Here is a 57,671-nt window from a genome sequence, read left to right on the forward strand (position 1 = left end):
ATAGTTACACGCAATAAAAAGGCCCACAAAAGTGAGCCTTAGATCCGGAATTAAAAACTCGGTCTATTAAGACACTTTAACAATAGCATCCGCAACGTACGGAATGTCTTTCTCAGTCAGACCAGCGATGTTAATACGACCATCACCCACGCCATAAATTCCATATTCTTCACGTAGTTGTAGCATCTGGTCTTGGCTAAAGCCTAGCACAGTAAACATGCCTTTGTGACTTTCAATGAAATCGAATTGTGAAGTATTGTGCGAATTTCTCAATTCCTCACACAAGGTTTGACGAAGGTTTAACAAACGCTGTTGCATTTCACTTAACTCTTGCTTCCAAACCGCGGTTAAGTCTTGATTTTGCAGGATAGTTTTAACCAAAGCTGCACCGTGATCAGGTGGCATGGTGTAAGTCGCACGAGCAAGTGTCAGTAGTTTACCTTTCGCGTTGCCAACATCTTCCATCGACTTACCGACGACGATAGCCGCGCCAGTACGCTCGCGATACAAACCAAAGTTCTTAGAGCATGAGGTCGTAATGAGCATTTCCTCGACGTTGTCAGCCATAAAACGTAGGCCTTTTGCGTCTTCTTCTAGCCCATCACCAAAACCTTGATAAGCAATATCAACGAAAGGTGTGAAACCATTTTTCTGTGACAATTCGGTGATCGCTTTCCACGCATCGAAGTCGATATCTGCACCCGTTGGGTTATGACAGCAACCATGCAGCAAAACAACGTCTTCCGGCCCAGCTTTGGCTAGGTCATCCAGCATTGCGCCTGCGTCGACTTGTTTGGTATCACGACTGAAATAACGGTACTCGCGAACTTTAAGGCCAGCCGCTTCCATTACTGGACGATGGTTCACGTAACTTGGGTTTGAAATCCAAATCGTCGTATTCGGTTGAGCCACCTTCATCAAGTCACCCAACATGCGCAGTGCACCACTGGCGCCAGGCGTTTGAATCGCGGCGACACGATCCATCGCGGAAGTGCCATCAAGAAGTAAGTTCACCATGCTTTGGTTGAACTCTTCACATCCTGCGAGACCAACATAAGACTTGGTTTTTTGCGTTTCAACAACGATATTTTGAGCTTGCAAAATCGCCTTCATCACAGGCGTTTCGCCCGCGCTGTTTTTGTATACGCCAATGCCTAAGTCGACTTTGTCAGGACGAGGATCGTTACGGTACGCAACGGAAAGAGAGAGAATCGGATCTAAAGTTGGTTTTGGTAAATGTGAGAACATGAAAGTCACAACCCTTTGAAATTCAAGTAACGACCAACACGTTAGCATCTAAATTATAAATCTAGAAATAAAATTTCACTGGCTCAGAGCAAAACAGGATAAAAACCTGTAAACTTTAACATACATTTAACAAATCATATCTCGCACGCAAGCGTGTAAAGTCACTCTTCAACCCAGCTTGAAGGTATGAATAATCTGGTTTGAGCTGCCACGCCATTCAAGGTTGAGGTCTTTTTTGTCCTGTTCAAACTTACCATCAATTAACGTGTCGATGTACTGGATCACCTCGCGTTGTGCTTCGTCCAGCTCCGCCAAGGTGTAACCTGTCCATACCCATATGTCTTTGTCAGGGCACTCAGCTTTAACTCGCTTCACTAACTTGAGAATGTCAGGGACATTCGCAGGGTGTAAAGGATCCCCTCCAGACAAAGAGAGACCACGACGCTTGATTCGTTCATCCTTTAAGTCTGAGATGATTTGGTCTTCTGCTTGCTGAGTAAAAGCCATTCCCGAATCTAATCGCTGAGTAGACTGGTTATAACAGCCACGACATTGATGCACGCACCCAGAAACAAACAAGGTGCAGCGCGTGCCAGGACCGTTGACCACATCCACTGAGTAATATTGGTGATAATTCATCTTCAAACTCAAAAAATAAAGCCCAATAGAGGGCTTAGTCGTTTTCACAATGCCCCACTCATACGAGCGAGGCAAATGGTCAATTACAGGTGCTTAACGCGACGTTTAACTTCTTCTTGCTTACCAAAGTTAAACGGACGAGCATCAGGGCTGCCAAGGTAGCCACAAACACGGCGTGTCACTGACACTTTCGTCGAGTCATGGTTACCGCAACTTGGGCAGGTGAAGCCCTTACTGGTACATTCAAACTCACCGTTGTAACCACACTCGTAACACTCATCGATCGGTGTGTTGGTGCCGTAGTAAGGAACGCGTGTGTAGCTGTAATCCCAAACATTTTCTAGCGCTTCAATGTTGCGCTGCATGTTAGGAAACTCACCGTAACAGATAAAACCACCGCTCGAGATCTCAGGATAAGGCATCTCAAAATCGATCTTGTCGTAAGGGTTTACCTTTTTCTCAACGTCCAGGTGGAAGCTGTTGGTGTAGTAACCTTTGTCGGTTACTCCCTTGATCACACCGTACTCTTTATTGTCGATGCGACAGAAACGGCTACATAAGTTCTCACTCGGTGTTCCATACAAGCTAAAGCCGTAACCTGTTTCTTCAGTCCATTGGTTAACAGCATCTTTCATGTGCTTGATGATATCCAACGCTTTCTCGCGTAATACGGCATCATCGTAAACATGCGCTTCGGTACCAAACAATGCGTTCACGGTTTCGTGAATACCGATGTAGCCCAACGAGATAGACGCGCGGCCATTTTTGAAAATGTCAGCAATGGAATCATCCGCTTTTAGACGAACGCCACACGCCCCTTCCATGTAGAGGATTGGCGCAACACGCGCTTTAACGTTTTCAAGACGGGTAATGCGTGTTTGTAGTGCACGTCGTGCCAGTTTCAGCTTCTCATCAAGCAGTTGATAGAAGGTGGCTTCACTCCCTTTCGCCTGAATCGCGATTCTAGGCAAGTTTAGGCTAACAACGCCGAGGTTGTTGCGCCCCTCGTGAATAAGCTCGCCATTCTCTTCGTAAGTGCCAAGGAATGAACGACACCCCATTGGCGTCTTGAAAGAACCGGTGATTTCAACAAGTTTGTCGTAGTTCAAGATATCTGGGTACATGCGCTTAGAAGCACACTCCAGTGCGAGCTTCTTAATGTCGTAGTTTGGATCTTCCGCTTTGTGGTTAAGACCATCTTTGATGCCGAATACCAGTTTAGGGAATACCGCCGTTTTACGGTTTTTGCCCAGTCCCGCAATTCGGTTTTTGAGGATAGATTGTTGGATAAGGCGCGATGCCCAACTTGTGCCTAAACCAAATCCAAACGTAACGAAAGGCGTTTGACCATTCGCTGTGTGTAATGTGTTCACTTCGTATTCCAAAGACTGGAAAGCGTCATAACACTCTTTTTCAGTGCGCGCCGTTGCGAACGCTTCCGGCTCTGGAATATTCCATTCTTTAGCGATCTTTAAGTGTTTTTCGTAGCTTGTTAGCACGTACGGCTCAAGGACTTCATCAATGCGGTTAATTGTGGTACCGCCATAGATATGGCTTGCAACTTGCGCGATGATTTGTGCCGTAACAGCAGTCGCTGTGGATATAGACTTAGGCGTGTCGATCTCCGCGTTGCCCATTTTAAAACCACTTGTAAGCATGCCTTGTAGATCGATGAGCATGCAGTTAAACATTGGGAAGAACGGCGCATAGTCTAGATCATGGTAGTGAATATCCCCCTGCTCATGAGCCTGTACGATGTCTCGCGGTAGGATATGCGTTTTCGCGTAGTGCTTTGCAACAATGCCAGCTAATAGATCTCGTTGCGTAGGGATAACCTTGCCATCTTTATTGGCGTTTTCATTGATCAAATCAAGGTTGCTTTCCTCGATCAACCCTTCAATTTCTTGAGTAAGCGCACTCTGCTTTTCACGGGCGATATCGCGATCGTGGCGATATTCAATATAAGCACGCGCAAGCTCTTTGTAAGGGCCTTGCATTAGCTCATCTTCAACCAGTTTTTGAACTTCAGTGATCTCAACTTCATCGCGATCTTGTAGCTTTAATTCCACCGCTAACGCCACATTAAGTGCGTAAATCGCGGTTTCTTTGCTATTGTGATCCGCTGCTGCTTCCACTGCTGCTTGGATGCGGTCTCTAGTAAATTCTGCTCTAGAGCCATCACGCTTGATTACGATTGGATTCACTGATTCTCCTTACCCTTAGTATATTCACAGTGTTATCCACAAATACACTATATAGGCTATTTTTTGTTAAGCTGACACAAGATGTTGTGGCGTATTTAACGGGATGAACCGACAAAAAGTATTGATTTCGATCAATAAAAATAGGCCGTAGATTAAGATCAACGCGATCTTAGTGGCACCGATCTCAGGCTGAAAGAAAACCATGAAAATTGCAAAAATGAGGATATTTACGCTTGATTTTTTTCAAGCTCTTATAGGATAAAGGCTGTAATCCATTTTATGAATGTTAGAGTATGACACACACTAAACTGCGCTCACTTTTGGTCACTTTACTGTTGCCCATCTGTTTTTCTGTACATGCCGAAAAGACACTCAACTTTTCCACATGGAATCTAGAGTGGTTAAGTTCCACCCCATCCGATAAATTTCCGCAGTCGCAGCGCTTAGAAAAAGATTATTCAGCGCTCGCAGCGCACTTTTCGTCTATGGATAGCGACATCGTAGCGTTTCAGGAAGTGAATGATGAAAAGGCTCTGCGCAAAGTCATAGGCCAGCAGTATCGAGTCTATTTCTCTACTCGCCGTAACCCAGAGCATGCCGAGCATCAGTTTACCGCGATCAATCAATATACCGGCTTTGCTGTACGCGAAGGCATTTCTGTGATTGAGAAAGAGAGCCTTCAGCTTGACACAAGCCATCGCAGTAAATTGCGCTTTGCGAGTTATGTTGTTATCTCACCGACATCTGACACGCCTATCCACGCGCTGTCTGTTCACTTGAAGGCACGGTGTTCAGGCGCTTTTCGTCACAACGATGCGTGCCGAACATTAAAGAGCCAAGGAAAGGCGCTCAACCACTGGATTAGAGAACGAGAAGCGCGTGGCGAACGTTACATGATTTTGGGTGACTTCAACCACAATATGAGTTACCCCAAGGATTGGCTATGGGAAATCGTTTCACAGGATTCAGCCGCAAAATTGGCAACCAAAGAGACCAAAGCAAGCTGCAAAGTGAGATCGCGCAACAACCCAAGCAAGACTCACCAGTTCCGCTCATTAATCGATCATGTGATTACCAGTGATCACATATCAGTTTCTAACCTCGAGCAGCGTAACTACAAGACTGACGATTTATTTCGATACAAACTCAGCGACCATTGCCCTATTACCCTGACCAAATAAAACAACCCCGCTGATACGTAGCGGGGTTTTAGTTTGGTCAACAAGCCCTAAGCAAAGCGCTTTCTCATTGCGACATAATACAGGACGGGTATCACTAGCAAAGTGAGTACAGTCGAAACAAAGATGCCGAATATCAAGCTGATCGCAAGTCCATTAAATATCGGATCGTCGAGAATGAACACCGCACCAATCATTGCCGCCAGTGCCGTCAACATAATAGGCTTTGCTCTCACCGCGGCCGATTGAATCACCGCTTCTGAAAACTCAACCCCTTCTTCAACTTGTTGGTTAATGAAGTCCACCAACAGAATTGAGTTACGGACAATAATCCCTGCGAGCGCGATCATGCCAATCATCGACGTTGCTGTGAACTGAGCCCCTAGCAACGCGTGCCCGGGCATAACGCCTATAATCGTCAACGGAATTGGAGCCATGATGATGAGTGGGACAAGATAGGATTTGAACTGAGCGACCACCAGCAAGTAAATCAATACCATCCCAATCGCATACGCTATGCCCATATCGCGGAAAGTTTCGTATGTAATGGTCCATTCACCATCCCACAAAATAGAGATGCCTTGCAAACCATCTGGTTGGTTCACATAGAATTGCTCGACATCCATTTTCTCATCGATCGCGCTGCCAATAGTAAACATGCCATACAGTGGACTATCAACCGAGCCAGACATATCACCGACCACCATCACCATCGGCACCATATCTTTGTGGACGATATAGTCATCCATGCGTGTTTGGCGGACAGACACCAAATCAGACAGTGGGTAGGCATGACCATTAACACTGCCCACCTTCATGTTCAGAACTTGCTCTAGCCTTACTTTAGCGCTCTCACTCGCCTGAACTTGAATCGGAACCGGATATTTGCTGTGTTCGCTGTGTAGGTAACTAACCGGTTTTCCACCCACCGAGGTAGCGAGCGCATCAACAATCGCACCATAAGGCACTTGAAAATGCGCAGCTTTGCTTCGGTCGATCACAACTTGCCACTTCTGGTGTGATTCAGGTAAGTACATATCCACATCAACAATGTCTTGTGTACCTTTAAAGATTTGTCGAATCTCACGAGCTGCCTGATGACGAAGCTCCGGTGTTGGTCCGTATACTTCGGCAAGAATTGGCGACCACACTGGCGGCCCCGGTGGTACCTCAACCACTTTGACTTTGCCACCAAACTTTTGCGCGACTTCGTTTAACAAAGGTCGAACGGCAGAAGCAATCTCATGGCTGTCTCGATCGCGCTCTTTCCGCCCAATCAAGTTCACTTGAATATCACCTTGATGAGATTGGTTGCGCATAAAGTAATGACGAACAAGCCCGTTAAAGTTAATCGGCGCGGCCGTACCTGCGTAGATTTGGTAATCGGTGACTTCCGGCACATTATCGAGCTGTGCGCCCATTTCAAATAGCACACGCTGAGTTTTCTCCAATGACGCTCCCTCTGGCATATCCAATACCACTTGGAATTCCGACTTGTTGTCAAATGGCAGCATCTTCAATACAACGGCTTGAACCACTGGCAACATAACGGATCCGGCAATCAGCGCTAAGATCGCAAGCAGCAACATAAATCGATTTCTGCCCTGCGCTTTTGCGGTGACAAAGGGTGACATGATTCGGTGGAAAAAAGTGCCGCCGGCTTTGGACTCTCCATGTGCTGCTGGCTTTAACACCTTGCCAGCTAACCAAGGAGAAACCACAAACGCGACCACCAAAGAAATCAACATCCCCATTGACGCGTTGATCGGAATTGGACTCATATAAGGTCCCATTAACCCACTCACAAACGCCATCGGCAACAACGCTGCGATAACCGTCAACGTCGCTAAGATCGTCGGTCCACCCACTTCATCAACTGCACTTGGGATAAGCTCGCTCAGTTTTGCTTTGCCCTGCGACATATGACGGTGGATGTTTTCAACGACAACGATAGCGTCGTCGACAAGAATCCCGATAGAAAAGATAAGCGCAAACAGAGAGACGCGATTGAGTGTAAAACCCCATGCCCAAGAGGCGAACAAGGTGATCATCAGTGTCACGATGATTGCAAAGCCAACAACAAAGGCTTCGCGCCACCCCATGGTAAGCAGAACAAGAATCACGACCGCGGCGGTTGCAAATGCCAACTTGCCAATGAGTGTATTACTCTTATCCGCTGCCGTTTTGCCGTAATCTCGCGTGATCTTGACCGTGACGCTCTTTGGAATAAGTTGATTTTCGAGCTCTTGAACTCGGCTTTCAATCGCTTGCGCGACGTTAACCGCGTTTTCGCCCGCTTTTTTAGCGATGGCCAAAGTTACCGCTGGGTAAATCTGCTGCTTATCGCTAGTCCATGCGTTTTGCGTGGGCGTGTTGGCCCCCAAGGTGACTTCCGCAACGTCTTGAAGATAGACAGGGGCATTATTATGTAAACCAATCACCAGTTGCTTAACTTCTTGCACACGGGTTAGAAACTGACCAATTTGCACTGGGAACTCTTGGTTATCATGGGTAAGGCGCAGCATCGGTGAACTGTTATTCGCAGAAGGTAAATGTTGGTTCAATTGATCCAATGTAATACCAAAGCTGTTCATTTTCGCGGGATCAAGACGCACATCGACAATGGTGTTGTGCCCCCCGATCGTGTAGATATCGCGAGTACCAGGAATGCGCTTGAGTTCAGTCTCTAATCCATGAGCAACTTGTGTGAGTTGTTGTTGATCTAGACGGCCCGAGTGATCACTTAACGTCAAACTCACAATCGGCACATCCTCAATGCCTTTGGGTTTAATGATAGGTTCACCAACGCCAATGCCTTGAGGCATCCAATCTTTGTTTGAGTAGAGTTTATTATAAAGTCTTACCACCGCGTCATTTCGACTCACGCCAACTTCGAAAATCGCAACGATCATCGCGCCGTCGGGCTGCGAAAATGAATAGAGCTTATCGATACCTTGAATTTCGGAGATGATTTGCTCGGCCGGGGTGGTAACCAAACTTTCGACTTCTTTCGGTGAAGCACCTGGAAATGGAATATAGACATCCGCGAAGGTGACGTCTATCTGCGGCTCTTCCTCTTTTGGTGTGACGATTACGGCAAACACGCCCATTAAGATCCCGACGAGAGCCAAAAGTGGCGTCATCGCGGAGTTTTGGAACGCAGCTGCGATACGACCTGAAATCCCTAATCGGTTATCCATCATCACTCTCCTTTTGGCGCCAACGCAACCGTTGAGATCACATCGCCCTCTTCAAGCCCAGATAAAACCTCTACATAATCCCCATACTCTTGACCTAAGCGGACAGGATTCAATACACGTTGCTGGTTTTGAATCCGGTAGACAGAGCTGAGTTCCCCTCTACGTACAACTGCCGTAGAAGGAATGACTAGTGTCTCTTTCTCACCATAGACAAATTCAGTTTTAACCCACATTCCCGGTACAACAGCATCCGTGTTTTCCGGTAGCGACAATCGAATCTTGAACGTATGAGATTGAGGATCGGCATAACTGAACAAGCTCATGTCGGTAGGTGCGATTTCCTCACCACTTGGGGAAACCACTTGGAACTGATCGACGGTTTCTACCCTTGCTTGGTAACGTTGCGGAATATCAGTTTCGACACGCAGCACATTAAGGGCGAAGCCACTCAGTAACGGCGTACCGGGTGCGACGGTTTCTCCCAACTCAACATGACGCTTGGTCACAATGCCATCATAGGGTGCTGTTACACTGGTGTATCCCAACAGTTCTTTGGCTTGTTCCACGTTTGCTTGCGCCGATTTGACGGAAGCCGCTGCACTTCTTGCTCGCGCTTGAGCTGAGTCCATCTGATCTTGGGAAATCGCCCCTTTGGGAAACAATTGTGTAAAGCGTTTCAGTTGTGCCTGAGCCTCTCTATTTTGAGCCTCGGCACTGGAAAGTTGAGCTTGAGCCGCATCCAAAGAGGCAGATTGCTGCACTGCACTGATTTCGAGTAGAACAGCCCCCTCTTTGACATAGTCATTCACGTCAACATTCAAACTTACAATACGGCCCGATGTTTGCGCCGCAACCGTCCCCTGATTGATAGGCTGCACCACCCCGTCTAAATGAATAACTTGCGAAAGTGGCTCCAAATTGACGGTGTACAGTTGTTCATTTTGCTGCGCATTTGCTCCCATTGCTATTGAACAGGCAATAGCAACACTCAAACTCATCCTTCTCATCATCACCACTCCATCACGCTTGTTTCATCCATTGTAGTCGCTACGCAGTTTGCGTTTGTGACTCTCGGCTATTTTTCATACAAATCAGTAGGTTTGTTCCTCCCAATCCCACCATCATGCTGGCAAAGAACAGCCAAACACCCATGTTCCCCAGAGCCAAGCTAGACATTGCAGGACCTGGGCAAATACCCGCTAAACCCCAACCTAAACCAAAGATCACTGCGCCGCTCACTAATCGCTGGTCGATTTTGTCTTTTTTAGCAAGGCAGAACTCACCGGCGACAACAGGACGGGTTCTAGGCTTAATGACGAAAAAATAGGCTGGCATAAATACCAACAACGCACCACCCATTACAAAAGCGAGGCTTGGGTCCCATTGCCCAGCAACATCCAGAAACCCGACAACTTTTGCAGGATCAGCCATACCTGAAATAATCATCCCTAACCCAAATAAAATCCCTGCAAACAAAGACGTTAAACGGAAAATTACTTTATTCATTGTGTCTCTCACTAAGGTTTAGAAAAGATGAAATCGTGCAAACACGGTAATCGCTGCAACGGTCATAAAGATCAGAGTTGCGACAATTGAACGTTTGGATAATCGACCAATACCGCAAATACCATGTCCACTCGTGCAGCCGTTTCCTAGACGAGTACCTATACCAACAAGCAACCCCGCAAGTGCCAGTACCCAGCTGCTACTTTCATAGTGCAATGGGATACTACCGTTAAATACCAACACACCAATGACACCGCCAGAGACCATGCCAATAGCAAATAACAAGCGCCATGCGAAATCTGATGACTTAGGGGTGAGTAGCCCAGTCATAATGCCGCTGATGCCTGCAATTTTCCCGTTAATCAACAACATAATCGTCGCTGATATTCCCAATAAAATGCCTCCTGCCAATGATTCCCATGGGATCGTGAAAGCCATAACTACCTCTTAGCTAAATTAAAAAAACCGTTAACCACAAAACGTGGTTTGTAAATTTTGGATAAGCTGAACAACGCGCTCATCGTCCAGCGAATAGAAAACTTGTTGCGACTCTTTGCGGAACTTGATTAACCCGTGTTTTCTTAACACGGTTAAATGTTGCGAAAAGGCTGATTGGCTCAGCGTAGAGCTACTTTGTAGTGCGCTAACGCCAACTTCGCCTTCAGTCAATTGACACAGCACCATGAGTCGTTCTGGGTGCGCCATTACTTTCAATAGCTCAGCAGCTTCTACCGCATTCTTCTTCATTTCTGCGATGTTAACTGTTTGATCATTCATGGCTCGTCTCCAGTTAGTCAGTTAAATTAGATAATACTAAACAACTTAATTTAGTCAACACTAATTTAGAATATTTAAAATTAGCCAAATTAACATTAGACTTTCCTAAATTAAGACTCTATAGTAGTTTTCATCAAGGAAAATGGACACGAAGGAGAACGACATGACACTTGAAAATGCAATCCGAGTATTAGCAGGAAGTATGGTTCTACTCTCAGTTATATTGACGGTAACCGTGCATAGTGGGTTTGTTTGGTTAACGGTATTTGTCGGGGTCAACTTGATCCAAAGTGCCTTTACTGGCCTGTGTCCGGCAGCATATTTTCTTAAAAAATTAGGTTTTCAATAACGGAGTTTCAAATGACTAAGATTCTTATCGTTGGTGGTGTAGCTGGTGGTGCTTCTGCGGCTGCGCGTGCTAGAAGATTAAGCGAAGACGCAGAAATCATCATGTTCGAGCGAGGCCCTTTCGTCTCTTTTGCAAACTGCGGATTGCCCTACCATATTGGTGGCGATATTCAAGAGCGCAGCAAATTGCTACTTCAAACACCAGAAAGCTTCTTAGCACGATTTAATGTCGATGTTCGAGTAATGAACGAGGTCGCTTCCATCGATCGACATAACAAGCAGGTTACGGTTAAGAATCTACTAGACGGTAGCGAATACACGGAAAGCTACGACTTCTTGCTCCTTAGCCCTGGTGCTGGTCCTATCGTGCCGCCAATTCCAGGCATCGACAATCCGCTTACTCACTCACTGCGCAACATTCCAGATATGGATCGCATCATTCAAACGATCCAGATGAATAAGCCTGAACACGCAACGGTAGTTGGTGGTGGATTTATCGGCCTTGAAATGATGGAAGCTTTCCACCAATTGGGAATTAAAACCACGCTGATTGAGATGGCAGATCAGGTGATGACACCTGTCGACCGTGAAATGGCTGGGTTTGCTCACGCTGAAATTCGTCAAAAAGGCATTGATTTGAAGCTGAGCGTAGCGCTTCAGGCGGTTGAGTACATTCCGAACGAGCACATTGCAAGCCTCGGCTCTGGTGAAGACGACGCGCATCAACATATCGAAGGTGAGCTTAATCTTACTCTTAATAACGGTGAGTCGTTAACCACTGACATTTTGATCATGGCTATTGGTGTGCGCCCTGAAACCAAGCTCGCTCAAGAAGCTGGGCTACAAATTGGTGAGCTCGGTGGTATCTACACCAATGAATCAATGCAAACGAGTGACCCTAGCATCTATGCTGTCGGTGATGCAGTCGAAGAAAAAGACTTTGTTACAGGTGCACAAACTCTGGTTCCACTTGCAGGGCCTGCTAACCGCCAAGGTCGTATGGCGGCAGATAACATGCTCGGACGCAATGAAACTTATCAAGGTACACAAGGCACCGCTATTTGTAAGATTTTCGACCTAGCCGTTGCCTCAACGGGTAAAAACGAGAAGCAACTAAAGCGTGAAGGTGTGAACTATGAAAAAGTCTATGTTCACACTGCAAGCCACGCGAGCTACTATCCGGGCGCTGAAATTGTATCGTTTAAGATGCTGTTTGACCCAACAACTGGCAAGATCTTTGGCGCGCAAGCGGTAGGCAAAGATGGTGTCGATAAACGAATTGATGTAATGGCTGTTGCCCAACGCGCAGGTATGACTGTCGAGCAGCTTCAGCACCTTGAGCTCACTTACGCGCCGCCATACGGCAGTGCCAAAGATGTGATCAACCAAGCGGCATTTGTAGCAAACAACATCATTAAGGGCGACGCCACCGCGATTCACTTTGATGAAATGGACTCACTGAGTGACGAGCAAGTGCTGCTTGATGTACGTAACCCTGGTGAACTCGAAAATGTTGGCTTTATCAAAGATGCAATCAACATTCCAGTGGACCAATTACGCCACCGCATGGACGAATTGCCAAAAGACAAAGAGATCGTTATCTACTGTCAAGTTGGGTTACGCGGTAACGTCGCATATCGTCAGTTAGTCAATAACGGCTTCAAAGCCCGTAACCTGATTGGCGGATATCGCACTTACAAGTTTGCGAAAGCATAAAAGATTCCTACATAACACTGCGCTAATTTTTTGGGTCCGAATGGACCCATTTTTTTCTTGATGAGTTAAGGTTGATCTACATCATTCCTCTCCCAGCCTAGTGTCGTTAACTTAACAATTGACACCATTAGTTAACAAGGAGAGAACAAATGGAACTTAAGAAAGACCGTCGCTGCTACACCTATGTCTGTATCAACGGTAAGTGGTTTCATTACGACCATTGCACCACAACGGCGTACATGCTTAAAGGTGGCGCTGAATGTTTGTTGGAGCTTGCGCGCCCGCCTGAAACAGAGAGCGAACTTGTTCAGCTGATTAAAGAGCAATTTTAAACGCTTCGGACGTGGAAGACACCTTTTACTACACCCTCTTTTACTTCCCACATCGAAAGCATTGCATCAATCCCGATCCGCCAGTCACTGTCCAAGACTCATGGTGGATCGCCTTCTGATTTGTCTCGATTCGACGCCGCCCAGTAAGCACTATTTGTCCGAGCCGATCTCAATCTAAAATGAACTAATTAAAAGATCAGAAAAGTAATAACAATTCGCTCGTGACTTTGTTCAGTTCATTCAACGATAGAAATTTTGTTCAACGACTATCCTAATCCTCTTATCGCGTGTTTCTTCGATTCTAGAAAGACCGATATTTCTACACACTAAACATTTTAGTCTGAAACAGAACATAACTAGACTGCGCTCCCATTTTATTAAATAAACCACTTCATTTAATTAGAATCTAAAATACAAGAATTTGGAATCGGTATTATTGTGAATGACTACGTTGGTTGAATAGGAAAATAAAAATGAAGAAAAGCTTTGCAGTATTGGTTGGGTGTTTTTTGTTGTCAGGGTGTATTCCTGAGGAAAACCAGAATAACAAAATTGTTTTGTCGGAAGAAGACCGCCAAGCCCTAGAGAGCGCCTCAACGACAAAAGAGCAAATAACGTATCTGTATCAAAACTTTGAACCCGTCCTTAATCGGGATGATACGTTAAAAGGTGTTGATGCCGATGAAAATGGCATCAGAGATGATATCGATGAATTCATTAACGCTTTGGTGATCCCAGAGAATGAGCGCGATTTTTTTCGCCAGAATGCAAGGTATTTGCAAACGGTATTTGATTATGATTACTCAGGTGGGACAGAGATAGATACTGAGATTGCATACGCACATGCAGTGAAATATGACGTGGTAATTAACTGTTTAATACAACTGAATCTTGATTGGGATGATGCTACTGGCTCTCGGCGAATGCTGGATGCAATGACACTAAATACTAAGCTAAGGAGTCAGCACTACACTTCTTACAATAAAACATTAGATGGCAGTGCTTTTGAAATCTTAGAGCCTACTGGAGATGATTGTGAGTAGATACATTTCGTTTATTTTAACTGCAATATTTCTGTTTAATAGCTCTGCATTTGCCTATTGTTCGAATCAAGAGGGATATACTTTTGGCTACTTAAATGGTGTAGCAACAACAAGGCAAACAGCACAAGATGACAATCGTCGACTTTATATCATGGCAAAATCAGCTACCACCAAAGTGACAAAACCAGTACTTTTATACAACGATACTGGTGGTGCCTTAAGCCCCGTCGAAGATTTTGTTGAGACGTTTGGCCAACGCTTGAGAGAGCTAAATCTCGCGGAATCCAAGTCTGAGCGTTGGGAAATCATGTGGATGATGCTCGATGGGCAAATTAAATCCTCTAATGGCAACACAAATTTGTTTGATAAGAGCGAAGATTCCGCGATATGGAACTTACTGCTTTCAGAACTACGACAAGATCTAAGAAAATTAATTACTAAAGCAAGCCAACTCCCCCTTCATCAATTTATCTAAAATTTAATATTACCAGCCCTGCGCAAACGTTTAACTAAAAATATATCGTCACGTATATTTACCTTTTACACTATTTATTTACCCTAATTTCAAAAAAACCAACAAAATAAGCCACTTTTTGAGCATAGTAACAAGTCGTATTTCTCTTAAATATAACCTATTCCAAATCAGCAAAGTAGCAACACTTATACTTATAGTATTTATATTCCATAGTCTAATTTAGCATTTTCTAATTATTTAGAATTTGATCTTTATTCAATAAATCAATCATTCACTGCCGCTATATTTTTATTTTATTTATTCTCTCGTGATATCTTTAGTGGAGTTTTAGCTCTAACAACAAGAAAGAGAACGTTATGAAACATACCCTTCTATTGGCTAGTATTTTCGCGGCACTGCCAGCATTGGCCGACACGCTCCCAACAACACCCGAAGCCGTCACAGCGGCTTACAGCCAGTCAGTGCAAGATAACCAAACATACACTTACGTTAAATGTTGGTATCGACCAGCACAGACACACGACGATCCGGCATCAACTTGGGAATGGGCGTTAAATGAAGATGGCAGTTATTACACTATCGATGGCTACTGGTGGTCTTCTGTCTCTTTTAAAAATATGTTCTATACAGCAACACCACAAAATGAGATAGCACAACGTTGTAAAGAAACACTCGCAGTCGATCACGATACCGCAGATATGTTGTACTATGCGTCAGACAATCGTTTCTCGTACAACCATTCTATTTGGACAAACGACAACGCTCCAACCGCGACAATTAACCGCGTTGTAGCGTTTGGCGATAGCCTTTCCGATACAGGAAATCTTTTCAACGGTTCACAATGGGTATTCCCAAATAGAAACTCATGGTTCTTGGGCCACTTTAGTAATGGATTTGTTTGGACGGAATATTTAGCCAAAGAGAAAAGCTTACCACTCTATAACTGGGCAGTAGGAGGCGCAGCAGGAACCAATCAATACGTTGCACTGACCGGCATCTACGACCAAGTCACCTCTTATTTGACTTACATGAAAATGGCAAAGAATTACGATCCTTCACAAACGCTGTTCACGTTGGAGTTCGGGCTAAACGACTTTATGAACTACAACCGTGAGGTGTCTGACGTCAAAGCCGACCTGAGCAGTTCGCTGATTCGCCTGAAAGATGCAGGAGCAAATCACTTAATCATGCTTACCCTGCCAGATGCGACGAAAGCGCCTCAATTTAAGTATTCAACGCCAGAAGAAATCGAAAAGGTTCGCGCTAAAATTGTCGAATTCAATCAGTTCGTTACAGAGCAAGCGGAGCTTTACAAGCAGCAAGGGATGAACATTGCCTTGTATGACGCATATTCTCTATTCGAGTCTATGACAAGTCATCCACAACAGCATGGGTTTGAAAATGCCACTGATGCGTGTTTAAACATCAACCGTAGCTCTGCGGCTGACTATCTGTACAGCCACAGTTTTACCAATGAGTGTGCACTCTATGGTTCAGATAAATATGTATTTTGGGGAGTTACACATCCAACGACTGCTGCTCACAAATACATTGCTGATAATATCATCGCCGAGCAGTTTTCACAGTTTCCATTCTAAGTAGATAGAACAATATCGATATAGACTAAGAGGTAGAGTAATCAACTCTACCTCTTTGCCTTAACGAGCTGCTAAGCCGCTACGCTTTTCGATTTGTGGTTTGAAAAACCAAACATTCCGATGACGGCCACAACAAACGGTAGAACGTAGATGTTCATCGCCTCCCATCCGACCGTTGACTCCAACCAACCCGATAATAAAGCTGTGATTGTAACGCAGCTAAACACGAAGAACTCATTAAATGCTTGTGCTTTTGATTTGTTATGAGGCAAGTAAGATTGGCTAAACAATCCCGTCGCTGCGATAAACATAAAGTTCCACCCTACTCCTAACAGCACAAGAGCGCTTGAAAAGTGCCAAATGGACTGGCCATGTATATTGACAGCAATACAAAGAACGAACAGCACGCCACCAGCAAGGATCATGTTTCGGGGGCCAAATCGTTCAATCAACCGACCGGTAAAAAATGCAGGGACAAACATTCCTAACACATGCCACTCAATAACACCTGCCGCCTTATCAAATTCAAAACCGCAACCAATCATTGCTAGAGGGGTGGCTGTCATTAAGATATTCATAACGGCGTAGGCAACCATCGCAGCAAACACCGCCAGCATAAAGTTTGGTGCAGCAACAATCGTTTTAAGCGGGTCTGCGTTTACTTTAACAGAGGCAAGGTTTTGCTTTGGAAAGCGTATCGTTTGCAATAGACACAACGCCATAATGTTCAAAACAATCAACGCTAAAAAGGCTCCGACATAAAGACCATCGTTTGACCATTGCTGAGCGTAAACCGCGAGATTAGGGCCGAGTATCGCCGCAATAACCCCACCAGCCATGGAAATAGAGATAGCTCGATGACGCGCGCTCTCATCACACACCTCGATAGCAGCAAATCGGTAGAGCGTGCCAAACCCTATTCCGATCCCGAGTAAAAAAGTGCCCACACAAAACAACGGAAACTGCTGCGTGGCCAGCGCATAAGTGGAGACTGACGCACCGCTGATACCAATGACGTTGCCAAGACTGAAACCAATTTTACGCCCAAGTTTACCCATAATGAGAGAGGCGGGAATGGTCGCGGACATCAGCCCTAAAAACTGCATCGCCACGGGTAAGGTGATCAAGCTAGAGTCTGGCGCTAGCGCCTTACCAACAAGCCCGACGACAGAGATAAGAAGTATATTGCCTGTCATTAGTAACGCTTGGCAAATCGATAAAAGCCAAACATTACGATTCATTCAATGCCTCTTTTATCGCTTCCTGTACATGTATTTCTGCCGTATCAAACAAGGCGATTTCGGTATCAGTTTGATTGACCAATAAACCAATCTCAGTACAACCCAGTATCACCCCTTGTGCGCCATTCATTGCAAGCTCTTCAATGATGGTTTGATAATCATGTTTCGAACGTCTATTGAGCTTTCCTTGGCACAGCTCGTCGTAAATCACATCGTGAACTAGCTTTCTTTGTACGCCATTTGGTACGATCACCTCGATGCCAAATTTATTGGTAATTCGCTGCTTGTAGAAATCCTCTTCCATTGTAAATGCGGTGCCGAGCAGCCCAACTTTGCTGATACCTCGACGTGTCAACTCGTGCCCTGTTGCATCGGCAATATGCAGAAGAGGAATCGATATCGACTCTTCAATTTGACCTGCTAGTTTATGCATTGTGTTGGTGGCAATAAGAATGAAATCTGCGCCCGCTTTTTCTAATGATTGGGCGGCCTTGCAGAGTACAACTGCCGCGCTGTCCCATGCACCATCACGCTGCATTTGTTCAATCTCAGCGAAATTGACACTATTGATCAGGACCTTGGCAGAGTTGTGGCCACCTAGTCTCTCTTTGATCCCTTGGTTAAGTCCCTGATAGTAAGTGACCGTCGATTCCCAACTCATGCCGCCAATGACACCGATTGTCTTCATTCTTGCCCCTCCATGCGGTCGATTCATACCAATTAAACAAAATCACAATCAGTTTACAAACAAAATAAAAGTTCGTAACTCACACAAGTGAGAAATAGAAGAGTTACAAAAGGATAGATAAAAAAATCCCCTAACACAGTTAGGGGAAGAGTGATTACGTTAGCTTTGAATAGGGAGTACTTGCTTGACGTATTGGCCTGGGGCGGTATCAATGACCGGGAAATCCTCATTGCCTATAGGGAAGGGTTCAACCTGTTCTTCCGGATTAAAACTTAACAACCATTGGTTCCAATGTGTCCACCAAGACCCTTCCGTGTGCTGGGCGTTGCTGTACCATTCGTCTGCGCTGTCATCGAGATTATCGTTCGTCCAGTAACCGTACTTACCCTTAGCAGGATGATTGACGATACCAGCAATATGTCCAGACTCACCAAGAACAAACGTTTTATTACCACCTACGTTCAACGCGCCTCGATACGTGCCTTGCCATAGTGCGATGTGGTCTTCTTTGGTTGACACAAAGTAGCTCGGAATCTTAATTTTATTGAGGTCAATCCATACCCCTCCAATCTTAACCCCTTTGTCTTGCACCAACTTGTTGTGAAGATACAACTCTCGTAGTAAGAAGTTGTGGCTTGCTGCAGACACGTTTGTACTGTCACTATTCCAGTACAACAGGTCGAAATCTACCGGACTGTTTCCTTTTAGGTAATTGTCCACATAGTAGTTCCAGTACAGGCTATTCTCTCTGAGCAAACTGAAGGTAACACTCAATGAGCGACCATCCATATACCCTTTGGCATCATTTTGCTGCGTGATGGCATCGATAATGGTTTCATTGATGTACGCGCCCACTTCTCCAGGCTGTGCGAAATCGAGCAAGGTCGTAAAGAAGGTCGCACTTTTGATGCGTTTCTTCATTCTCTTCGCAGCATAATATGCCACTGTACTTGCCAACACCGTTCCACCAATACAGTAACCTGCAGCGTTAATTTGCTCTTGGCCAGTGATAGATTCAATAGCCGAGACCGCTTTTGCTACACCTTCGGTAACATAATCACCGAACTCAACGTCGCGTTGCTCAGCACCTGGGTTGCGCCAAGAGATCATGAATACGGAGTGCCCTTGCTCTAGGAGCCAACGAACCATTGAGTTCTTTTCTCTAAGATCAAGGATGTAGTACTTGTTGATAAAAGGAGGGACAATCAACAGCGGGACCGCATTGACCGTTTCAGTAAGAGGCTTGTATTGAATTAATTCAAACAGCTCATTCTTATAAACGACATCACCTGCAGTGTTCGCAACATCGTCGCCTAGTCTGAACGCGTTATTGTTCGTCATGCGAATTTTGAGAATATCCGCACTCGATTCTAAATCTGCTTTAAGTTGGTCTAACCCTGTTAATAGGTTCTCACCATTCTGTTCCAAGGTTAGCTTAAGCAGCTCTGGATTGGTCGCGATAAAGTTGCTTGGCGACAAGGCATTGATCGCTTGACGAGAAAAGAAGCTGATACGTTCTTTGGCTTTCTCATCTAGCCCTTCAATGCTATCAATGGTTTGCAGATACGTTTTACTAAACAACAAATAGGACTGCTTAATAAAGTTAGAAAACACATCTTGCTGCCATTCTTCATTTGAAAAACGTTTGTCACCACGCTCAGGCGTTACTACATCATTCGTGTTGCCCGCGAGCGCTACGTTTTGCCATATCTGAAGCTGTTGCTGCCACCAGTCGGCTTGAATTTGTAAGAGCGCAGCAGGTTGATTGGCGGCGCTTTCAAATAATTTGGCCGTATCTTCGAAATTGACTTCCTGCATCGCTTTATTGAGGGGAGAGTTTACGGCTGCCCTGCTCTGTTCTAGATCTTCCCACCACTTTTGATTGGTTTCTTGGAGCTTAACAAGGTAGTCCGAAAAGAAGTTTTGATACATAGTATTACTCCTAAGATCGGAAAAAAGCCGCCATTAAAGGCGGCAATAAATCACAGTGTTATGCAGGAGTCACTGTCTTAAGGTTTTCCGTTGTGAGTTGCTCAACATCTTCTTTGAACTCTTTAGCGATAGATTGTAGCTTGTTGCTGTCATCGATCATTTGCTGAGAAAGTTTAGTCAGCGTGTTCAGTTGCTGACCGTTAAAAGCAGTCAGTGAGGTAACATCTTTCACTTCGCTCGCTGCTTTCATCTGCGTTAGACCCATTTCGCTGTATGTGCGAATCGCATTCAATTGAAGCTCTGTTAACACTTCAACATTCTTAGTCACAAGCTTGTTGAACTTGATGTATGGCTCCAAGCCTTTTTCTGTTTGATCGGTAAACGTTTTGAAAAAATCGGTATACATGAGTATTACTCCTGAGTTAATTCCATTTAATTACGAATTCAGTCCACTTAACTAGTAGCGTTAAGCAATTGATTTAATTACAACAGCAGTGCCCATTCCACCACCAACGCAAAGTGAAGCGACACCATAATTGCCTTTACTTCGGTTAAGTTCGTGAATAAGCGAAACCAGTATTCTGTTGCCTGATGCCCCCAGTGGATGACCTAACGCGATAGCGCCACCGTTAACATTGGCTTTATCCAAGATGGATGAGATAGAGACATTTTGCTCGTCTGCCAATTGATGAATAACCCCGAGCGCTTGTGCCGCAAACGCTTCATTCAGTTCGTACAAGTCGATATCATCAGTGGTTAAGTCTGCTTTCAGCAAAGCACTCGATACCGCTTCAACAGGACCTAATCCCATAATCTTTGGATCAAGACCAGATTGCGCGTAGCTCACCAACTCTGCGATAGGTTGCAAGCCCAGATCTTTCACTGCCGACTCACTCGCAAGTACAACCGCGCTTGCGCCATCATTGATTCCTGACGCGTTGCCCGCGGTCACTGACCCTTCTTTGTCAAATGCAGGACGCAGTTTTTCTAATCCACTTAAGGTCGCCGTCGCTTTCGGGTATTCATCCGTATCAAAGACGATGGTTTCGCGGCGTTTTTTCACGTCAACGGCAACAATCTCATCTTTAAACTTACCCGCCTCAATCGCGGCTACGGCTTTCATTTGGCTCGCTAAGGCATATTCGTCTTGTTGCTCTCGCGAGATCCCCACTTGCTTAGCGATGTTTTCTGCCGTCACACCCATGTGATATTGGTTAAACACATCGGTTAAGCCATCATTAATCAGCAAGTCTGTTAGCGCCATGTTGCCCATTTTGTGGCCGTCGCGAATATTGCCGGATACGGTAAAAGGGATTTGCGACATGACTTCCACACCCGCCGCAACCACTACAGAAGCGTCACCAGCTTTGATGTGGCTCGCGGCATCCATGACGGTCTTCATTCCACTGCCACACACCATGTTTAGTGTGTAGGCTGGAACGGTTTCAGGAATGCCCGCATAAATTGATGCTTGACGGCCAACGCTCATGCCTTGCCCCGCGCCAATCACGTTGCCAACAATCACTTCGTCGATGACATCAGGGTTAACATTGGCTTCATTTAGCGCCGCTTTGATAGCGATTGAAGCAAGATTTCCGGCACTGATGTCTTTCAACGTGCCACCAAAATTTCCGATCGGAGTGCGCTTCGCCGAAACGATGTATACTTTTTCCATGTTCAACTCCTTAGTGCATGTACAAGCCGCCATTGACGGACAAGGTTTCACCCGTAATGTAGGCTGCAGCATCACTGACTAAGAAAGAAACCGACTTAGCAATTTCCTCGGGGGTCGCAAGGCGTTGCATCGGGATTTGCGCTTTGATTGAGTCAAGGACTTCAGGTTTCATCTGCTCAACCATTGGGGTGCCCGTGTAGCCTGGGGCGATAACATTAACTGTCACGCCACTTCGTGCCCCTTCGGCAGCCAGCGCTTTTGAAAAGCCAATCATCCCTGCTTTTGCTGCCGAGTAGTTTGTTTGACCAAACTGACCTTTAAGACCATTCACTGAAGAGATATTGATGACACGACCACCGCCCTTTTCACACATTGCAGCGAAAACGGGTTGAGTGACGTTAAATAAACTATTGAGGTTCGTTTCGATCACCTCTTTCCATGCGTCTGCTGTCATCTTTTTGAAAACGCCATCGCGTGTAATACCCGCGTTGTTGACGACAACATCAATCGTACCTTCTTCTTGAAGGAGCGTTGCTAGTCGCTCAGCACACTGGGCTGTGTCCGTGACATCTAATTCGAACAGTCGCACTTGTTCTAATGTAAAGCCTTTTTCGTCAAACCACTTTTTAGCACACTCATATTTTCCGGTGAAATAAGTGGCAATGACTCGATAGCCATCGTCAACAAGTTGAGAGGAAATAGCAGAACCGATTCCGCCTTTTGATCCAGTGATCAAAGCGATTTTTTTCATTAAGAGACTCCATTCTTAACAGCAATTTTAACAGTAAGTTTTGGTTATCGTTTGATGCTAAGAAATAGCACCAACCAACGTTGTTATTAATATTATTGGAGAGACTTCCCGCTCTCGTTCTATTTATTAAAGCTAAACCGAAAATATGACAGTTCAAATAATTTCTTAAATTAAATGCATAAAGTTGAACAAAGTCTCATAAGGAATGAAATGTTATATAGTTGTTAACCTTTCCTAAGTCATTGTTTTTCAAAAACTAACTCATAAAAGCACTTTTATCAGTAGTTTCTAAATTACTGTTTTTTCGCCTTTTTTCTCAAATTTGAGCATTTTCATAAAACAGACTGCTGATTTATCACATCCTATTCTCATGAGCTATTCAAAGTGGAATTCATTACATTTTTGTCATTAGCTATATCTACCTTGGTATCAGAGTTAACTGCGAGTTTTGTTATTAATGAATGATTTCTATGATTAAGTAACTGAATCAACTTATTTATTGTTTTACTCAACCTATTAATACTTTGGTCTAAGAGAAAAATAAGTCGTTATTATAAAAAAGCCCAGTCAATGACTGGGCTGGCTTAATACGAATCGGTATTCATTCCATGAATTTATCCGGCAGTGGATGGGTTGATTCGATAAAATATGGCAAACAGGACAGGCACGACAATTAGGGTTAATACGGTGGCAAAACCAAGCCCAGCCATGATCGTTATCGCCATAGAGCCAAAGAAAGCATCAAATACCAACGGTATCATGCCTAAAATCGTTGTGAGTGCTGCCATACTGACTGGCCTAACTCTTGAAATCGCGCTATCAAATACCGCTAAGTAAGGGTCTTTGCCTGTCTCTAGCTCGATGTTAATTTGATCCAATAGTACGATTCCGTTTTTCAATATCATCCCACTTAGGCTTAATAGACCCAAAAATGCGGTGAAGCTAAACGGCATATCGGTCGCGAGTAAACCAATTGACACACCAATCACCGACAACGGCACAGTCAACCAAATTACTAATGGTTTTCTTAACGAGTTAAACAACAGCATGGTGATGATAAACATCAGTAAGTATCCCATTGGAAGAGAGCCAAACAATGCCTGTTGAGCATCCTTGGATGATTCGTACTCTCCTCCCCATGAGATTTGATAACCTTCCGGTAAAGGGAGTGCCTCTACCTGAGGGCGAATACGAGAGAACAAACTCGCTGCCGTTTCATCTCCTAATACGTCATGATCGGCAAGAACGGTCAAAGTTCTTTTTCGATCACGGCGCTGAATCAACGGCTCTTGCCACTCAAGCTGAACACCATCAATCACCTGCTCTACGGGGATATACGTCTGTAATGATGGACTCCAAATCTTAACGTTAGCGATAGATTCAAAGTCCACTCGCTCTTGCTCTGGTAAACGAGCAATGATTGGCAGCATCGTTGTTCCATCTCGAAGAAGGCCGATTGGCGTTCCGCCAAATGCCATTTTCAATGTTTCTGAAACCTCTTGTTTTGAGATGCCTAAACGTCTTGCCTTTGATTCATTGAATTGCGGTACCAACTCTTTGGTTCTTTCACGCCAATCATGACGTACGTTTCGAGCGCCTGGATCAGCATTTAGAATATCCTCGATTTCAACAGCGATATTGCGTAACACTTGGGGATCGGCGCCAGTAATTCTTGCCTCGATTTTTGATGCCGGAGAAGGGCCAAATTCCATCAGTTTGAACTGGAATGTCGGCTGCACAAACTCAGCTGAAAGCTCGGAATCCAACTCTTCAAGCAGCACAAACATGGCGTCACGGTCATGTGTTCTCACTTGAATTTGGGAATACGCCTCATAGCTTTTTTCTGGTTGGTAGGTTAAGGCGAACCGCTGCAAACCCTGTCCAGTCGTGGTAGTAACAAAATCAACGTTGTCTTTCGCGCGGATGAACTGCTCTACTTTCTGAGTCTCAGCCAATGTTTGGCGGATATCCGTCCCTTCAGGCATCCACACGTCGACATAAAACATAGGGGTATTTGACGGTGGAAAGAACGACTGCTTCACCGCGCCAAATCCAATTACAGCAGCCACAAGTAAGCCCACCATACTCGCGACGGTCAACCAACGGAAACGCAGGGCTAGCTTGAGGATGGATCCAAAGATAGTAAATAACATACCTTTATAGGGGTCGACCTCAACATTGCTCTGTTGCTTTTCTTCTTTGAGTAACAGATTCGCGAGGAAAGGCGTAAGCGTTAGGGCAGTGATCCAACTTAGAAATAGCGAATAGCACAGTACCCAAAACAGTGAGCCCATAAACTCACCCGTCGCGTCTTCAGACAACCCAATAGGGGCAAATGCGGTAATCGCGATGACGGTAGCACCAAGCAAAGGCCACTGAGTCTGCTTGACGATATCAACCGCAGCCTGAAGTTTGGTTTTTCCCTTTTTAAGGCCAACCAGTATCCCCTCTACGACCACAATCGCGTTGTCGACCAGCATCCCTAATGCGATGATCAAAGCACCCAACGATATCCGGTGCAATTCGACATCATTTTGTTTCATCATGATGAAGGTACCAAATACCGTAAGTAGCAAAACGACACCGATGATAATGCCACTGCGCAGTCCCATCGCGAACAGTAGCACGATGATCACAATCCCAACGGCTTGACCTAAACTCACAATGAAGTCATCGACTGATTTGTCAACTTCTGCAGATTGATTGTAGAAGTAATTGATTTCGACGCCAGCAGGTTTGATGTTTTCAAGGCTTGCGATTTTAGCCTCTAAGCTCTTTCCGACTTCAACAACATTGACCCCAGCACCAAAGGAAACCGCGAGGTTTATCGCAGGCTTACCGTTATAAGTGACAATATTGGACGGCTTCTCCTGAATCCCGCGTGATATGGTTGCAACGTCTTTAAGTCGAATTAGATTACCAGTATCTCTACCATGAATGATTAGGTCTTGAAGCTGCTGCTCCGAATTCATTGTGCCATTGGGGCGGATCGTGAGCGACTCACCGTTCACCATCACTTCGCCCGCAGATTGGACGCTGTTTTGCTGTGTCAGCAGCCCCACGACCGTATTCATGTCGAGGTTTAATGCCGCCAATCTCTCCAATGAAATCTCAACAAATAACTGCTCTTGTTGGTCTCCTGCGATGGCAACTTTACCCACACCATCGACCAGTTCTAGCTCTCGGCTTAGGTAGTCAGCGTATCGTTTCAACTCAATATAGTCGTATCCTTCGCCGGTGAGCATCAGCATGATGCCGTACACGTCGCCAAAGTCATCTAAGATTTGAATTGAGTTCACACCGCTGGGCAAATTAGGCCGGAGATCGTTTATCTTACGACGCATTTCATCCCATATTTGAGGGAGCTCATCCGGTCCATATTCCATTTCCATACTGACCATGATTTGAGACATTCCATTGGATGAAGTCGAGGTAATTCGGTCTACATAAGGGAGCTTGCGGATCTCTTTTTCTAACGGGTAAGTTAGCTCCTCTTCAACTTCTTGGGAGGTTGCCCCCGAATAGGTCGATATGATCATCGCGTCTTTGATGGTGAATGCCGGATCTTCTAGGCGACCTAAGTCCATAAATGAGGTGTATCCACCAATCGCAAGGATGACGAGAAACAGCCAACTAATGACTTTATTTTTGATTGAATACTCAGCAATATTCACAGCTGCGCTCCTTTTATTTCCATTCCTTCACGGAGCTTCCGTAGGCTCGAATTAACCAGCACGTCCCCTCGCTTAATGCCATCGAGCACAACAGCGCCTTTGCCATTGATCTGATCAACCGTGATTTGATGTCGGTGTACTCTATTGTTTTCAAGTTTCCACACGTAGAATTCACGCTGTTGATCTCCCGCTTCGATAGCGGTTATCGGCAGTTGATAAGCCTGAGACATTTGCAGTCCAGCCTCCATTAGGTCCACAGCAATCTTAGCGCCCGTGCCAGGTAGAATTTCATCTTCTACTTGAGGCATTGTTAGCCAAAATTCATAGGTTTGACTCTCTGGGTGGAGTTCACTGGTATGCTCCAAGTAATGCATTTCATACTCGCCTTCATGTCCAGAAAATGTCGCTTTGGGTTTGTAACCTCTCGACCCAACCTGTGGCCTCAGCATAGCGAGCACTGAGTCTGAAACACTCACTTTGACGTAAACATCATCACGTCGATAAACCGTTGCGACGCTCTCGCCAGGCTGGATAACTTCATGTTTTTGTTTGATCACACTCGAGACTACGCCGCTAAACGGTGCCTTAAGCCGCGTGTAACTGATCCGAGATTGGGCTAATCCGAGATGCGCATTGGCCAACTTATAGTTAGCTTGGAGCTGATCAAGTTCCGCTTTAGATATCATCTTGCTCGCATGCAACTCTTCACCACGTTTGAACTGCTTTAAAGCAAGCTCAAAACGCGCTTGAGCATCAGTGAGGTTTTCGCGGTGCTTGCTGTCATCCAACATGGCGATCACTTGTCCCTTCTCCACATGATCACCTTCTTGCACCATGATTCCGATGATTTCACCCTCAAGACGAAACGCCAATGGAGTCAACTCCGCCGGTACCACTTGACCATTGAAACTCCGGTGTTGAGTTGCAATGGGCGCTTGAACATTGAATGTTTCGACCGCCGTTCCATTTTTGCTGCGATGCTCGACCTCTGGTTTGCACCCCATCAGCGTGGCAACAGCGAGGGTTAGCACTGCTAGCTTGGAAAACTTCATGTTAAATTCCCCCTTCCTTCGTCCATGCTTTTACTCTTTGTCCCTCAACCAAACGGTCGACACCCGCCTCTATGATGAGGTCACCTGCAGACAAACCAGACACGAGCTTGCCATTTGAGTCGAACTGAACATCAACTCGGCTGATTGTTTCCGTCACCTGGTCGAACAAGAACAGTTCACCCGTCTGATCAGTTCGGGCAAGCCACGCACTGTCAGCAATACTTAGACCTGTCGATTGGCGCGAATGAGACGCATGGACTTGCGCGGCCATTCCTGGGAGTAAATTCATCGTTTTCGGTCGTTCCATTGTCACGGTCGCTGTATAGCTGTTGGTGTCAGGATCGGGTTGAGTCGATATCTCTTTGAATACAGCAGGTACGTGGAGCTCGGGGCGGCTATCCATCGTGACGGTCAGCGGAGAAAACTCAATATTCTCTAAGCCGTTTTCTTCAACGTATGAAACAGGCACGGTAAACACAACGTCTAACTCTTGGTTATTGATGATATTGAGCACTGGCTGTGAAGCTGCTACAACTTGATGCTCTTTAGCGAAAGTCATCGATATTACGCCATCAAACGGAGCAATAATCTTCGTGTATTTAAGATCAGCTTGTGCTTGCTTTAGGGATGCCTGAGCAGCTTTGTACTGAGTCTCCGACTGGTCATAAGTGTCGGTACTGATGAGCTTTTTCTTATACAGCTGTTTTGCGCGTTCAAACCCCGTCTTGGCTAATTCAAACTCTGCGTGTTTGGCATCCAACGTCAATTGGTAGTCATTTGGTTCAAGCAAAGCCAGAACTTCTCCTTTGCTGACATTCGCTCCCATTTTCACGTTGAGAGATTCGATTTCTCCTGCCACTTGGAAAGACAAAGACGCTCTGTCGGTCGCATCGATTTTTGCAATGAATGAATCCTGTGCGCTCGCATTCAATTCAGGCACTTGCCATAGCTTTACTGGCGTAATCACCGGTGTGGCAATTTCAGAGTTGGCTTGATTGCAACCAACGAGCATTGAGCCTAGTAATAACGAGGCAAACCAATGCGTTGCTTGCCTTCGATTTATCGATTTTATGATCATATCCAATCCCATAATTACATATTGCACAGGTGTGCAGTATATTAAATTCATCACTGAGTTCAATATTTATTTTCCATGTGTGCAGTAAAAATTTCTGTTATGCTCCTATTAACACTCACGTAGTTAATGAAATATCGGCCCATTTCTGGTAGAAATACCGCGTCCCAAGTGATTGATAGAGAAAATGGTAGAAAGAAAACAAGGTCGCCGTAGCGCACAAGACGCTGAGAAGACAAAATGCGAAATCATGAGAGTTGCTACCGAGCTGTTTTGCGAGCTGGGGTATGAGCGTGTCTCTTTACGAAATATCAGTGATAAAGCAGGCGTGTCACACAGCTTGATTCGTCACCACTTTGGTAGCAAAGAGCAGATTTGGTATGCGATAAGCGATGGTTTGCACAAGTATATGGAAAACTATCTGCATACCATTCTCGATAACATTCCCAAAGACGCAAAAGCGAATGTAAAGCTGTATCTTTTTTCGGTACGGTTACTTGCCCACATGCTGATTGCTAAGCAACCCATTCAGCTCATTGCCGATGCGGTACGCCAAGAAGACGCCTTGTTTGATTATTTTATCGACAATACTGGCGAGATTGAGGCATTAGTGAACAGTATTGCTGACGAGTACAATGAACAGTACCCAGAGACACCCGTGAAGATTTGGGAAGTGAAATGGCAAATGATCATGTTTGCCCATTCAGCTGCAAGCCTTGCGCCGTTCATGGTAGAAACGTGGCGAGACGAAACCAAAGATTTTGACCAATGCTTACTTAACCATTGGGGCATGTTCAATCACATGATGGCTTGCCGCTTCAGTATTCCACAAGAAGAAAGGTTAGCTCCGAGCAAAGTCGAAGATTTGGTGTTTGAGGTTTCTTGCCCTATCGAACAAAAAAATGATTGTTAGGCTGCCATACTTTATTTGGCAACATCATGAAAAAAGACGCTACCAGGTAGCGTCTTTTTCGTCTCTAAATTAGTGATGGTGAAGACTCATCATCGCCTCACGAGTAGAGAAAGTGTCATGTTCGCTATGGCGAGCTGAACGCTTCTCTTTTTTGGGTAAGTTGGCCAATTTGTTTGCCAACGCGGCGAAGCCAGACACGTTTTCATTCGCGTAGATATCATCTAGCACCGCTTGTTTATCAAACGAACCCAATAATGCCTCTGCTGCATAGTAAGGAGCCGTTCCCGTCGACAGCTTACTCATATCGTAGCCTAGCTCATTCAAAATCCAGAAGACCGATGCGCCCGTGTCGTAGAATACTCCCCATGCGTACTGCCATTTGACCTGATCATGGTCAGCAAACTCAGCTTTATCGAATCCATCACGCACAAAGGTCTGGTCAAAATCCCCGAGATGATTGACGGTTGTCACGTCAACATACCGCGCTCCCCCTTCAAACAACTCCTGACCTAGCCCCATGTTTCTCACGAGACCTGTCGAATCAAGTTCCATTTGCTTGTGCGTTAACGCGACGTATTGCTTAAGTTTCTTTCTCAGCGCCTCTTTACTCAATGACTTGTCAGGTAAACCACTGAAAATTTTCTGACTAATCAGCTTGAGTTCGATTTGTTTTGCATCTAACGGATAGTTGTTTATATCTTGTTTATACCAGTCAGGATATTTCACGTTTTTACTTTGATAATGATGGAACATCTCATGTACATTTAACGCAATTGAATAAGGCTTGGTTTCGCCAGTGTGTATAAATTCACCATCTATGTAACGCTGAAGATAATATTTAACACCTTCAAACTCGTAATCAAATTCGTAAGCTGTATTTCCGCCATTTTCTGGCTTGAGCTTATCAGCGGCAAGATGCATATTTGTATCGTATCGATAGACGTCTAATCCGAAGTTTTCATTGTGTCCTAACTTTTGATAGTCTTCCCCGACTTTGGTCGGTCTAATTAAATATGCTTTTTGCGAATTACCTTTCCCATCGTCTTTCAACATATACAGTGGCGTATTCGCGTAGTAATTTCCATAATCGAACCAAACTTTCTCAGACTTTAATATTTGTGTCGCCTTACTAATTTGAGCGAGCATGATTTTATCAATATTATCCGTCAATGCTGTTTCCGGATCTTTATTGTATTTGCCAAGCCCATAGAGTTCTATCTCTCCCTCGCTCATGTAGTGCATACCGTCTGCTGGAGCTTGTTCAATAGTGAAAAAATAAAATTCACTTGGTTTTGGTAACCCCATATCTTTGTAATAGTCGATGTAGGGTTGGTGCACTAACGAATCCTTTGGATAGTCCGTTGCTTGTTTGTCGCCATTAGACCAACTGTGCACGCCAATCTTTGCACCATGAACGATGGTGCGCTTGACGCCAGCGACAAACAAATCCGTCCCGCCCGACGCAATATGACCCGATGATTTGATGACAGAATCTAAGTTCTTCGCTCTCACCTGCCTTGCCAAAATTAAGTTTGCGTTATCGTTAATCGAACCTTCAATTTTGACAAAGTTGAGAAGCGATACATTTTTGTGAGTATTCATCATGTCAGCAAAAGCTTGTGGAGAACCACTACATATCGTCCCGGATAAATCTGCGGTTGTCCCATTGACCGTGAATGTTAACGCTTGTTCACCTGGGTCGAGTTGTTCGCTACACACAGATTGAAACACCGATTTTTTTGCATTATGTTTAGTTGGTTTGGAATTTCCGCCACCATTATTACACCCAGCCAATATAGCAACGCTTAACAGAGCCAATTTCATTTTCATTGTTATATCCCTACTTAATAAGTTCGGCAGTATGACAAAGATTCATTAGAATTAGTTCATCAGTTAATAGCGTTGCTTACATTCAATTACGTTGAAACAATAATAAGCCCCTCCCCCTTACAAGGCATTACAAATTGGCTTATAAACGATGGAACTAATGGGAAAAATAGAAAGCCATTTTTTCTAGTCATTAAACTATTACGTTTAATTTATTGATAAAATTTAGGTTCGATAACTCACTATTAAATACTAATCACAAGCGAGTGAAATAAATTCTCGCGCTGAAAGAAATAGTTCAGCGCGAAGGTGATGAAATAAGAATGTGATTCGCTAAAGAGCTTGGAATAAGTCTGATTCTAAGAGGTCAAACTGGCTTGCTTTCTTTTGGGACAATAATGGTAAATCGAGCACCACCTAAGTGACTTTGGTCGACAGAAATCGTCCAGTTTAAGATCCTTGCAGCGTTATTGGCGATGGCAAGCCCCAAACCAAAACCACCATCATTGGCATTCCTACTTTTATCTAAGCGAGCAAACGCCAAAAATATCTCTTCCCGTTTATCTTCTGGGATTCCTTGGCCATTGTCCTCAACATCAATAGTCCAACATGTGGGGTACTCATGCAGTGATACTTCCACAATACCATTACCATATCGCTCTGCATTCTTGATTAAATTATCCAACACCAACTTGGCCAGTGCCGTAGGGAGCGACACCTCATCGAAGAGCATATCCGGGTCGAGATGTAGCCGGGTTTCACAGCCAGCGATCATGCTAAGTCGGTCTCGACAAAACTGCTTTAGCGAGATGGCAATAATTTCAGTTTGATCCTTAAGACCTACCCGATTGTTCAATTTTGAAAGCTGCAAAATATCGGACGTGAGATCCGCAATATCCTCAATGTAATCGTCAATGTTATCGAACAATTGCTCGCGATTTTGGCAATCTTTTCTCCTCGCTAAATCGCAGGCCATTTGGATTCTGCTTAAAGGGGTTCGCAACTCATGAGGGATCGCGTGGGCGAAGACATGACTTTGTTTTACGCGTCGCTCTATGTCTTCAGCCATTTCATTGAAGCTTTCTGACACCTCTTTAACCGGTGACATTTGATAGGGCTCTGAGCGTACGCTTAGTTCGCCACGACCAAAACGCTCTTGCGTTTCGATCAGTTGATTGAGGCGAGCATTCACACGGTACACCGGTAAATAGATAAACAACCCTAGAGCGACGCTCATCGTGACAAAAAGGGCAACAATAAAGTGAATTTCACGATCTTCGTACCAAGGAATGGCATCGACATAAGGGTCGTCAATCTGCCTGATAACAAGATGTTTATCAGAGTTAGGAATGGGTAGCGCGGTGAGAAACAGGTCATACTCATCGATGTAGACCTTGATGCCTTGTGAGCTGTAATGGATAGTACATCGGTCACACAGTGATTGCTCTTCATTCCAGTTAGAAAGAAGCGACAAGGTATAGTCGTAAAACGTGAGTTCATTAAAGCGATTTAGGCGCTCATATAACCCGTGTCGCTCGTAACGACTGTTTGCATAACGCTGAGCTTGGTGCACCCCATCATCGACAAAAAGATCAATATCTGCCTGACGTAAATATCCAGCTCCAAAATGCATAAATACAACAAAGGTTAACACTAACCCAACCAAGCTCTCTGTGTACAAACTTGTAAACATAGAGCGTGACCTTGCCATTTTTGCAACTACTGGCATGCAGCGCTACTCACGAGTTTATAGCCTTGGTTGCGAATAGTTTTGATCGTTGCAGTGAACACTTCGGCTTGAATCAACTTCTTACGTAAACCTGATACTCGCATATCTATCGAGCGGTTATTTACGTTGTACTCAATTCCTCGCGCAAGGCGACAGCAATGTTCGCGAGAGACGGTTTCGCCAGCGTTTTCGATCAAGAGTTGGAGGATTTCAAATTCAGAGTTGGTGAGGCTGATTGGTTTTTGGTTGTAATAAGCGGTTTGGTTTTGACTGTTAATGACAATGCCGTGAGCATCTGAAACGTGACTAACTTGCTCTAATTTCTGCTGCCTTTGATAGCGCCTCATCAAAGCTTCGATGCGCGCCACTAAAATATGACCTCTTACCGGCTTGGTCACATAGTCATCGGCACCGAACTTAAACAGACTGACTTCGCTCATTTCGTCTTCTGCTGCCGTTAACACCATGATCATACCCGTATAAAACTGACGAGCCTCATTGCAGATTTCGGCTCCCGACTTACCCGGCAACATCAAATCCAAAAGCACGAGATCTGGCTTATATTCTTGGATTTTATCAATCGCTATTGAACCATCCTCTATCGCTTCGACTTCGTAACCTTCTGCTGTTAGGTACATTTTGGTCAGTTGAGAGATATCCCTATCATCCTCGATCAATAAAATCTTTGAATTCATCTACCTATACTCCCACATTGACATTTGCGCGCAGTATATAGCAAACAATAGACGTATCAAAACAACCCATAGACGCCAGTAATATCTTAAGTAAGGAATCCCTTACACAACCCGACCAACATCACTTGTAAATGCAACAGCTTACAATATGATGCTCCTTTAAAATGGATAGTTAATTATTTAAATTAATAAAACAAACACCACTCATCACCAAAACAGATCAATTAGCAAAACATATGAACACAAAGGAAAAACAGTATGTTTACATTGTGATTAATTGAGGCCGTTTATTCGTACTGTAACTCTATTTTTACGATTTCCATTCTTACTAATGAGACAGTAAATTGTCGAATATTTGCTTACAAATGATGGCTAAACCCCTTACAAATACTTACATAAACGTATTTACCGTATTGAAACACGCTATATAGGAGCGATAACCAGAGGATTTATCAAAAATAGTTAATAACTACCGCAAAACCCATCAAATTCAGTCGATAATTCGTTATAGAGATGTAATAAAACCATTTTTGTTACTTACAATCACGACAATTAGACCAATACGCATCCTGATGAATAATTGCCAATTATCTCTTCTGTCAATACTATTCCCCACCAGATAAGCCGCCTCCAATAACATCACATTTGTGTTGAGATATACGACGGCTTCATAGGTATCAATGTCACTGCTCTTATCAGGAGCAGCCCCAAACACTTAATTGGAATCTAATATGAAAAAGCAATTCGTGATTTTACTTTCTGCTCTTGGTCTTAGCGCATGTGGTAGCCTTGCCATTATGGACAAGTCTGAGGCAGTGAAAGCTCAACCTGAGATGCTGATTAAAACAGACGGTGACCTTTGGGGCCTTGGTGGCGACGGTGAGTTTACACTCGGTGGTCTATACGAAGGTAAATACTCTCGTGATGCTTCATCATCGACTTGGTTTAACACAGTGTCGACTAAAGATGGCTCAATGGGCGCAGAAATCACCCGTAAAGATAACGGTGAATCTTGGATTCTGAGCTGCTCTGGCGGTGGCACTTCCGTTAGCGTAGGCATGATGCAATTTGGTGGCAACGCTCCTTACACATGTGACATTACTTCGAAAGGTCAATCTGTGGGCAACTTCACCATTGCAGGCGAAGAGAAGATGATCGATTTCGGCACGGCGAAAAAAGAGAAAGGTCACATCGTTGTTAACGGTAAACGTTTCGATGTAGAGACTGTTCATACAGGTTCTAACCTAATGATGCCTCTTGAAAACCCATTAGGTTACAGCTTCAAACTTAACGGCAAAGAAGTCGCAGCCGTTCAAACAAACGGTGTTCTAACGGTACAGTGGTTACCTGAAATGACTCAAGAGCAGCGCGATGTGTTGGCCGTTGGCGCTATCGCAAGTGCGCTTAGCTGGAGACCTGCAGAGTAAACCCGTAACAAACGATAAGATTGAATAAAAAAACCAGCTAACATGTTAGCTGGTTTTTGCTTTTTAGCCCGAAGAACAGTTAAGCGTCTGATGCTTCACTGCACACTTTATCCTGCACCGACGTCGGTGCTGGCTCATAATGGCTAAGCGTCATACTGAAACTCCCCTCACCTCCCGTTAAGGCTCTCAAACGTCTCGCGTAATCTTGTAACTCATTGATTGGCGATTTTGCTTTTAGTAGTGTGAATTGGTTTCCTGCGGAATCTGCGCCTTCTATCAAGCCACGATTCCCTGATAAATCACCCGAAACATCGCCGACATTCGCCGTCGGAATGAGCAGCTCCATCTGCACAATCGGCTCTAACACGATGGGATCGGCTTTTAACACAGCATCAAGAAACGCTTTTTTGCCCGCAATTAAGAACGCGATCTCTTTAGAATCGACCGAATGGTACTTGCCATCAAAGACCGTCACTTCAATATCTTTGATCGGGTTGCCAGATATCGCACCTTCTTCGAGAGCCTGGCGAATCCCCTTCTCGACCGCAGGAATCAACGCCGTTGGTATGGCACCACCCACCACTTTGTTGACAAACTTAAATCCCGCACCTCGTTCTAATGGTGCAACGGTCAATTTCACTTCCCCAAACTGACCCGCGCCACCACTTTGTTTTTTGTGGCGATAATGCCCTTCCGCTGGTTTGGTGATCGTCTCAAAGTATTCGACACTCGGTTGGCTTGTTTCAACGTGCAGCTTATAAACGCTGACCATCTTCTCTAGCGCCACCTTAAGATGAAATTCCCCTTGTCCGCTAATGATCGTTTCATTTGTTCTCGCGCGATGTTCAATACGCAGAGAAGGGTCTTCACTGGCAATCTTGTGTAAAACATCAGACAACTTCTGTTCATCACCACGCTTAATAGGTTTTAGGCACAGTGAGTACATTGAATCTGGCAGGTGGAGAGTTTTTAAACTGACGCCATCTTCGTCATGGGAGTCATGCACGATCGAATCAAACTCCAACTCATCCACCTTAGCTAATACACATAAGTCTCCAGCGAGCGCTTTGGATATTTCGTGACGTTCTTTACCTTGAAGCTGATACAAGTGTCCGACTTTAAACGGTTTATTGCCATCGCCAATGAAAAGTTGAGAACCAGTGTTAATTTCCCCTTGGTACAACCGAATATACGCCAGTTTGCCCAAGTACGGGTCGACACTTACCTTGTAAACATGCGCGACACTGTGTTCTAGCGTTTCACAGTTCACTTTGATCTGCTTGCCCGCTTTCTCAAGCAATGGAGGATTACCCTCATTGGGCATCGGCATGATTTCACTTAAGGTTTGCAGCAACAATTCGACCCCAGCCCCCGACTCAGCGGAAACAAAACACACCGGTATCACATGACCTGTTCGCAGCGCCTCTTCAAATGGATCATGGAGCTGCTCTGGAGTAAGTGCAGAACCTTGCTCAAGGTAGATTTCCATCAAGTCTTCGTCAACTTCAATCACTTGGTCGATTAACGTCTCGTGGGCGGATTCTACATCACTAAACAAAGTAAGTTGGTCAGTCTGAGGCGCAAAGTAACAATCCACCACATCGTTCGAATCTTGTGAGGGTAAATTTATCGGCAGGCAATGCTCACCAAACTGTTGTTGAATCAACGCCATGATCTGAGACAGCTCACTCTCGGCACTGTCTATCTTGTTGACGATGATCATCTGGCATTTTCCCTGTTCACGCGCAAACTCAAACAAGCGATCGGAGGTTTGATTAAGGGGCATTTTCGGATCAATAACCAGTGCGCTGGTTTCAACGGCGGGGAATATACTCAATGTTCGACCCAAGAGCTCGTTTTGTCCCGGAGTGTCAATAATATTGAGTCGATGCTTTTGCCAACTTAATGCAACGGGTGTCGCCTCTATACTGTGTTGGTATTGGATGGATTGAGGGTCAAAATCGGTAACCGTGTCGCCTTTTTCAACACTGCCCAATTGGGTGGTTTCTTGGCAAGCGAAGAGTAGTTTTTCAATCAGTGTCGTTTTGCCACAGCCTGCTTGGCCGACAAAAGCGATGTTGCGAATCTTATTGATAGGCATAGAGCCTCCTAGCAAAGTAACGTGGTGGAATAACCGATAAGGTCACGAACTGCGTTGGAGTTTGGCGGGATTACCGCCGTGTCGTCTTCCAGGTCATTTTTCGGATGACTCTATGCATAAGCACTCCATGTGGGCGATAGAGTGTTTAGAATGCAATAATAACCATATTTATTTTGTGACTTATTTCATGCGAGGCGAATCCTAGCCGTCTAATTTATGAGCAAGTATAAAAAAGCCGAACTCCATCAAAGTTTCGGTGTTCGGCTTTTGTTCTTGCTGGGATTAGGCAATTTTGAATTGCGCCATTTCCTGATTCAATTCTCTCACTTGCTCAGTCACTTGCTGTGAGACCTGATTTGAAGAACTGGAAATGTTGGCAACGCCTTCTACGGACTGATTCACTTGCGACATTAATGAGTGAATTTCTTGCGTTGCTTTCGATTGCATTTCAGCAGAATGAAGCAAGTCGTTCATCTGTTTGTTCAACTGCTCGATTTTCTCTGTGGTCGCATTTAACATGCCGTAGGCTTGCTCGGTATGCGATGCACCATCCTCTGCTAGCACTTTGCTGCTGTCGATTTCGCTCACTACTGCCGCGGTAGACGATTGAATCGCATGAACAATGTTATTGATTTCCGTGGTTGATTCCGTTGTTCGTGTTGCAAGTAAACGCACTTCATCAGCAACGACCGCAAAACCTCGTCCATACTCGCCTGCACGCGCCGCTTCAATGGCGGCGTTTAACGCAAGCAGATTGGTTTGCTCTGCAAGCCCTTCGATAACTTCTGTCACGCGACCAATGGCCTCACTCTCTTTGCTCAGTTCGGCCACTTGCACACTCGCTTTCTCGATCGTTTGATGCAAAGCCGTTACCGTTTGCCTGTTTTGCTCAAGCGCTCGCGATCCGACCTCAATTTGGCTTTTCGACTCAGACAAGTTATCGACCGACAACTTAGCATGGTTGGCCGTATCTGCCGCCGAATGACTGACGTCTGACACTTGCTCACTCACAAGTGACATGGTCGACATCTGCTGCTCAACTTGTGCAGAAGTGTTGCTGTTCGCTTCTTGAAGCGTTGTCATGCTTTCCGTCACGATTTGGGCTTTGTTGGTCACTCCACGAACAATGTTTGAGAGCGCATCGTTCATCTGGTTAATAGAGCGAGTCAGGCTTGATAACTCATCATTGCCATCCACCGTAAGTTTCGCTTGAGAGACATCCCCCTTGGCAATCGCTTGAGCACGCTGCGACACGATGGCGACACGTCGCCCAATGCTCTTACCCATATAAGTTGAGACGGTTAATGCCACCAGCACAATCACCACAGCCGATCCAAACAGCAGCTTAACCACGGCAGACACCGAACTAAAGATTCCAGCACCACTAGAATCGGCTTGATTTTGCTGGCGCACGATCAAGGCTTCTAGCGAGCCATTTAACCCCTCGACTGCGGGAATCAGCTCCGCAGCCATTTTCTGATTCGCCATATTCCAGTTTGGCGCTTTTCGTAACTCTATCACTTGCTGGGCTATCGGCAGGTAAAGCTGCTGCATTTCTTTAAACAGTGACCACAAACTTAAATCGCTGTCAGATAACAACGCTTTCTTGGAATCAATTTCTGCCACAAACTTATCGTGAGATTTGAGAAGATCTTGATACTTTTCTAAATGTTCCGGCTTGCCATATTGGAGGAAGTCACGCATTGATGAAAGCGCATTGGCAAGTGAGGTATAGCTGTCGGCGTAAAGACGAAACAAGCGCTTTCTATCTCCGCCTTCTTTATTCCCCGCCTCGTCGTTGATTAAGCCTTGGATTTGATCCAATGCCACTTCAGCAATTGGGGCGGCTTCATTTAAAAACAGGGAATGCGCAGGTAAGTTCTCATCAGAATGGCTGAGATCTACTATCTCTAACACCAGTTGCTTGAGTGTTTGCCAACGTACCTGAATCTGTTGATAGGCTTGCTCTTCGAGCAAAACTTCAAGTTTAGGCAGGCTCTCTTCCACCTCTAAGATGACGGCATCTAGCTGTGTTTTTTGTTGCTCACCAAGCGCTTCATCACCGCCAAGCAACATGTAGGCGCGCAGGGTTGAAATGGTGGCTTGCAATGACTGCTGAATTGAACGCCCCGTATCGACGGTGGGTAAATCGGACTTGAGCAACGACTCGGTGTGCAACCCTACCGTGTTAACACTGCGGTAAACAAAAAGCGCTGAAACGATAAAAAGTACTGCAAGCGACAGAAAACTGAACTGTAGCTTCCCTGATATCGAGAGTTTCATCCTAATAACTCCTAGTTTAATGGCTCCCTAACTATAGCTTTTTGGTTATCAATGTTAAACATTTGTAAAACAATAAAATAAACTTTTGCATGAATCCTTACTACTTTGAGCTAGCGTCGGTCAAAGTGACTGCATTTCCCACATACACCTACTTTTAAACAGAATTAAGTTCATTTGTGCCAATAACGACATTATTCCCTCAGCAACATGAGGGTTAATTCAAAACTCTGCTACCACCACAGATTTACTATGTAGTTAAAGCTAAACAGCGAGGTAGCGACATGATAGTAACGAACGCATTCAGTGATAAGCTCAGTGAAGAATCAAAACAAAATTGGCTGAGTTATTGGAAACACTTTTCTGAACAAGATTACCATTACTGCGCAGAGAGAAACTGCACAAAACAGCATCAACATGGGGTTCTAGTTACTCAATCCTCTTTCTGCCAAAGGGCGCTGTTTGTTGTGCCACTGTGTGCGGAACACAGCAATAGCTTCGTCAGTCAAATTGAGATTGATGATGGTGCCAGTATCGTTCCAACAGAGCTAAGTTTATAGGATTTGTAGGGATTTTGTTGGAACTCGAGCAATGACCACGTTTTTGTCATTGCTCTTTTTTTATCTTACGATTTGAGTAAACGATAGGATTGCGTCAGAGTTCATCAGTTGCTCACGACGAAACATCTCCTCAACGATGGCTTCATCGATCAAACGTGCGTTATATGCTGCAATGTGAACTTTATCATTGGGCTCTAAAAAGTGCGCTTCTCCCCACTCTGTGTAGTTTGGCGCGCCAGTATAAAGGATCAACTCTTTTGGGTAGCCAAGCGCCCTGAGCTTAGGCAAGATTTCTTCGTACATTCCTTCGTCAGCTTGGTGATTAATTCTTCCCACCATCCAAGCCATTAAGTGACAGTAAAAAACCTTCAATTCGGTACAACTTACCGATGGCGTCGCTAAGTGAAGGCGACCGTCACGCTCAATATAAGAGACCAGTTTAATGTTTTCATCGTAGTTTGCCGGTGACAACCGCGATACATTCCACCAATGACGGTTGATACCTTTAGAGTGTTTCCCCCATGACTTTCGCTGTGAAATTTTCGTACTTCCAGCGAGATTTCGAATGGTCACATCGTTGCCGATGGAGATGTGAGTGGTCATCAGGGAGTGGACTTTTTGGTCTTGATATTCCACCTGACAACGCAGGACAAACTCGGGCTCTATGTCGACGTTACTGCCTTGAGTTGGGTATGAGAGCGAAGGTCCTGACGTAATCGTATGATCTTGCGAGCAGTCGATGACAAAAATGCCATTTGGTAATGCATTTTCTTCAACGTTTTCAGCTCCGCTTAGGTGACCGGAAAAGTTTCCAATAATTCCGAGACTTAACATGACTTTACCTTAGTTATTTTAGAGTTATGAGAGTTGCTTGTTGATCAGCACTTGCGAACAAATGTCCAACTGTGCCAAAAGCCAAGTGGCGGCCAATAGATCGGCACTGCCTCCGGGGCTAATGTTGCGTTTGATGAAGCGTTCATCCAGTGATTGAAGATGACTTTCCAGTTCTTGGTGTGTGGTTATCGGAGAGGCGAGAATCTGCTTGGCTTGCGCTTTGACAAATTTGAGCCCCGGCAACCCTGCACGGTTAACCACATTGGTATCTTGATTGTTTGCCATCAGAGCCAGCAACGCGATGCTGAGTGCTTTCTCTTCCGACTCTCCGCGATTGATTGAGTGATGATAGGCGGGCAACCCGTGATTAAAGATGGTCGGATAGCCTTGCTGCGCTTCGCCGCGAATGCCAGTGAAGCCATATTGAACAAACAAACGCTCACCCACGGTTTTAGGCTCGCCTGACATCATCCTTAGTTGCTCTTGAACCAATCCAGAGCAGCACTCTTTGATAACGGCGCGAACCCGTTTTGAATCGTAACTGATGCCTTTGCGATGAAGCCAACCGACCGCGCCACAAATGACACCCAAGGTAAAAATCATACCTTTATGAGTATTCACTCCTTGGGTCGCATGATTCATTGCCATTTCAGCGCTTAACCCCACTCTTCGCAGCGGCTCAAGGAGATCGCGAGCGTGTAGCGACGCCGATTGGTACCCTGCTCGGACAAACTCTTTCATGTAGGGGCGAAGTGCATCGCAACTGGCAACAAACGTCTTAAGATCCATGTCACTGTGTGCCCCGGAGTTAGCGCAATCCACCAACCCCGGCTTGGGTGTTAAGTGAACTTCTAACATCATCGCATGGTAAGCAAGGTTGCCCGCTAAGACGCAGATATTGAGTCGCGATCGTCCAGTGACATCAGGCTCGTATAGGCTGCAATCGTCCATCAGCCATTCTAGGGTTTTATTGGCATGCATTGATTAACTCCGTCATTTTTCTGATTAGCTGTTGAGGGGAATGTGCTTGCTGGCGTATACAGGCTTTCGCCTCTTGGTCACAAACGAGGCAACGTCGCTTTGGGTGTTTGATAACCGTTCGTGATATTGGCCGAGCGTCAGTGCGAATCACATCGATATCAAATAAACGCCCCAGTCGGTGTGTTTCTTCAATGGAGACCATGGTTTGTTTGAGCAGAAGAATGTCAGCAGTGTCGACGATCATCAGGAGTTCATAACCCGTATCGGCTTCGATCACGTCCAGTTTTAACGTCGCCATGTTTGCTTTCATACAAGCGTTGATGATCGCTTTATAACCATGTTCAAAAGCCACTTTGGCGATAAAGTTTTTCTTAACTGCCCCCACCATGTTGATGGTGAAACTTACGAGTGGCAAAGAGTGGGCGTTGACCCACTCTCGCTGTTTTACAGCCCGAAGCTCCCTGCTTTCCAGTATCTGCTCTAAAGTGGCAATTGGACCGTCATACACAAGCTATTCCTTAACTTGCTTAATCACGTCAATGACTGAGCCATCTCGATAGCGGACAATCCCCACGACTTTATCGGCATATCGAATCGGTCGAGGCTCCCCCGTCAGCAGTTGGGCACGCTGTTGAAGCTGGTCGATCGTCACCAAGGGCACGCCTTCTTTCTCTAACCGCTGTGCCACTTCGGTTCGATTTGGATTTACGGCGATACCATGATCCGTCACGAGTACATCAATTTGACTGCCTGGCGTGACAATATTGAGAACAGAATTGACGACGGTAGGAATGCGACCTCGGACAAGTGGAGCAACAATGACTGTTAGGTTTGCCGAAGCCGCAGTATCACTATGACCACCCGAAGCGCCGCGAATCACCCCATCGGAGCCGGTAATCACGTTAACGTTGAACTCGGTATCAATTTCAAGCGCACTTAGAATCACCACATCCAGCTTTTCAACAGCGGCACCTTTGGATGAAGGGTTCGCATACTGGTTAGCCGAGATTTCAATGTGGCGAGCATTTCGGGCTAACGAATCAGCCGCATTTGCATCAAAGGACTGCACATCGAGCAAGGTTTCGATAAAGCCTTTTTCATGCAAATCGACCATCGTTGACGTAATACCGCCAAGTGCAAAACTGGCTTTGATTTTGTTGCGCTGCATTTTCTCTTCAAGGAAACGAGTTACCGCCAGCGAAGCACCACCGGAACCCGTTTGCATGGAAAATCCATCGTAAAAATAACCGGAATACTCGATAACCTCAGCGGCGCGGCGCGCGATCAACAACTCACGGGGATTATTGGTCATACGTGTTGCCCCTCCGCCAATTTTCGAGGCGTCACCCACGCTGCTCACTTGCACAATCGCATCTACGCAATCTTGGGGAATAGACGCAGGTTGATTTGGGTAGTCGACGATCTGCTCGGTCAAAAGAATGGTGTGCTTCGCATGTTGCGCATCGATTTGCGCGTAACCCAATGAGCCACATCGCGCTCGCCCATTAACCGCGTTCGCATTGCCAAATTCATCACTGGTCGAGACCGCCAGAAAGGCGACATCAATCTCCACTTCGCCGGACTCAACCAAATGCACTCGCCCGCCATGAGAATGGATATGAATGGGCTCTTCCATCAAGCCGCGTGAAATCTCTTCCGCCAGTTCACCGCGTAGTCCTGATGTATAAATTTTACTGACGACACCAGAGCGAATATGCTCAACCAATGGTGCGTGAACATCCGACAAAGAACTGGACGCAAGCGTGAGGTTTTTTAGCCCCATTTCCGCGATTAAGTCCATCACCAAGTTGATGGTTTTATCACCGCCACGAAAAGAGTGGTGAAATGAGACTGTCATACCATCTTGTAGGCCACTCGCTTCAATGGCGGTTTTTAAATCATCGTACAGTTTGCGCGCTTTGCGGTTGGTACTATGAACCAAGTGAGGCGTAATGGTGTGTGGACCTGCATACGGCTGCAAATGGTAGCGCTCTGATATATCAAGGTTGTTGTGTTTCATCTTACGTACTGCCTTACCGTTTGATTCCAGACTTTGCGCGCTCAAGTGTCCAACGAGCTCGCTCTATAATGGGCGCATCGATCATTTTGCCGTTGAGCGACACCACACCCGACCCTTTGCTCTCAGCTTCAGCCGCGACTTCTATCACCGCGAGTGCGTAGTCCACCTCCTCTTCTGACGGGGCAAACACATTGTGAAGTAATTCAATCTGACGAGGGTTAATCAGCGACTTGCCGTCAAAGCCCAAACCATGGATGTGCCGCGCTTCTTTGAGGAAACCTGCCTCATTCCCGGAATCGGAATAGACCGTATCAAACGCCATGATTCCCGCAGAGCGAGCCGCTTGCAAAATCGCACAGCGCGCAAACAGCAGTTCGGTACCTTCGGCGCTGCGCTGGGTTCTCAAGTCTCGAACGTAATCTTCTGCCCCCAGAGCAATGCCGATGAGCCGTTTGGAAGCATGGGCGATAGAGACGGCGTTGTTGATGCCCATTGCCGATTCAATTGCGGCGAGCATTTTGGTAGCGCCCAACTCGCGACCAAACTCCATCTCGGCTTGTTCAATCACCATTTCCATGTCGATGACATCTTGCAACGTGTCTGTTTTTGGCAAACGAATGACGTCGACACCCGCTTTCACCATCGCCATGACATCGGCGCGCCCAAAATCTGAATCCAGTGCATTGACACGAACGACAGTTTCAATGTTCTGATAAAGTGGATGCTGTAACGCGTTGTAGACCAGCATTCGCGCCGTGTCTTTTTCTCGCAGTGATACCGAATCCTCGAGATCAAACATGATGGCGTCGGCATCATAGATAAACGAGGTACTTAACATGGCGGCATTTGATCCCGGAACAAACAGCATGCTGCGTCTTAGTGTTTCGCTCATATTGCCCCCCACACGAGTTGGTGACAGTGATTGCCTTTTGCCGCGCGCATAATTGCTGCTTGGACACGGGCTCGAATAACACAATCAAGCGCGCCCTTGTCATTGACACTAAGACGAACGGCACTGACTCCCATTTCCTCGAGAGTAGACATGATCACATTGCGTATAGCGGGCTCAAATTGCTTCTCTACAGAGCTGATGATTTCCACATCAATAGAACAACTCGACGCGGGCGAAACTTCGACAAGCACATCGCTTGATTCCAAAGTCCCAGCATATGAGCGCTGAAGTATTTCCATAATGGATCCTTAGGATAGGTTTGGATTAGAACAGACATTGCGGGCAGTGAGGTCACTGTCTGCATGGGTCTATTGTCAGTGAACCAGTAAGGATATTGATGGACTGCGCTCAAATTTCACCATAGGGTAAAGTTGACTTATGGTTTCAATGAACTTAATTGATTGGCTACTAAAAATAGAAACGCCTTACCCCCGAAAGAGTAAGGCGTTGTCTTATTGGCTAGATGAGTAATTAATTGCGAATATAAACCCGCTCAGGACGGCCAACTCGACCATGTTCGTTTTCAACCGAGAGAAACCCGCTCGCTGAACAGTACTCAAGATAACGTCGTGCCGTGGTTTTACTGATCCCCACCGCTTCACCTAATGTCTCAGCGGTAAATTTGATCCCACAGTTGGCATTAAACACTTGATGAATTTTATCCAAGGTGAGCTCGCCGATCCCTTTCGGCAATCGACTGGAACTTTTGTCCCGCGCCTGCATGTTGAACAAGTCGTCGACATGGCGCTGACTGATGGTGTCGAACGCTTTAATCGCACAGTTGTATTTAAGATAACGATTGAGCGTTTCTTGCAGCCTTTCGTAAGAGATAGGTTTCAAAAGGTAGTCGAAACAACCGCAATGTAAGGCTTCTTTCACTGTATCCATCTCGCTCGATGCCGTCACCAAGATCACATCAGGTTGCGGAGACTTTTTGTCTGCAATGATTTCACGAAGTAAATCAATTCCACGTCCATCCGGTAAGTAATTATCTAGAATGATCAACTTAGGTTTGTGAATGCGAATCATGGTTCTCGCCATCGCGAGGTCAGAGGCGATTCCTATCGGGTTAAATCGCAATGTTTGACGAAAAAACTGGGCATGCAGCTCCGCAATTCCAACTTCATCTTCAATAATTAAGACATCTATTAAATTCATGCTTCTGTACCTTTAATCGGAATAAAAATAGAAAATATCGTTCCTTTAGGCTCAGCATCATCGACCAGGATGACACCTCCTGCATTTGTCACGTATCGATTGATCAAATACAGTCCGATGCCATGCCCCTCCCTATCATCTTTGCTGGTCACGCCGCGGCTAAAGATAGTACTAGCAATATCGTCAGAGATACCGCACCCATTGTCAGAGACTTCGATAACGAGATCGCTACCCGCATCTGTAATCAAAACATTGACAACTTTTTCGCTAGCAGGATTTTTCAACGTGGCTTCAAAGGCATTATCAATCAAATTCCCTATGATAGCTGACAGCTCATTTGGCTCTATTGAAGCATTTTGTTTTGTTAGTTGGCACGTTGGATCGAATTTTAACTCCAGTCCTAATTCACAAGCTCTGGCATATTTACCCAGTAAAATGCCCGCGACTTGTTTTAATAGAATTCTTGAGCTAATAAAATCGATGAGTTGTTGTTTTCTTGTACTTTCACTATTAATTAATTCTAATGCTGCGTTATATTCTCCTATTTCTATTAAACCACTGATTGTTGATAATTTATTCGCATGTTCATGTCGCATCACCCGCAGGTTGTCAGTATATTGCTTGATCTGAGTGAGCTCCGCCGCCAATGAATTAATATCATTCTTGGCGCGAAAACTCACCACCCAACCAAATAGCTCTTCTTGATCGTATATTGCGATTCGGTTAGCGATGACGGTTTGGCCATTTAAAACAATAATTTCGTCTTTGACGTTTTTTTCAAACGGCGTTTGGAAAAAGAACTGCGAGTTTGAAAGATATTCTAATATTGAGCTAGATTTTAATTGTTCAAAATAAGACTCAATACGAAGAATTTCCGCTGCGCTTTTATTCACCGCTAGGATCTTACCTTTTCGGTCAATCGCAATTACCCCTTCGTACACCGAAGTTAAAATGGACTTCTGCAAATGAAGCGCCAAGCCAATCTCAGACGGCTCCATGCCATTCATTTTCTGTTTAATGTGGTTTGAAAAGTACCAAGCACCGACAGCGGTGATCACCAGCATCATCAACAGTTCGACGAGCAGAGGCTCTGCGTAAAACGCCACCCATTGGTCAAAGCGGTTAAACAAATATCCGACAGAAATAACGCCGATGATTTGGCCATCAAAATCAATGATCGGCGCTTTACCGCGCACCCCGTAACCTAAGCTTCCTTCACGAAGTGAAATATAGGATTGACCCCGTTCAAGAACACCTGCGTTATCGCCACCTTGCATCGGAAAGCCAATATTCTCTTTCACTGGGTGAGAAAGTCGGATGCCTTTTTCATCACCAATCACTATAAAGCTGGCATCTGATATTTTGTGTAAACGACCGATAAGTCGTTCTATTGCAGGAACGTTTTTAATTCTTACTTCTTGGATTAATTCAGGATCACTGGCGATTTCTTTCGCTTGAATTAATGCACGTGTACCGACTTGATGCTCTAAAGTATCTAATAAGCCTTGGTGAAAGTTGGTCGTCACAATGGCTAGTTGTACGATCATCAATCCAAAAATTAATATAAAAACGCGACTTCTAAAAGTGAGTCCACTTTTTAAATTACCCAGCAGTTGCATAACACCTGCTTTCATACAAATTCCTTTTCCCATACTTTTTCAAGTATATTTTCAGACAGTGTGCCAGATTAATGATAAAAAGGAAGATAACCAGATCTTCCTTTTTATCTATTTACTAGCCTCCGATCACATACTTGATCATTACCCCTGCTGCGACAGCAGATCCAATAACGCCAGCCACGTTTGGCCCCATCGCGTGCATCAATAAGAAGTTTTGGCTGTTCGCTTCTAAGCCCACTTTGTTCGACACTCGCGCCGCCATCGGCACTGCCGACACACCTGCTGAACCAATCAGCGGATTGACCTTCTCTTGGCACACTTTGTTCATGAGTTTCGCCATCAATACGCCTGTTGCGGTACCAATACAGAACGCGACGATACCCAGTGCAAGAATGCCCAATGTTTGTGGTTGCAAGAACTTATCCGCCATTAACTTAGAGCCGACTGACAAGCCCAAGAAAATCGTCACGATATTGATTAAGCCATTTTGCGCAGTATCGCTGAGACGCTCGACCACGCCACATTCACGCATCAAGTTGCCGAAACAGAACATACCCAGTAGTGGCGTCGCAGACGGAAGCAACATAGCAATCAAGATAAGCAGCATGAGCGGAAAACAGACTTTTTCCAGTTTGCTGACACTGCGCAGCTGCGTCATTGAGATCTTGCGCTCCTCTGCGTTGGTTAGCGCTTTCATAATTGGCGGCTGGATCATCGGAACCAACGCCATGTACGAATACGCCGCTACCGCAATGGCACCAAGCAACTCAGGGGCGAGCATACTCGATACGTAGATTGCCGTCGGGCCATCTGCGCCGCCAATAATGCCAATCGCAGCCGCTTGAGCAACACTAAAGTCCATAATACCCAGTTGACTAAGACCAAGCGCGCCCAACACGGTGGCAAAAATACCAAATTGAGCCGCCGCCCCTAGGAGCAATGTTTTCGGGTTAGCAAGCAGTGGTCCAAAGTCTGTCATTGCGCCGACACCCATAAAGATGACTAACGGACCAACGCCAGAGGCAATCGCTACGCTGTAGAAGGTGTACAACATGCCATCGGTATAGTTGAACTCCTGTGCGAGCAAGTTCAGTTGCACTTTTTCCATCGGCGTGGCAATTTCATAAGCATGTTTCAAGCTCTCTTTGCTTATGTCGGCCACATTTAGAATGGCATTGAGTGCTTGATAGACTTCAGTCTTGCCACTGTATATTGCCGCTTCGACACCGCTGACCGCGAGATTGGCATCAGGCAAGTTAGCCAAGATGCCACCCAAACCAATCGGTACCAGCAGCAAAGGTTCGAATTTCTTCACGATCGCAAGATAAAGAAGAATCAAACCGATAAGCAACATGACCGCTTGGCCAAATTGCAGATGGAGAAACCCGAAGTCTTTAATTAACGCAATTACACTATCCATAGCTGCACCTTACGCCAATGCCAGCAGTGAATCGCCAACTTGTACTGCGTCACCCTCGTTGACTGAAACCGCTTCGACCACGCCATCTCTCGACGCTTTGATTTCGGTTTCCATCTTCATCGCTTCAAGAATCAGAAGGACTTGCCCTTCTTTAACTTGTTCACCCGCTTTGGTGTGGACCTTCCAAATATTCCCCGCTAAGGGTGCAGCCACTGTTTCAGCGTTACCTGAGGGAGCGGTTGGCGCCGCTGAAGCAGGGGCTGCTTGGGGGGTATCTATTGTGCTTTGGGCAAGAACTTCTGGGTCTGCACCCTCATTCACTTTGACCACATACGCTTGATTGTTCACATTGACGGTGTATAGACCTGGCTCAGTGGCGACTTTCTTATCATCTGCTGCCGAAGGTGCTTGCTCTGTCGGAATCGGTTCAAACGCGTCTGGGTTGTGGCGGTTTTCTAGGAACTTCCAGCCCACTTGTTCAAACAATGCAACGGTCAGGACATCATCAATCACATCTTCCGTCAGCGAGATGCCTTTCTCTTTCGCCTTTTCTTGAACATCCAATGTTAACGCTTCAATTTCTGGCTCAATGAGATCCGCCGGGCGACAGGTGATGGCCTTTGCTCCTTCGAGTACTTTCTCTTGCAAAGCAATGTCTACTGGAGCAGGTGTTTGACCATACTCACCTTTAAGAACGCCAGCCGTTTCTTTGGTGATGGTTTTGTAACGCTCGCCCATCATCACGTTGATCACAGCCTGCGTACCGACAATTTGCGAAGTTGGTGTCACCAATGGAATGTAACCCAAATCTTTGCGGACTCTTGGGATCTCTTCCAGTACTTGGTCTATTTTATCGATGGCATTTTGCTGCTTGAGCTGGCTTTCCATGTTAGTCAGCATCCCACCAGGAACTTGAGCAACTAAGATTCGCGAATCCACGCCTTTCAGTTGCCCTTCGAAGGCATGATATTTCTTACGAACTTCGCGGAAGTACGCGGCAATATTCTCAAGTTTTGAGATGTCTAACCCTGTATCGCGATCAGTCCCTTGCAAGGCAGCAACGAGCGATTCTGTCGCCGGATGACCGTAGGTACCACTCATCGAGGAAATCGCGGTATCAACGCGATCAACACCCGCTTCAATCGCTTTAAGCAACGTCATATCCGCCATTCCCGCCGTAGCGTGGCAGTGCAGGTGCAGCTCTACATCGAGCTGTTTTTTTAGCGTGGAAACTAAATCGCTCGCTTCGTACGGCGTCATGACACCCGCCATATCTTTGATAGCGATGGAGTCGACGCCCATCTCTACCAACTGCTCAGCAAGGTTGACCCAAGAATCCATGGTGTGAACGGGGCTCGTGGTATAGCAAATTGTCCCTTGGGCGTGCGCACCTTGCTTTTTCACCGCTTCGATAGCACGTTGTAAATTACGAGGGTCATTCAGTGCGTCAAAGACGCGAAATACGTCCATACCATTATGAACCGCGCGCTCTACGAACTTATCGACCACGTCATCAGCATAGTGACGGTAACCTAAGATATTCTGCCCGCGAAACAACATTTGTTGCTTGGTGTTTGGCATCGCCTTTTTTAGCTCACGAAGCCTTAACCAAGGATCTTCGCCCAAGAATCGAATGCACGAATCGAACGTGGCTCCGCCCCAACTCTCCAAAGACCAATAGCCGATTTGGTCAAGTTGTTCAGCGATCGGCAACATATCATCCAAACGCAGTCGCGTAGCAAACAGTGATTGGTGAGCATCACGCAGGACAACGTCCGTAATTCCGAGCGGCTTTTTAACATCAGACATCGATTTCTCCTAGATTTTAGCGCTGTTAGTTTTGAGTTGGTTATGATGGTGAATCGCGGCAGTGATCGCGGCGACAAGGTTGCCATCCGACGGTGCGTGACTGATTGATTCATTGATGGTTTCTGTTTTCGGTGGTTGAACGAACGAGGCGACTTTGGTTAGCAGTCGAATGGCTCCTACCATCAAACAGAGAAAAAAGAAGACGAACCCCATGCCTAAGCCCATGAGAACGAAGCCTTCATAAATGATTGGTTGTTGACTCATTATGAATACCCATATTAAAAGAGTGGTATGAGTCTAAGTTGAAGCTAGAAATCACTTCGTGAAGCGCATCATCGTAATAGCTCCCCCTTAAGTGCATTAATGGCGTTAATAAATTTAATTCATTGACCGATTTGCCAAGCAAGAGTTAGCGCCATTTACGCCATTTAAAACTCAACCGTCATCAATAAACGTTTTTTACCTCTAATTCGTAATGGCGAGTTTTCGCTAACGTGTTCACACAAGCCTGTTACGTAGACGAGGACACATTGATGGATACCGTAACTCAACTAGAACGACGCGCTGAGCGTAAGAATAAGATTCGCTTAACTCACCAACTTCCGGTGATTGCACTGACTTTAAACATTCCCGCAAACCTAACCAATCAAGCTTGGGTACCTATGTTGTTTAAATCAGCCTTAAATAGCTTTCTCGCCAAAATGGAAGAAATGGATGTCAAGGTCATTGAGCAGCAATTCGCAACAACACCGACTTACGAAGCCCTTTTTGCCGTCGATATTCGTTCAAGCACTTTGCTGAAAAAAGCGGTCATTGAGATCGAACATAACCACCCTTACGGCGCGCTTTTTAACTTCGATGTCATGTGTCGTCAAGGCAAAACCATTTCACGACGCTCATCTTACATGCGCCCAAGGCCATGCCTAATTTGTGATGATATTGCGCAGCGATGTGCCGCACTAAAGCGCCATTCACCACAGCAAATTGAGCAAGCAATCTTATCGATCATAAACAAGTAATAATCACCAAAACAAAAGCGCTGGAGTTCCAGCGCTTTTTTGGTTTATTGGCTCACTTCTGATGACTGCTGAGCTTGCTTCACTATCTTCATCGCTTTTCTTTTCACTTGATAGGGGGAGGTTTCCAAGTCAAACAGCTGCTTGAGATGTAGGTAGGTCGTTCTTGGTACTAGCTTCTCAATCATCTCCCATTGATTATCAAAGAGTAAATTTCTCACTAGTGACGCGGACACAGGAAGGTTTTCGCATTCGACGCGTGGGATCTCACTTAACGTAATGGGCGCATCTTGCAAGATTGGCGTGGATAACCATTGCTGCATTTGCTGATTATAAAATCGTGTGACGGCACAAATCGGCTCAGTTCCCACGAAGCGATGCGTAATGCCTAACGCAGGGGCGATGTGACTACGAAAGATCTGCAGGTCCATCGCGGTATGACAGTAGTTAATGACCCCTTCGTCTTTTAAGAAGTAACTTGGAAACGTCGCGCGAGAGATGATGTAATCTGACCCTTCATGCACGATGACATTGGGAAGGTCTCTCAGACCCGCTTTGATCATCAACAACCTATCTTGGTAGGTAAAAAAAGATCGATCCTCTTTTACCACAAACAGGTGCACCCAATCGCATTGTGACGCTGCGTGCTCTACCAAGTAACGATGGCCATTCGTGAACGGGTTTGCGTTCATGACAATGCTGCCTATCGTCTCCCCTTCTCGCTTGTACGCGCGTAACTCATCACAATAATCGGTCAGACGATGTCGGCTATTCTCCAGCAATATCACGCGATTTTTGACAGAAGCCAACTTGTAAAAACCAGCTTGCTTAAATAAGCGATAGTTGTCAGGTTTGGTATAAATAAACAGGTTATAGCGCCCCATGTCGTAGGCCATTGTCACTAACTCACTCAAAAGTGACGTAGACAAACCTTGACCCTGAACACTTTCATCGACCGCTATTGATTTAAGCGTGTTGCCAGCCAAACCGCCTGTTGCAATGATGGTATGGTTCGAATACGCGACGACAAAAAACTCTACGTCCTGATCGACTCCGAGCCCCATTTTAGTCAGAAATTCCCTCACTGCTCCCATTTTTCGTGAGTTTTGCCTTTGGATTTGTTCGAAGCGGTATGACATGAGCACGGCTCTTTTGGTTAAGTTTGCCCTTTAATTATCAATCTCCCCTGCACGACAAAGGATGAATCGCGTCATAGCTAGAGACAGGGAAAACTTATTAAATGGCGTTAATTGTTTTTATTCAGATACAGGGCGTTGACCCAAGTAAAAAGAAAAGCCAATTAATCGAAATCAATTGGCTTTGTATATTACGGCTTAGTTAGCCATTAAGCGGGTTGCTGAACTTGTTTACGCTTTTTCATCATACCGATAATTGGTAGCGCGATAGACAGAACAGTAATACCAATCAATACTTGTGACACTGTCGAACTTGCGAAGATAGACAGGTCTTGGTTAGAGATTCTGAACGCCTGACGGAATGACTGCTCCATGGTTCCCCCCACGATAACTGCTAGGATCATCGGAGCGGTCGGAATGTTCGCACGCTTCATCACAACCCCTGCTACACCTAAGATAACAAGAATGTAGAACTCAATCACTGAGTTACTGATTGCGTAACAGCCGATAAACGCTAGACCAAGTACAATTGGGTAAAGCACTTTAGGTGGAATGGCTAATACGCGAACCAAGACACCCGCTAGAGGAATGTTGACAACCGCTAGGATAATGTTTGCAACGAACATACTGGCGATTAGACCCCAAGCTACGTCAGCGTGTTGAACGAACAGGAGCGGACCAGGCTGAATACCCAACATCAGCAGTGCGCCCATCATTACCGCCGTTGTACCTGAGCCTGGTACACCTAGCGATAGCATTGGAATCATCGCACCGATTGATGCTGCGTTGTTCGCTGATTCTGGAGCCGCTAGACCTTCGATTGCGCCATCACCAAACTCTTCACTGTGCTTAGAAAGTTGCTTCTCGTTGTTGTAACACATGAGAGAGGCCATAGTACCACCAGCACCGGGTAGAGAGCCGATGATGAAACCTACTGGCGCACTACGTAGGATTGCCCACTTAGAGCGTTTCCAGTCATCGCCTTCAATCCAAATACGTTTAAATTTAGTTTGCGCTTTCTTCGTTCCCTTACTCAAAGAGCTAAAGCTCTTGAATACTTCACCCATCGCGTAGATACCGATGATGACCACAAGGAAATCAATACCTGTTTGTAGGTGCAAGTTACCAAAGGTAAAACGTTCTGTACCGGTTTGAGCGTCAATACCTACCGTTGCGATAGCAAGACCGATCACCATAGAAAGGAAGCCTTTGAGCATATTCCCTTTCGACATGGATGCCGTCATTGAAAGTGCCGCCACCATAAGTAGGAAATATTCCGCAGGGCCAAATTTCAAGGCAAACCCAGCAACTGGCTCAGCGAGTAATGTCATTAATACCGCTGCAATCATACCGCCAATTAGAGAAGCAATCGCCGAAATAGCCAGCGCCGATTCCGCACGTCCCTTCATCGCCATTGGATAACCATCGAACGTCGCCGCTAAGGCTGCCCCGTCCCCAGGCGTGTTGATCAAGATAGAACTACGTGAACCACCAAACATCGCGCCGATATAGACGCCCGTCATGGTGATCAACGCAGCGGTTGGGCCCATTGCAAATGTCATTGGGAGCAATACCGCGACCCCAGTTGCAGGCCCTAAGCCCGGCAGCATACCTACGATGGTACCTAACACACCGCCGACGGTGACAAGAAGTAGGTGATAAGGCTGAAAAGCAACACCAAACCCGTTAAATAAGTTAACAAAAATATCAGACATACAAGCGCCTTAACCCATAAAAGGTAGTGGTGGAAGACTAATGGCCAGCAGAGTGTTAAAGATAAAGAACACACTAACCGAGAATGCAACAGCGACCATTGCACTCTTCTTCCATGCCTTAATGCCACTGGTAATCGTAAGCATCGCGAATAGGAAGAAGAAAGTGCTAATAACGTAGCCAAGCGTGTCGAACAACAATGCGTAACCGATTGAAACAATACAGGTGTACAAGATACGTTTGCGGTCAAACTTCTTGGTTTCATCTTCATTGATGAGGTCAACGTATGCTTGAATCGACGCTTTGATGTTGCTTTTTGCCAGTAAGATACCGCCAACAATAATGGCGAGTACGGCGACTCCCATTGGGAAATAGATGGGATCTAATGGATTTCCAAATGCTGCCCTAGGCATTGCATAAGTCATACCACCATAAATAAGACCAAAAGCGATGCTGAATATGCCGGTAAATGCATCCCAGTTTGGACTAACTTTTTTATTTTCCATTTTGAATCCTTTTCGAACCGAGAGAGAAACTTGGTCATAGAAGGTTAGAGCGCTTTGATACGCCCTAACCCACTAACAGGGAACGTTAGCGTTTAAAGATTTCTGCCAGAATCTCTTTGTACTGCTCATTGGTTTGAGCTAAGAACTTCGTGAAATCCTCACCGTTTTGGTATGCCGCATCCCAGCCGTTACGCTTACGAGCTTCTGCCCACTCTGGTGTTTCAACCATGTTTTTAAGTGTGGTGTTCCAATAAGTGACCGCGTACTCAGGCATGTCTTTTGGTGCAAACAGACCGCGCCAGTTTTCAAACGTTGCGTCGATGCCCTGTTCTTTAACCGTAGGGATTTTCGCCACTTCGCCTTCACCCACTCGCTTAGATGCGGTTTGCGCTAGCGCACGAAGATTGCCACTTTCAACTAACTGCGCCACATCGCCAAGACCGGTCGAAATGAGGTCAACGTGTCCACCCAGTACTTGAGCCACAGCACCGCCGTCTTGAAACGAGATGTAGTCGATCTGGTTTAGGTTTGGCACGCCCGCAGCTTTGGCGATCAATAGGAACTGGATGTGGTCCATACTACCTGCCGCCGAAGTACCGCCGACTTTTACCGATTTTGGATCTTTCTTAAGCGCTTCCATAACCTCATTGATAGAGGTGTATTTTGAGTCTTTAGAGACAACGAATGCGCCATAGTCGGTAATTAGACGAGCCAGAGGAGTGGTATCTTCGTAGCTGTATTTGCTTGAACCAGTTAGGTGCGTCAACAAAATTGGTGGAGAGTAAACGGAGATTAGCTTGTCACTACCCTTCTGTGTTTGCATGTACGCTAAGTTTACCGCGCCACCACCACCAGGGCGGTTGGTGATTGGCATATTAGCTTCTACAAGCCCAGTATCTTTCAACGTTTTAGCAACGGTACGGATGGTTAAATCCCAGCCACCGCCAGCACCAGAAGGAGCGACAAAAGAAAGTGTCTTAGGTGGGTAATCCTCTCCAGCGATACTCGTTAATGGAAGAGCAGCAATCGAGGTCATTGCCGCTCCAATCATCAAGCTCTTAAGTTTCATGTTCATTCGATATACCTATTATGGTTATGTTGTTTTGATTTCAACCAGCGACAAAGGGGTACAGCTCCCGCGCCAATTGATGAAGTTATTATTGAATGAACAATGAAAAGGTTATGTGATACGTCACCTTATAAATTAGTTGTTTAATGTAGGTTATGGCGTTAATGGACTTTACTCAGAAGATAAGATTAAGCCATTGTATTTATTAAATAATTGCTAAAAGAAACACACACCACAGCCCGTTTTAAAGTGGTGAGAGTTAATGTTAAAAGTCGCCGAATGGCTATGAGAAGAGGCAGATACGTAAAGCAAATACGCTCTGTAATGGGCTTGTATTAGGAACCAGAAATGCGCGCTTCGCTCTCGCCGTTATCGCCAAAATCCAAGCTCGACACATAGACTCGGAAATAAAATACCGACATCAAAACCACCACAATGGAAGAGACTAGCTCAGCAATCAGCCCTGAAATAAGAAGGTGATTAAACCCCGCCCCATCTGGCGCAGATAACAGCAAATCCATCACCAAACCACCGCCGCCAATCGCCAGTGCACCAAGCATCAATGTCGAGGTGTAAGATTGTGTTTGCCCCCAACTGCTGCTCATCGCTTCAAAAGGCGTTCGCTTATTGAGTACAGATTCAAACTCCGCAAACCCATAGCGAGCGGATAAATAAATCCCAGGAATAATGAGCACCATCAAGCCGACTAAAACAGCAAGACCATACATCAAATGCACACAAAACAAACGCAACCATTCATAAAGAGAAACAGACAACTCTGGTTTGCTGCCCGTCACAACGGATGCCATGTACTTGATCAATCGACAAACATAAAATGCTTGCCCAAGTGCATAGACCGCCAAATAGAGAGAAAACAACAAAACATTATCTTGTTCGGTGGTGTTCAAGTACGCGCCAAACGCCGACATGGCAAGGAAGAACGGCCCCACAATAGTGAAAATAGGACCACGATGTGAGCGAAGAAAGTTGGCGCTATCAATGAGTAATTTAATCATCCTGACATTGGCGAGTTCAATTTATGGTTGACCAATCATATCAGAAAGATAGCGCAGATGTGATCACGGAAAGTGACTACGTGTTGTTCGCGCTGGTCGGCTTCACTCTCGTCAGGTTGAGAATCACCGTCGCAATTACAATCGCGATAGCAATGGAGACAAAACGCATAAACTCTGCGTTGAGCGGTTCACTTCCTTGGTAATTGAGTAATTGATTGAGCAAAACGATAAAATTGGTAAAAAGGAGTTGGTAAACGCTTAAGCGGCATTGACGACGAATAGCAAAACTCGCAAGCTGAAGCCCCATAAAGCAACTCACACCAAAAACTGCCCAAGTCGGCATCATCAATATCGAGTGAGCAATCATAATCGGTAATGTAGCGAGAATACCGACCAAGGTCGCCACCAAACGATTATTACGAAAAATTCTCTGGTCCCTCGATATTGGAATTTTAATCATGCTTCCAAGGGTGATGGCAATTAACAATGTTTGAGAGCTGCCCGTGCCTACCAAAAGGTACATCGCGATCAATACTGT

50 protein-coding genes (1 of these 50 running past the window's edge) are annotated in these 57,671 nt (G+C 45.5%); 11 read left to right on the plus strand and 39 right to left on the minus strand.

The features are described from left to right. Window positions 1-66 precede the first annotated feature (66 nt). The 3 genes from RJ47_RS01325 to nrdD all read right to left on the minus strand — a co-directional run bounded on the left by RJ47_RS01325 (window position 67) and on the right by nrdD (window position 4,091). Window positions 67-1,248 (minus strand): aromatic amino acid transaminase, encoded by a 1,182-nt coding sequence (locus RJ47_RS01325; RefSeq protein ID WP_039480680.1) that lies wholly within the window; start codon window positions 1,246-1,248, stop codon window positions 67-69. A gap of 168 nt (window positions 1,249-1,416) precedes the next feature. Next, entirely contained in the window at window positions 1,417-1,887 is a 471-nt protein-coding gene (gene nrdG, locus RJ47_RS01330; RefSeq protein WP_039480683.1) for an anaerobic ribonucleoside-triphosphate reductase-activating protein, read from the minus strand. 83 nt (window positions 1,888-1,970) lie between these two features. Continuing rightward, window positions 1,971-4,091, minus strand: a complete 2,121-nt coding sequence (gene nrdD, locus RJ47_RS01335; protein ID WP_039480685.1) for an anaerobic ribonucleoside-triphosphate reductase — start codon at window positions 4,089-4,091, stop codon at window positions 1,971-1,973. 293 nt (window positions 4,092-4,384) lie between these two features. Here nrdD and RJ47_RS01340 point away from each other — a divergent pair, with 293 nt between their 5' ends. Then, window positions 4,385-5,272, plus strand: coding sequence for an endonuclease/exonuclease/phosphatase family protein (locus RJ47_RS01340; RefSeq protein WP_039480688.1), 888 nt, complete (start codon window positions 4,385-4,387; stop codon window positions 5,270-5,272). 47 nt (window positions 5,273-5,319) lie between these two features. Here the strand turns inward: RJ47_RS01340 and RJ47_RS01345 are convergent, their stop codons facing one another. Genes RJ47_RS01345 through RJ47_RS01365 form a run of 5 tightly spaced genes read right to left on the minus strand, consistent with a single transcriptional unit; the run spans window position 5,320 to window position 10,752 of the window. Then, window positions 5,320-8,469 carry an efflux RND transporter permease subunit gene (locus RJ47_RS01345; protein ID WP_039480690.1) on the minus strand — a complete coding sequence of 1,050 codons (3,150 nt, stop codon included), beginning with the start codon at window positions 8,467-8,469 and terminating at the stop codon, window positions 5,320-5,322. A 2-nt stretch (window positions 8,470-8,471) separates the two neighbouring features. Further along, window positions 8,472-9,476, minus strand: coding sequence for an efflux RND transporter periplasmic adaptor subunit (locus tag RJ47_RS01350; RefSeq protein WP_039481617.1), 1,005 nt, complete (start codon window positions 9,474-9,476; stop codon window positions 8,472-8,474). Window positions 9,477-9,516: 40 nt separating this feature from the next. Continuing rightward, window positions 9,517-9,975 carry a YeeE/YedE family protein gene (locus tag RJ47_RS01355; protein ID WP_039480692.1) on the minus strand — a complete coding sequence of 153 codons (459 nt, stop codon included), beginning with the start codon at window positions 9,973-9,975 and terminating at the stop codon, window positions 9,517-9,519. An 18-nt stretch (window positions 9,976-9,993) separates the two neighbouring features. Beyond that, window positions 9,994-10,413 carry a YeeE/YedE family protein gene (locus tag RJ47_RS01360; RefSeq protein ID WP_039480694.1) on the minus strand — a complete coding sequence of 140 codons (420 nt, stop codon included), beginning with the start codon at window positions 10,411-10,413 and terminating at the stop codon, window positions 9,994-9,996. 30 nt (window positions 10,414-10,443) lie between these two features. Next, on the minus strand, window positions 10,444-10,752 hold the full coding sequence (locus RJ47_RS01365; protein ID WP_005474513.1) for an ArsR/SmtB family transcription factor: 309 nt from the start codon (window positions 10,750-10,752) through the stop codon (window positions 10,444-10,446). 163 nt (window positions 10,753-10,915) lie between these two features. On the opposite strand from RJ47_RS01365, the gene RJ47_RS01370 reads away from it, so the two are divergent. From RJ47_RS01370 to RJ47_RS01395, 6 genes are all read left to right on the plus strand, one after another. After that, window positions 10,916-11,101: a YgaP family membrane protein gene (locus RJ47_RS01370; protein WP_038137354.1), complete on the plus strand. Its 186-nt coding sequence runs from the start codon at window positions 10,916-10,918 to the stop codon at window positions 11,099-11,101. An 11-nt stretch (window positions 11,102-11,112) separates the two neighbouring features. After that, window positions 11,113-12,816 (plus strand): FAD-dependent oxidoreductase, encoded by a 1,704-nt coding sequence (locus RJ47_RS01375; protein WP_039480697.1) that lies wholly within the window; start codon window positions 11,113-11,115, stop codon window positions 12,814-12,816. A 149-nt stretch (window positions 12,817-12,965) separates the two neighbouring features. Continuing rightward, window positions 12,966-13,148, plus strand: coding sequence for a hypothetical protein (locus RJ47_RS01380; protein ID WP_039480700.1), 183 nt, complete (start codon window positions 12,966-12,968; stop codon window positions 13,146-13,148). A 473-nt stretch (window positions 13,149-13,621) separates the two neighbouring features. Next, complete coding sequence (locus RJ47_RS01385) at window positions 13,622-14,191, plus strand: hypothetical protein (protein ID WP_039480703.1); 570 nt, start codon at window positions 13,622-13,624, stop codon at window positions 14,189-14,191. A gap of 151 nt (window positions 14,192-14,342) precedes the next feature. Beyond that, window positions 14,343-14,666 (plus strand): hypothetical protein, encoded by a 324-nt coding sequence (locus tag RJ47_RS01390; RefSeq protein WP_156143290.1) that lies wholly within the window; start codon window positions 14,343-14,345, stop codon window positions 14,664-14,666. Between the two features lie 356 nt (window positions 14,667-15,022). Next, complete coding sequence (locus tag RJ47_RS01395) at window positions 15,023-16,264, plus strand: SGNH/GDSL hydrolase family protein (RefSeq protein ID WP_039480708.1); 1,242 nt, start codon at window positions 15,023-15,025, stop codon at window positions 16,262-16,264. Between the two features lie 71 nt (window positions 16,265-16,335). On the opposite strand, the gene RJ47_RS01400 is transcribed toward RJ47_RS01395, so the two are convergent. The 9 genes from RJ47_RS01400 to RJ47_RS01440 all read right to left on the minus strand — a co-directional run bounded on the left by RJ47_RS01400 (window position 16,336) and on the right by RJ47_RS01440 (window position 28,355). Next, the gene (locus RJ47_RS01400; RefSeq protein ID WP_039480711.1) at window positions 16,336-17,505 is read right to left on the minus strand and encodes an MFS transporter; all 1,170 of its coding nucleotides are present in this window, start codon (window positions 17,503-17,505) and stop codon (window positions 16,336-16,338) included. Beyond that, window positions 17,495-18,193 (minus strand): aspartate/glutamate racemase family protein, encoded by a 699-nt coding sequence (locus tag RJ47_RS01405; RefSeq protein WP_005474534.1) that lies wholly within the window; start codon window positions 18,191-18,193, stop codon window positions 17,495-17,497. The genes RJ47_RS01400 and RJ47_RS01405 overlap by 11 nt, the downstream gene beginning before the upstream one ends. 159 nt (window positions 18,194-18,352) lie before the next feature. Next, a complete protein-coding gene (gene phaC, locus RJ47_RS01410; protein WP_039480714.1) occupies window positions 18,353-20,125 on the minus strand; it encodes a class I poly(R)-hydroxyalkanoic acid synthase in 1,773 nt (590 codons plus the stop codon). Window positions 20,126-20,183: 58 nt separating this feature from the next. Then, window positions 20,184-20,531, minus strand: a complete 348-nt coding sequence (locus tag RJ47_RS01415) for a phasin family protein (RefSeq protein ID WP_005474523.1) — start codon at window positions 20,529-20,531, stop codon at window positions 20,184-20,186. A gap of 60 nt (window positions 20,532-20,591) precedes the next feature. Next, window positions 20,592-21,800 carry an acetyl-CoA C-acetyltransferase gene (locus RJ47_RS01420; RefSeq protein ID WP_039473902.1) on the minus strand — a complete coding sequence of 403 codons (1,209 nt, stop codon included), beginning with the start codon at window positions 21,798-21,800 and terminating at the stop codon, window positions 20,592-20,594. 10 nt (window positions 21,801-21,810) lie between these two features. Next, window positions 21,811-22,551, minus strand: coding sequence for an SDR family oxidoreductase (locus RJ47_RS01425; RefSeq protein WP_039480716.1), 741 nt, complete (start codon window positions 22,549-22,551; stop codon window positions 21,811-21,813). A gap of 614 nt (window positions 22,552-23,165) precedes the next feature. Then, window positions 23,166-26,225, minus strand: a complete 3,060-nt coding sequence (locus tag RJ47_RS01430) for an efflux RND transporter permease subunit (protein WP_039480719.1) — start codon at window positions 26,223-26,225, stop codon at window positions 23,166-23,168. Continuing rightward, window positions 26,222-27,277, minus strand: a complete 1,056-nt coding sequence (locus tag RJ47_RS01435) for an efflux RND transporter periplasmic adaptor subunit (protein WP_039480720.1) — start codon at window positions 27,275-27,277, stop codon at window positions 26,222-26,224. The genes RJ47_RS01430 and RJ47_RS01435 overlap by 4 nt, the downstream gene beginning before the upstream one ends. 1 nt (window position 27,278) lies before the next feature. Further along, window positions 27,279-28,355, minus strand: a complete 1,077-nt coding sequence (locus tag RJ47_RS01440) for an efflux RND transporter periplasmic adaptor subunit (protein ID WP_052237889.1) — start codon at window positions 28,353-28,355, stop codon at window positions 27,279-27,281. 184 nt (window positions 28,356-28,539) lie between these two features. On the opposite strand from RJ47_RS01440, the gene RJ47_RS01445 reads away from it, so the two are divergent. Beyond that, window positions 28,540-29,265: a TetR/AcrR family transcriptional regulator gene (locus RJ47_RS01445; protein WP_039480722.1), complete on the plus strand. Its 726-nt coding sequence runs from the start codon at window positions 28,540-28,542 to the stop codon at window positions 29,263-29,265. 69 nt (window positions 29,266-29,334) lie between these two features. Here the strand turns inward: RJ47_RS01445 and RJ47_RS20745 are convergent, their stop codons facing one another. From RJ47_RS20745 to RJ47_RS01460, 3 genes are all read right to left on the minus strand, one after another. Continuing rightward, window positions 29,335-31,095 (minus strand): hypothetical protein, encoded by a 1,761-nt coding sequence (locus RJ47_RS20745; protein ID WP_072036308.1) that lies wholly within the window; start codon window positions 31,093-31,095, stop codon window positions 29,335-29,337. A gap of 364 nt (window positions 31,096-31,459) precedes the next feature. Further along, entirely contained in the window at window positions 31,460-32,785 is a 1,326-nt protein-coding gene (locus RJ47_RS01455; RefSeq protein ID WP_052237890.1) for a sensor histidine kinase, read from the minus strand. A gap of 26 nt (window positions 32,786-32,811) precedes the next feature. Beyond that, window positions 32,812-33,516, minus strand: coding sequence for a response regulator transcription factor (locus RJ47_RS01460; protein ID WP_005474552.1), 705 nt, complete (start codon window positions 33,514-33,516; stop codon window positions 32,812-32,814). Window positions 33,517-34,247: 731 nt separating this feature from the next. Here RJ47_RS01460 and RJ47_RS01470 point away from each other — a divergent pair. Continuing rightward, on the plus strand, window positions 34,248-34,943 hold the full coding sequence (locus tag RJ47_RS01470; RefSeq protein WP_038136635.1) for a hypothetical protein: 696 nt from the start codon (window positions 34,248-34,250) through the stop codon (window positions 34,941-34,943). Window positions 34,944-35,022: 79 nt separating this feature from the next. Here the strand turns inward: RJ47_RS01470 and fusA are convergent, their stop codons facing one another. Further along, the gene (gene fusA / locus RJ47_RS01475) at window positions 35,023-37,044 is read right to left on the minus strand and encodes an elongation factor G (protein WP_039480728.1); all 2,022 of its coding nucleotides are present in this window, start codon (window positions 37,042-37,044) and stop codon (window positions 35,023-35,025) included. A 282-nt stretch (window positions 37,045-37,326) separates the two neighbouring features. Beyond that, complete coding sequence (locus RJ47_RS01480) at window positions 37,327-39,327, minus strand: HAMP domain-containing methyl-accepting chemotaxis protein (protein ID WP_039480731.1); 2,001 nt, start codon at window positions 39,325-39,327, stop codon at window positions 37,327-37,329. Between the two features lie 281 nt (window positions 39,328-39,608). On the opposite strand from RJ47_RS01480, the gene RJ47_RS01485 reads away from it, so the two are divergent. Further along, entirely contained in the window at window positions 39,609-39,884 is a 276-nt protein-coding gene (locus RJ47_RS01485) for a hypothetical protein (RefSeq protein ID WP_005474527.1), read from the plus strand. 60 nt (window positions 39,885-39,944) lie between these two features. Here RJ47_RS01485 and RJ47_RS01490 read toward each other — a convergent pair whose 3' ends face one another. From RJ47_RS01490 to RJ47_RS01540, 11 genes are all read right to left on the minus strand, one after another. Then, window positions 39,945-40,718 carry a DUF5718 family protein gene (locus RJ47_RS01490; protein ID WP_039480734.1) on the minus strand — a complete coding sequence of 258 codons (774 nt, stop codon included), beginning with the start codon at window positions 40,716-40,718 and terminating at the stop codon, window positions 39,945-39,947. Window positions 40,719-40,742: 24 nt separating this feature from the next. Then, the gene (gene citG, locus RJ47_RS01495; protein ID WP_419831515.1) at window positions 40,743-41,669 is read right to left on the minus strand and encodes a triphosphoribosyl-dephospho-CoA synthase CitG; all 927 of its coding nucleotides are present in this window, start codon (window positions 41,667-41,669) and stop codon (window positions 40,743-40,745) included. Between the two features lie 16 nt (window positions 41,670-41,685). Continuing rightward, window positions 41,686-42,207, minus strand: a complete 522-nt coding sequence (gene citX, locus RJ47_RS01500; RefSeq protein WP_039480740.1) for a citrate lyase holo-[acyl-carrier protein] synthase — start codon at window positions 42,205-42,207, stop codon at window positions 41,686-41,688. Between the two features lie 3 nt (window positions 42,208-42,210). Then, window positions 42,211-43,680 (minus strand): citrate lyase subunit alpha, encoded by a 1,470-nt coding sequence (gene citF, locus RJ47_RS01505; RefSeq protein WP_039481626.1) that lies wholly within the window; start codon window positions 43,678-43,680, stop codon window positions 42,211-42,213. 52 nt (window positions 43,681-43,732) lie between these two features. Next, window positions 43,733-44,611 carry a citrate (pro-3S)-lyase subunit beta gene (citE, locus tag RJ47_RS01510; protein WP_039480743.1) on the minus strand — a complete coding sequence of 293 codons (879 nt, stop codon included), beginning with the start codon at window positions 44,609-44,611 and terminating at the stop codon, window positions 43,733-43,735. Further along, complete coding sequence (gene citD / locus RJ47_RS01515) at window positions 44,608-44,910, minus strand: citrate lyase acyl carrier protein (RefSeq protein WP_038136616.1); 303 nt, start codon at window positions 44,908-44,910, stop codon at window positions 44,608-44,610. Before citD ends, citE begins: the two co-directional genes overlap by 4 nt. A gap of 232 nt (window positions 44,911-45,142) precedes the next feature. Further along, window positions 45,143-45,829 (minus strand): response regulator, encoded by a 687-nt coding sequence (locus RJ47_RS01520; RefSeq protein ID WP_038136612.1) that lies wholly within the window; start codon window positions 45,827-45,829, stop codon window positions 45,143-45,145. Beyond that, a complete protein-coding gene (locus RJ47_RS01525) occupies window positions 45,826-47,463 on the minus strand; it encodes an ATP-binding protein (protein ID WP_039480745.1) in 1,638 nt (545 codons plus the stop codon). The genes RJ47_RS01520 and RJ47_RS01525 overlap by 4 nt, the downstream gene beginning before the upstream one ends. Before the next feature lie 100 nt (window positions 47,464-47,563). Continuing rightward, window positions 47,564-48,868, minus strand: coding sequence for a sodium ion-translocating decarboxylase subunit beta (locus tag RJ47_RS01530; RefSeq protein ID WP_039480748.1), 1,305 nt, complete (start codon window positions 48,866-48,868; stop codon window positions 47,564-47,566). Window positions 48,869-48,877: 9 nt separating this feature from the next. Next, window positions 48,878-50,677 (minus strand): sodium-extruding oxaloacetate decarboxylase subunit alpha, encoded by a 1,800-nt coding sequence (oadA, locus tag RJ47_RS01535; RefSeq protein WP_039480751.1) that lies wholly within the window; start codon window positions 50,675-50,677, stop codon window positions 48,878-48,880. A gap of 9 nt (window positions 50,678-50,686) precedes the next feature. Next, entirely contained in the window at window positions 50,687-50,941 is a 255-nt protein-coding gene (locus RJ47_RS01540; RefSeq protein ID WP_038191484.1) for an OadG family protein, read from the minus strand. A gap of 269 nt (window positions 50,942-51,210) precedes the next feature. On the opposite strand from RJ47_RS01540, the gene citX (RJ47_RS01545) reads away from it, so the two are divergent. Further along, on the plus strand, window positions 51,211-51,696 hold the full coding sequence (gene citX / locus RJ47_RS01545) for a citrate lyase holo-[acyl-carrier protein] synthase (protein ID WP_039480754.1): 486 nt from the start codon (window positions 51,211-51,213) through the stop codon (window positions 51,694-51,696). 44 nt (window positions 51,697-51,740) lie between these two features. Here the strand turns inward: citX (RJ47_RS01545) and citC are convergent, their stop codons facing one another. The 6 genes from citC to RJ47_RS01575 all read right to left on the minus strand — a co-directional run. Next, a complete protein-coding gene (gene citC, locus RJ47_RS01550; RefSeq protein ID WP_052237892.1) occupies window positions 51,741-52,838 on the minus strand; it encodes a [citrate (pro-3S)-lyase] ligase in 1,098 nt (365 codons plus the stop codon). A 200-nt stretch (window positions 52,839-53,038) separates the two neighbouring features. Beyond that, window positions 53,039-54,544 carry a tripartite tricarboxylate transporter permease gene (locus RJ47_RS01555; RefSeq protein ID WP_005474580.1) on the minus strand — a complete coding sequence of 502 codons (1,506 nt, stop codon included), beginning with the start codon at window positions 54,542-54,544 and terminating at the stop codon, window positions 53,039-53,041. Between the two features lie 9 nt (window positions 54,545-54,553). Beyond that, on the minus strand, window positions 54,554-55,048 hold the full coding sequence (locus RJ47_RS01560; protein ID WP_039480757.1) for a tripartite tricarboxylate transporter TctB family protein: 495 nt from the start codon (window positions 55,046-55,048) through the stop codon (window positions 54,554-54,556). Between the two features lie 85 nt (window positions 55,049-55,133). Continuing rightward, the gene (locus tag RJ47_RS01565; protein ID WP_038191486.1) at window positions 55,134-56,123 is read right to left on the minus strand and encodes a Bug family tripartite tricarboxylate transporter substrate binding protein; all 990 of its coding nucleotides are present in this window, start codon (window positions 56,121-56,123) and stop codon (window positions 55,134-55,136) included. 329 nt (window positions 56,124-56,452) lie between these two features. Beyond that, the gene (locus RJ47_RS01570) at window positions 56,453-57,133 is read right to left on the minus strand and encodes a hypothetical protein (RefSeq protein ID WP_038136594.1); all 681 of its coding nucleotides are present in this window, start codon (window positions 57,131-57,133) and stop codon (window positions 56,453-56,455) included. A gap of 76 nt (window positions 57,134-57,209) precedes the next feature. Then, on the minus strand, window positions 57,210-57,671 hold the end of the coding sequence (locus RJ47_RS01575; protein ID WP_039480760.1) for a DUF2955 domain-containing protein. The gene runs 543 nt beyond the window's last position; the window shows 462 of its 1,005 coding nt (coding positions 544-1,005); its start codon lies beyond the right edge, outside the window — the gene reads right to left on this strand; the stop codon is at window positions 57,210-57,212.

The sequence above is a fragment of the Vibrio sinaloensis genome, from assembly GCF_000808535.1.
Lineage (GTDB): Bacteria > Pseudomonadota > Gammaproteobacteria > Enterobacterales > Vibrionaceae > Vibrio > Vibrio sinaloensis_D.

Bases quoted from the DNA above. Each gene is read 5' to 3' on its own strand.
- RJ47_RS01325 (WP_039480680.1), bottom strand. From the start codon at position 1,248: ATGTTCTCACATTTACCAAAACCAACTTTAGATCCGATTCTCTCTCTT.
- nrdG (WP_039480683.1), bottom strand. From the start codon at position 1,887: ATGAATTATCACCAATATTACTCAGTGGATGTGGTCAACGGTCCTGGC.
- RJ47_RS01340 (WP_039480688.1), top strand. From the start codon at position 4,385: ATGACACACACTAAACTGCGCTCACTTTTGGTCACTTTACTGTTGCCC.
- RJ47_RS01345 (WP_039480690.1), bottom strand. From the start codon at position 8,469: ATGGATAACCGATTAGGGATTTCAGGTCGTATCGCAGCTGCGTTCCAA.
- RJ47_RS01350 (WP_039481617.1), bottom strand. From the start codon at position 9,476: ATGAGAAGGATGAGTTTGAGTGTTGCTATTGCCTGTTCAATAGCAATG.
- RJ47_RS01355 (WP_039480692.1), bottom strand. From the start codon at position 9,975: ATGAATAAAGTAATTTTCCGTTTAACGTCTTTGTTTGCAGGGATTTTA.
- RJ47_RS01360 (WP_039480694.1), bottom strand. From the start codon at position 10,413: ATGGCTTTCACGATCCCATGGGAATCATTGGCAGGAGGCATTTTATTG.
- RJ47_RS01365 (WP_005474513.1), bottom strand. From the start codon at position 10,752: ATGAATGATCAAACAGTTAACATCGCAGAAATGAAGAAGAATGCGGTA.
- RJ47_RS01370 (WP_038137354.1), top strand. From the start codon at position 10,916: ATGACACTTGAAAATGCAATCCGAGTATTAGCAGGAAGTATGGTTCTA.
- RJ47_RS01375 (WP_039480697.1), top strand. From the start codon at position 11,113: ATGACTAAGATTCTTATCGTTGGTGGTGTAGCTGGTGGTGCTTCTGCG.
- RJ47_RS01380 (WP_039480700.1), top strand. From the start codon at position 12,966: ATGGAACTTAAGAAAGACCGTCGCTGCTACACCTATGTCTGTATCAAC.
- RJ47_RS01385 (WP_039480703.1), top strand. From the start codon at position 13,622: ATGAAGAAAAGCTTTGCAGTATTGGTTGGGTGTTTTTTGTTGTCAGGG.
- RJ47_RS01390 (WP_156143290.1), top strand. From the start codon at position 14,343: ATGGCAAAATCAGCTACCACCAAAGTGACAAAACCAGTACTTTTATAC.
- RJ47_RS01395 (WP_039480708.1), top strand. From the start codon at position 15,023: ATGAAACATACCCTTCTATTGGCTAGTATTTTCGCGGCACTGCCAGCA.
- RJ47_RS01400 (WP_039480711.1), bottom strand. From the start codon at position 17,505: ATGAATCGTAATGTTTGGCTTTTATCGATTTGCCAAGCGTTACTAATG.
- RJ47_RS01405 (WP_005474534.1), bottom strand. From the start codon at position 18,193: ATGAAGACAATCGGTGTCATTGGCGGCATGAGTTGGGAATCGACGGTC.
- phaC (WP_039480714.1), bottom strand. From the start codon at position 20,125: ATGTATCAAAACTTCTTTTCGGACTACCTTGTTAAGCTCCAAGAAACC.
- RJ47_RS01415 (WP_005474523.1), bottom strand. From the start codon at position 20,531: ATGTATACCGATTTTTTCAAAACGTTTACCGATCAAACAGAAAAAGGC.
- RJ47_RS01420 (WP_039473902.1), bottom strand. From the start codon at position 21,800: ATGGAAAAAGTATACATCGTTTCGGCGAAGCGCACTCCGATCGGAAAT.
- RJ47_RS01425 (WP_039480716.1), bottom strand. From the start codon at position 22,551: ATGAAAAAAATCGCTTTGATCACTGGATCAAAAGGCGGAATCGGTTCT.
- RJ47_RS01435 (WP_039480720.1), bottom strand. From the start codon at position 27,277: ATGAAGTTTTCCAAGCTAGCAGTGCTAACCCTCGCTGTTGCCACGCTG.
- RJ47_RS01440 (WP_052237889.1), bottom strand. From the start codon at position 28,355: ATGATCATAAAATCGATAAATCGAAGGCAAGCAACGCATTGGTTTGCC.
- RJ47_RS01445 (WP_039480722.1), top strand. From the start codon at position 28,540: ATGGTAGAAAGAAAACAAGGTCGCCGTAGCGCACAAGACGCTGAGAAG.
- RJ47_RS20745 (WP_072036308.1), bottom strand. From the start codon at position 31,095: ATGAAAATGAAATTGGCTCTGTTAAGCGTTGCTATATTGGCTGGGTGT.
- RJ47_RS01455 (WP_052237890.1), bottom strand. From the start codon at position 32,785: ATGTTTACAAGTTTGTACACAGAGAGCTTGGTTGGGTTAGTGTTAACC.
- RJ47_RS01460 (WP_005474552.1), bottom strand. From the start codon at position 33,516: ATGAATTCAAAGATTTTATTGATCGAGGATGATAGGGATATCTCTCAA.
- RJ47_RS01470 (WP_038136635.1), top strand. From the start codon at position 34,248: ATGAAAAAGCAATTCGTGATTTTACTTTCTGCTCTTGGTCTTAGCGCA.
- fusA (WP_039480728.1), bottom strand. From the start codon at position 37,044: ATGCCTATCAATAAGATTCGCAACATCGCTTTTGTCGGCCAAGCAGGC.
- RJ47_RS01480 (WP_039480731.1), bottom strand. From the start codon at position 39,327: ATGAAACTCTCGATATCAGGGAAGCTACAGTTCAGTTTTCTGTCGCTT.
- RJ47_RS01485 (WP_005474527.1), top strand. From the start codon at position 39,609: ATGATAGTAACGAACGCATTCAGTGATAAGCTCAGTGAAGAATCAAAA.
- RJ47_RS01490 (WP_039480734.1), bottom strand. From the start codon at position 40,718: ATGTTAAGTCTCGGAATTATTGGAAACTTTTCCGGTCACCTAAGCGGA.
- citG (WP_419831515.1), bottom strand. From the start codon at position 41,669: ATGGACGATTGCAGCCTATACGAGCCTGATGTCACTGGACGATCGCGA.
- citE (WP_039480743.1), bottom strand. From the start codon at position 44,611: ATGAGCGAAACACTAAGACGCAGCATGCTGTTTGTTCCGGGATCAAAT.
- citD (WP_038136616.1), bottom strand. From the start codon at position 44,910: ATGGAAATACTTCAGCGCTCATATGCTGGGACTTTGGAATCAAGCGAT.
- RJ47_RS01520 (WP_038136612.1), bottom strand. From the start codon at position 45,829: ATGAATTTAATAGATGTCTTAATTATTGAAGATGAAGTTGGAATTGCG.
- RJ47_RS01525 (WP_039480745.1), bottom strand. From the start codon at position 47,463: ATGAAAGCAGGTGTTATGCAACTGCTGGGTAATTTAAAAAGTGGACTC.
- RJ47_RS01530 (WP_039480748.1), bottom strand. From the start codon at position 48,868: ATGGATAGTGTAATTGCGTTAATTAAAGACTTCGGGTTTCTCCATCTG.
- oadA (WP_039480751.1), bottom strand. From the start codon at position 50,677: ATGTCTGATGTTAAAAAGCCGCTCGGAATTACGGACGTTGTCCTGCGT.
- RJ47_RS01540 (WP_038191484.1), bottom strand. From the start codon at position 50,941: ATGAGTCAACAACCAATCATTTATGAAGGCTTCGTTCTCATGGGCTTA.
- citX (WP_039480754.1), top strand. From the start codon at position 51,211: ATGGATACCGTAACTCAACTAGAACGACGCGCTGAGCGTAAGAATAAG.
- RJ47_RS01555 (WP_005474580.1), bottom strand. From the start codon at position 54,544: ATGTCTGATATTTTTGTTAACTTATTTAACGGGTTTGGTGTTGCTTTT.
- RJ47_RS01560 (WP_039480757.1), bottom strand. From the start codon at position 55,048: ATGGAAAATAAAAAAGTTAGTCCAAACTGGGATGCATTTACCGGCATA.
- RJ47_RS01565 (WP_038191486.1), bottom strand. From the start codon at position 56,123: ATGAACATGAAACTTAAGAGCTTGATGATTGGAGCGGCAATGACCTCG.
- RJ47_RS01570 (WP_038136594.1), bottom strand. From the start codon at position 57,133: ATGATTAAATTACTCATTGATAGCGCCAACTTTCTTCGCTCACATCGT.